The sequence below is a fragment of the Bacillus sp. IT-79MI2 genome (assembly GCF_949768135.1).
Lineage (GTDB): Bacteria > Bacillota > Bacilli > Bacillales > Bacillaceae_G > Bacillus_A > Bacillus_A pseudomycoides.
The window spans coordinates 57,672-105,242 of the sequence record NZ_CATKPV010000047.1 but is presented as its reverse complement, the minus strand read 5'-3'; the positions used below and the strand labels follow the sequence as shown (position 1 = coordinate 105,242).

At 36.6% G+C, this 47,571-nt stretch carries 50 protein-coding genes and 1 other annotated feature (1 of these 51 cut by a window edge); of the genes, 30 read left to right on the top strand and 20 right to left on the bottom strand.

The annotated features are described in order from the left end of the window. The first annotated feature begins 188 nt into the window (after window positions 1-188). A complete protein-coding gene (gene hemH, locus ACM6HU_RS05235; RefSeq protein WP_016113753.1) occupies window positions 189-1,151 on the top strand; it encodes a ferrochelatase in 963 nt (320 codons plus the stop codon). A 57-nt stretch (window positions 1,152-1,208) separates the two neighbouring features. Next, on the top strand, window positions 1,209-2,675 hold the full coding sequence (gene katB, locus ACM6HU_RS05230; RefSeq protein WP_016113754.1) for a catalase KatB: 1,467 nt from the start codon (window positions 1,209-1,211) through the stop codon (window positions 2,673-2,675). Between the two features lie 480 nt (window positions 2,676-3,155). On the opposite strand, the gene ACM6HU_RS05225 is transcribed toward katB, so the two are convergent. Next, entirely contained in the window at window positions 3,156-4,418 is a 1,263-nt protein-coding gene (locus ACM6HU_RS05225) for an ammonium transporter (RefSeq protein ID WP_414848053.1), read from the bottom strand. Between the two features lie 247 nt (window positions 4,419-4,665). Here ACM6HU_RS05225 and ACM6HU_RS05220 point away from each other — a divergent pair, with 247 nt between their 5' ends. After that, window positions 4,666-5,946, top strand: coding sequence for an alpha-amylase family glycosyl hydrolase (locus tag ACM6HU_RS05220; RefSeq protein ID WP_044880790.1), 1,281 nt, complete (start codon window positions 4,666-4,668; stop codon window positions 5,944-5,946). Window positions 5,947-6,348: 402 nt separating this feature from the next. Then, entirely contained in the window at window positions 6,349-6,705 is a 357-nt protein-coding gene (locus ACM6HU_RS05215; protein WP_016113757.1) for a hypothetical protein, read from the top strand. Between the two features lie 126 nt (window positions 6,706-6,831). On the opposite strand, the gene ACM6HU_RS05210 is transcribed toward ACM6HU_RS05215, so the two are convergent. Both ACM6HU_RS05210 and ACM6HU_RS05205 read right to left on the bottom strand, forming a co-directional pair. Further along, entirely contained in the window at window positions 6,832-6,972 is a 141-nt protein-coding gene (locus ACM6HU_RS05210; RefSeq protein ID WP_229161490.1) for a hypothetical protein, read from the bottom strand. Window positions 6,973-7,046: 74 nt separating this feature from the next. Continuing rightward, a complete protein-coding gene (locus ACM6HU_RS05205; RefSeq protein ID WP_016113758.1) occupies window positions 7,047-7,538 on the bottom strand; it encodes a YajQ family cyclic di-GMP-binding protein in 492 nt (163 codons plus the stop codon). Window positions 7,539-7,680: 142 nt separating this feature from the next. Here ACM6HU_RS05205 and ACM6HU_RS05200 point away from each other — a divergent pair, with 142 nt between their 5' ends. Continuing rightward, complete coding sequence (locus ACM6HU_RS05200) at window positions 7,681-8,547, top strand: S1 RNA-binding domain-containing protein (RefSeq protein WP_006093927.1); 867 nt, start codon at window positions 7,681-7,683, stop codon at window positions 8,545-8,547. A gap of 320 nt (window positions 8,548-8,867) precedes the next feature. On the opposite strand, the gene prsA is transcribed toward ACM6HU_RS05200, so the two are convergent. Both prsA and ACM6HU_RS05190 read right to left on the bottom strand, forming a co-directional pair. Beyond that, a complete protein-coding gene (gene prsA / locus ACM6HU_RS05195; protein ID WP_016113759.1) occupies window positions 8,868-9,722 on the bottom strand; it encodes a peptidylprolyl isomerase PrsA in 855 nt (284 codons plus the stop codon). 317 nt (window positions 9,723-10,039) lie between these two features. After that, complete coding sequence (locus tag ACM6HU_RS05190) at window positions 10,040-10,171, bottom strand: DUF3941 domain-containing protein (protein ID WP_016113760.1); 132 nt, start codon at window positions 10,169-10,171, stop codon at window positions 10,040-10,042. A gap of 106 nt (window positions 10,172-10,277) precedes the next feature. Here ACM6HU_RS05190 and ACM6HU_RS05185 point away from each other — a divergent pair, with 106 nt between their 5' ends. After that, window positions 10,278-11,135, top strand: coding sequence for a YitT family protein (locus ACM6HU_RS05185; protein ID WP_016113761.1), 858 nt, complete (start codon window positions 10,278-10,280; stop codon window positions 11,133-11,135). Between the two features lie 27 nt (window positions 11,136-11,162). On the opposite strand, the gene ACM6HU_RS05180 is transcribed toward ACM6HU_RS05185, so the two are convergent. From ACM6HU_RS05180 to ACM6HU_RS05170, 3 genes are all read right to left on the bottom strand, one after another. After that, window positions 11,163-11,360, bottom strand: a complete 198-nt coding sequence (locus tag ACM6HU_RS05180) for a DUF3813 domain-containing protein (RefSeq protein ID WP_016113762.1) — start codon at window positions 11,358-11,360, stop codon at window positions 11,163-11,165. After that, the gene (locus ACM6HU_RS05175) at window positions 11,361-11,501 is read right to left on the bottom strand and encodes a hypothetical protein (RefSeq protein ID WP_003195901.1); all 141 of its coding nucleotides are present in this window, start codon (window positions 11,499-11,501) and stop codon (window positions 11,361-11,363) included. 100 nt (window positions 11,502-11,601) lie between these two features. Further along, a complete protein-coding gene (locus ACM6HU_RS05170; RefSeq protein ID WP_016113763.1) occupies window positions 11,602-12,411 on the bottom strand; it encodes a Cof-type HAD-IIB family hydrolase in 810 nt (269 codons plus the stop codon). 645 nt (window positions 12,412-13,056) lie between these two features. On the opposite strand from ACM6HU_RS05170, the gene ACM6HU_RS05165 reads away from it, so the two are divergent. Continuing rightward, window positions 13,057-13,236, top strand: a complete 180-nt coding sequence (locus tag ACM6HU_RS05165) for a YjzC family protein (protein ID WP_016113764.1) — start codon at window positions 13,057-13,059, stop codon at window positions 13,234-13,236. Between the two features lie 206 nt (window positions 13,237-13,442). Further along, the gene (gene clpB / locus ACM6HU_RS05160) at window positions 13,443-16,046 is read left to right on the top strand and encodes an ATP-dependent chaperone ClpB (protein WP_414848052.1); all 2,604 of its coding nucleotides are present in this window, start codon (window positions 13,443-13,445) and stop codon (window positions 16,044-16,046) included. A gap of 38 nt (window positions 16,047-16,084) precedes the next feature. On the opposite strand, the gene ACM6HU_RS05155 is transcribed toward clpB, so the two are convergent. Further along, window positions 16,085-16,267 (bottom strand): YjzD family protein, encoded by a 183-nt coding sequence (locus ACM6HU_RS05155; protein ID WP_016113766.1) that lies wholly within the window; start codon window positions 16,265-16,267, stop codon window positions 16,085-16,087. A gap of 156 nt (window positions 16,268-16,423) precedes the next feature. Here ACM6HU_RS05155 and ACM6HU_RS05150 point away from each other — a divergent pair, with 156 nt between their 5' ends. The 7 genes from ACM6HU_RS05150 (at window position 16,424) to ACM6HU_RS05120 (ending at window position 22,979) form a co-directional block, all read left to right on the top strand. Beyond that, window positions 16,424-17,158, top strand: coding sequence for a hydrolase (locus tag ACM6HU_RS05150; RefSeq protein WP_016132589.1), 735 nt, complete (start codon window positions 16,424-16,426; stop codon window positions 17,156-17,158). Window positions 17,159-17,215: 57 nt separating this feature from the next. Then, window positions 17,216-18,076: an NAD-dependent epimerase/dehydratase family protein gene (locus tag ACM6HU_RS05145; RefSeq protein ID WP_016132590.1), complete on the top strand. Its 861-nt coding sequence runs from the start codon at window positions 17,216-17,218 to the stop codon at window positions 18,074-18,076. Between the two features lie 206 nt (window positions 18,077-18,282). Continuing rightward, the gene (locus tag ACM6HU_RS05140; protein ID WP_003195910.1) at window positions 18,283-18,456 is read left to right on the top strand and encodes a ComZ family protein; all 174 of its coding nucleotides are present in this window, start codon (window positions 18,283-18,285) and stop codon (window positions 18,454-18,456) included. 346 nt (window positions 18,457-18,802) lie between these two features. After that, window positions 18,803-19,735 (top strand): beta-ketoacyl-ACP synthase III, encoded by a 933-nt coding sequence (fabH, locus tag ACM6HU_RS05135; protein WP_016132591.1) that lies wholly within the window; start codon window positions 18,803-18,805, stop codon window positions 19,733-19,735. A gap of 31 nt (window positions 19,736-19,766) precedes the next feature. After that, window positions 19,767-21,005 (top strand): beta-ketoacyl-ACP synthase II, encoded by a 1,239-nt coding sequence (gene fabF / locus ACM6HU_RS05130; RefSeq protein WP_016113770.1) that lies wholly within the window; start codon window positions 19,767-19,769, stop codon window positions 21,003-21,005. A gap of 267 nt (window positions 21,006-21,272) precedes the next feature. Then, window positions 21,273-22,061, top strand: coding sequence for a DUF2268 domain-containing protein (locus tag ACM6HU_RS05125; protein WP_414848051.1), 789 nt, complete (start codon window positions 21,273-21,275; stop codon window positions 22,059-22,061). A 171-nt stretch (window positions 22,062-22,232) separates the two neighbouring features. Further along, a complete protein-coding gene (locus ACM6HU_RS05120; protein WP_016113773.1) occupies window positions 22,233-22,979 on the top strand; it encodes a YjbA family protein in 747 nt (248 codons plus the stop codon). A gap of 151 nt (window positions 22,980-23,130) precedes the next feature. Here ACM6HU_RS05120 and trpS read toward each other — a convergent pair whose 3' ends face one another. Continuing rightward, window positions 23,131-24,120, bottom strand: coding sequence for a tryptophan--tRNA ligase (gene trpS / locus ACM6HU_RS05115; RefSeq protein ID WP_016113774.1), 990 nt, complete (start codon window positions 24,118-24,120; stop codon window positions 23,131-23,133). 229 nt (window positions 24,121-24,349) lie between these two features. Next, window positions 24,350-24,569 (bottom strand) — a binding site (T-box leader). Between the two features lie 233 nt (window positions 24,570-24,802). Then, window positions 24,803-25,138 carry a DUF3899 domain-containing protein gene (locus ACM6HU_RS05110; RefSeq protein ID WP_375337739.1) on the bottom strand — a complete coding sequence of 112 codons (336 nt, stop codon included), beginning with the start codon at window positions 25,136-25,138 and terminating at the stop codon, window positions 24,803-24,805. 155 nt (window positions 25,139-25,293) lie between these two features. Here ACM6HU_RS05110 and ACM6HU_RS05105 point away from each other — a divergent pair, with 155 nt between their 5' ends. The 7 genes from ACM6HU_RS05105 to ACM6HU_RS05075 all read left to right on the top strand — a co-directional run bounded on the left by ACM6HU_RS05105 (window position 25,294) and on the right by ACM6HU_RS05075 (window position 31,594). Next, a complete protein-coding gene (locus ACM6HU_RS05105; protein WP_033671046.1) occupies window positions 25,294-25,506 on the top strand; it encodes a hypothetical protein in 213 nt (70 codons plus the stop codon). Further along, window positions 25,503-27,137, top strand: coding sequence for a peptide ABC transporter substrate-binding protein (locus ACM6HU_RS05100; protein ID WP_414848050.1), 1,635 nt, complete (start codon window positions 25,503-25,505; stop codon window positions 27,135-27,137). The genes ACM6HU_RS05105 and ACM6HU_RS05100 overlap by 4 nt, the downstream gene beginning before the upstream one ends. 126 nt (window positions 27,138-27,263) lie before the next feature. Further along, window positions 27,264-28,193 carry an oligopeptide ABC transporter permease gene (gene opp3b / locus ACM6HU_RS05095; RefSeq protein ID WP_016113777.1) on the top strand — a complete coding sequence of 310 codons (930 nt, stop codon included), beginning with the start codon at window positions 27,264-27,266 and terminating at the stop codon, window positions 28,191-28,193. After that, entirely contained in the window at window positions 28,190-29,206 is a 1,017-nt protein-coding gene (gene opp3C, locus ACM6HU_RS05090; protein WP_016113778.1) for an oligopeptide ABC transporter permease, read from the top strand. Before opp3b ends, opp3C begins: the two co-directional genes overlap by 4 nt. Before the next feature lie 20 nt (window positions 29,207-29,226). Further along, the gene (locus tag ACM6HU_RS05085) at window positions 29,227-30,270 is read left to right on the top strand and encodes an ABC transporter ATP-binding protein (protein ID WP_016113779.1); all 1,044 of its coding nucleotides are present in this window, start codon (window positions 29,227-29,229) and stop codon (window positions 30,268-30,270) included. Further along, window positions 30,263-31,198: an ABC transporter ATP-binding protein gene (locus tag ACM6HU_RS05080; protein ID WP_016113780.1), complete on the top strand. Its 936-nt coding sequence runs from the start codon at window positions 30,263-30,265 to the stop codon at window positions 31,196-31,198. The genes ACM6HU_RS05085 and ACM6HU_RS05080 overlap by 8 nt, the downstream gene beginning before the upstream one ends. A gap of 81 nt (window positions 31,199-31,279) precedes the next feature. Then, the gene (locus tag ACM6HU_RS05075) at window positions 31,280-31,594 is read left to right on the top strand and encodes a hypothetical protein (protein ID WP_088094168.1); all 315 of its coding nucleotides are present in this window, start codon (window positions 31,280-31,282) and stop codon (window positions 31,592-31,594) included. Here the strand turns inward: ACM6HU_RS05075 and ACM6HU_RS05070 are convergent. After that, window positions 31,551-32,942, bottom strand: coding sequence for an MATE family efflux transporter (locus ACM6HU_RS05070; protein WP_088094169.1), 1,392 nt, complete (start codon window positions 32,940-32,942; stop codon window positions 31,551-31,553). The two genes, ACM6HU_RS05075 and ACM6HU_RS05070, sit on opposite strands and share 44 nt — an antisense overlap. Before the next feature lie 650 nt (window positions 32,943-33,592). Here ACM6HU_RS05070 and ACM6HU_RS05065 point away from each other — a divergent pair. After that, complete coding sequence (locus tag ACM6HU_RS05065) at window positions 33,593-35,239, top strand: peptide ABC transporter substrate-binding protein (protein ID WP_088094170.1); 1,647 nt, start codon at window positions 33,593-33,595, stop codon at window positions 35,237-35,239. Window positions 35,240-35,272: 33 nt separating this feature from the next. Here ACM6HU_RS05065 and ACM6HU_RS05060 read toward each other — a convergent pair whose 3' ends face one another. Next, entirely contained in the window at window positions 35,273-35,476 is a 204-nt protein-coding gene (locus tag ACM6HU_RS05060) for a hypothetical protein (protein ID WP_016113783.1), read from the bottom strand. Window positions 35,477-36,095: 619 nt separating this feature from the next. On the opposite strand from ACM6HU_RS05060, the gene spx reads away from it, so the two are divergent. Continuing rightward, window positions 36,096-36,491 carry a transcriptional regulator Spx gene (gene spx, locus ACM6HU_RS05055; protein ID WP_000258267.1) on the top strand — a complete coding sequence of 132 codons (396 nt, stop codon included), beginning with the start codon at window positions 36,096-36,098 and terminating at the stop codon, window positions 36,489-36,491. 307 nt (window positions 36,492-36,798) lie between these two features. On the opposite strand, the gene ACM6HU_RS05050 is transcribed toward spx, so the two are convergent. Beyond that, on the bottom strand, window positions 36,799-37,470 hold the full coding sequence (locus ACM6HU_RS05050; protein ID WP_016113784.1) for a TerC family protein: 672 nt from the start codon (window positions 37,468-37,470) through the stop codon (window positions 36,799-36,801). 366 nt (window positions 37,471-37,836) lie between these two features. On the opposite strand from ACM6HU_RS05050, the gene mecA reads away from it, so the two are divergent. The 4 genes from mecA (at window position 37,837) to pepF (ending at window position 43,351) form a co-directional block, all read left to right on the top strand. Continuing rightward, window positions 37,837-38,514, top strand: coding sequence for an adaptor protein MecA (mecA, locus tag ACM6HU_RS05045; RefSeq protein WP_016113785.1), 678 nt, complete (start codon window positions 37,837-37,839; stop codon window positions 38,512-38,514). A gap of 83 nt (window positions 38,515-38,597) precedes the next feature. Then, window positions 38,598-40,142 carry a cardiolipin synthase gene (cls, locus tag ACM6HU_RS05040; RefSeq protein ID WP_016113786.1) on the top strand — a complete coding sequence of 515 codons (1,545 nt, stop codon included), beginning with the start codon at window positions 38,598-38,600 and terminating at the stop codon, window positions 40,140-40,142. A 94-nt stretch (window positions 40,143-40,236) separates the two neighbouring features. Then, on the top strand, window positions 40,237-41,478 hold the full coding sequence (locus tag ACM6HU_RS05035; protein ID WP_016132593.1) for a competence protein CoiA: 1,242 nt from the start codon (window positions 40,237-40,239) through the stop codon (window positions 41,476-41,478). A 46-nt stretch (window positions 41,479-41,524) separates the two neighbouring features. Continuing rightward, window positions 41,525-43,351, top strand: a complete 1,827-nt coding sequence (pepF, locus tag ACM6HU_RS05030; protein ID WP_016113788.1) for an oligoendopeptidase F — start codon at window positions 41,525-41,527, stop codon at window positions 43,349-43,351. Between the two features lie 318 nt (window positions 43,352-43,669). Here pepF and ACM6HU_RS05025 read toward each other — a convergent pair whose 3' ends face one another. From ACM6HU_RS05025 to ACM6HU_RS05000, 6 genes are all read right to left on the bottom strand, one after another. After that, window positions 43,670-43,966, bottom strand: coding sequence for a hypothetical protein (locus ACM6HU_RS05025; RefSeq protein ID WP_170927945.1), 297 nt, complete (start codon window positions 43,964-43,966; stop codon window positions 43,670-43,672). A gap of 64 nt (window positions 43,967-44,030) precedes the next feature. Further along, window positions 44,031-44,336 carry a hypothetical protein gene (locus ACM6HU_RS05020; protein ID WP_016132594.1) on the bottom strand — a complete coding sequence of 102 codons (306 nt, stop codon included), beginning with the start codon at window positions 44,334-44,336 and terminating at the stop codon, window positions 44,031-44,033. Between the two features lie 10 nt (window positions 44,337-44,346). Continuing rightward, a complete protein-coding gene (locus ACM6HU_RS05015; protein WP_077295279.1) occupies window positions 44,347-44,520 on the bottom strand; it encodes a hypothetical protein in 174 nt (57 codons plus the stop codon). A 229-nt stretch (window positions 44,521-44,749) separates the two neighbouring features. After that, window positions 44,750-45,643, bottom strand: coding sequence for a ClpXP adapter SpxH family protein (locus tag ACM6HU_RS05010; RefSeq protein WP_016113791.1), 894 nt, complete (start codon window positions 45,641-45,643; stop codon window positions 44,750-44,752). Beyond that, entirely contained in the window at window positions 45,643-46,041 is a 399-nt protein-coding gene (locus ACM6HU_RS05005; protein ID WP_016113792.1) for a group 2 hemoglobin yjbI, read from the bottom strand. Before ACM6HU_RS05005 ends, ACM6HU_RS05010 begins: the two co-directional genes overlap by 1 nt. 323 nt (window positions 46,042-46,364) lie before the next feature. Further along, a complete protein-coding gene (locus tag ACM6HU_RS05000; RefSeq protein ID WP_016113793.1) occupies window positions 46,365-46,943 on the bottom strand; it encodes a CYTH domain-containing protein in 579 nt (192 codons plus the stop codon). 144 nt (window positions 46,944-47,087) lie between these two features. On the opposite strand from ACM6HU_RS05000, the gene ACM6HU_RS04995 reads away from it, so the two are divergent. After that, complete coding sequence (locus tag ACM6HU_RS04995; protein WP_016113794.1) at window positions 47,088-47,459, top strand: hypothetical protein; 372 nt, start codon at window positions 47,088-47,090, stop codon at window positions 47,457-47,459. Window positions 47,460-47,489: 30 nt separating this feature from the next. Then, window positions 47,490-47,571 carry the 5' end (the start) of a GTP pyrophosphokinase family protein gene (locus tag ACM6HU_RS04990; RefSeq protein WP_016113795.1) on the top strand. It continues 557 nt past the right edge of the window, so the window shows 82 of its 639 coding nt (coding positions 1-82); it begins with the start codon at window positions 47,490-47,492; its stop codon lies beyond the right edge, outside the window.

Sequence of the window (47,571 nt, the reverse complement as noted above, 5' to 3'; positions counted from 1 at the left end):
TTATTTTAGAAATGATAAAACGAAAACGTGGTAACTTTTATTAAATAAATTGTCAAATAAAATTAAAAATCATATTATAAATAATATTTATTTATAATTATTATTTTGATATACTTATTATCGATTGGTATACTGGAAACGAATGTTCTTGAAAAAGATTCTCATTTCCGATATTGAGGTGAATATAGATGAATAAGAAGAAAATAGGTTTACTTGTGATGGCGTACGGAACTCCAGAGTCACTAGAGGATGTAGAGGCATATTATTATACACATATTCGCCATGGGCGTAAGCCATCTCAAGAAGCGCTTGATGAGTTAGTTGGGCGTTATAAAGCGATTGGTGGTATTTCACCGCTTGCGAAAATTACAAAGGAACAAGCTAGAAAATTAACAAATGAGTTAAATAAGCGTTTTTCAGAATTTGAATTTGTATGTTATTTGGGACTAAAACATATTGCTCCATTTATTGAAGATGCTGTGGAAGAGATGAAGCAGGACGGTATTGAGGAAGCAATTAGTATGGTGCTCGCACCTCATTATTCAACTTTTAGTATTAAAGCATACAACGAGCGTGCCAAAAAGATTTCTGAGAACATAAATGGTCCTGTTATAGAGCCGATTGAGCAATGGTACGAAGAACCGAAATTTATTGCGTATTGGGCAAATCAAATAAAAGAAACATTTGCTAGAATTACAGACGGGGAGAAAGCTGTTGTAATTTTTTCAGCGCATAGTTTACCAGAGAAAATTATTGCAGCAGGAGACCCATATGTGAAGCAACTGCAGCATACGGCAGATTTAATTGCTGAAGCAGCGAAGATTCAAAATTATACAATCGGCTGGCAAAGTGCCGGAAATACACCAGATCCATGGATTGGACCAGATGTACAAGATTTAACGAAAGATTTATATGAAAAGCATGGTTATAACACTTTTGTGTATTGTCCAGTTGGGTTTGTGGCTGAGCATTTAGAAGTGTTGTATGACAACGATTATGAATGTAAAGTTGTGACAGATGAATTAGGTGCACGCTATTTCAGACCGGCTATGCCAAATGCAAAAGAATCATTTATTGATTGTTTAGTAGAAATTGTTTCCAAAAAAGCGAATAAAATAATTGACAAAAAAATAATTTTGAATAATAATTAATTTATAATAATTTTAAATAAGTAATTATTATTATGAAATAATAGGAGGTTTCCCTTGATGAATCCAAATGATCGCTTAACAACAAACCAAGGTGCTCCAGTAGGAGATAACCAAAATTCTCGTACAGCTGGTCGTCGTGGACCGGTATTATTAGAAGATTATCATTTAGTAGAAAAGCTTGCTCATTTTGATCGTGAACGTATTCCAGAGCGTGTTGTACATGCACGTGGTGCGGGTGCTCATGGTGTTTTCGTAACGAAAAATAGCATGAAAGCATATACAAAAGCAGCATTTTTACAAAATGAAGGAACAGAAACACCTGTATTCGTTCGTTTCTCAACGGTTATTCATGGGCAAGGTTCTCCGGAAACAGCTCGCGACCCACGTGGCTTCGCTGTGAAGTTTTATACAGAAGAAGGAAACTATGATATCGTTGGTAACCATTTACCTGTTTTCTTCATTCGTGATGCAATTAAATTCCCTGACATGGTGCATTCCTTAAAACCAGCACCAGATACAAATATTCAAACGCCAGATCGTTACTGGGACTTCATGACATTGTCTCCAGAGTCTACGCATATGATGACTTGGGTATTCTCTGATTACGGAACTCCTGCAAACTATCGTCAAATGGAAGGGTTTGGAGTACATTCATTTAAATGGATTAATGCAGAAGGTAAAATTGTTTATATTAAATATCACTGGAAACCACAGCAAGGTGTTCGTAACTTGAGTGCAAAAGAAGTGGTAGAAGTACAAGGGAAAGACTTCAACCATGCAACTCGTGATTTATTTGATGCGATTGAAAAAGGTAATTATCCGAAATGGGATCTTCACGTACAAGTAATGCAATTAGATGAAATGGATTCTTTAGACTTTGATCCATTAGATCCAACAAAAGTATGGCCAGAAGATCGCTTCCCATTAATGGAAGTAGGGACAATGACCCTCAATCGTAACCCGAAAAACTTCTTTGCAGAAGTAGAGCAAGCTGCGTTTACTCCAAGTGCGACTGTATCTGGTATTGAACCATCTGAAGATAAATTATTACAAGGACGTTTATTCTCTTATCCGGATACACAACGTTACCGTCTTGGTGCGAACTACTTACAAATTCCAGTAAACTGCCCATATGCAGCTGTTCGCAATCAACAACGTGATGGTGCGATGCAAATGAATCAACAACCATCAACAATTAACTACGAGCCAAGTCGACATGCTGAAAATCCAGTTGAAGATCCTAATTACCGTGATTCAACTATGAAGCTTGAAGGGTACGTATCTCGTGAAAAAATTGATAAACCAAACGACTTTAAGCAAGCGGGTGAGCGTTACCGTTCATTCTCTAAAGAAGAACAAGACAACTTAATTGCCAACTTAACAAATGATTTAAAAGATGTGCATGAACAAACGAAATTACTTGCAATCTGTAACTTCTTCCGTGCAGATCGTGAGTATGGTATGCGCTTAGCGAAAGCATTAAACGTTGATATTTCAGCGTACGTAGGAAATCCTGCGAAGTAATAACATTCTCAAATTTAAACTGCTGTATGTGTCTACAAATATGATGAATAACAAAGGATGACTGAATTTTCAGTCGTATTTTGTTTTAAAATATTTATAAGAGCTTTATTTTTTATTAGATTTTTTACTTTCTAAATGCGGATTTAAAAAGAGATGAATGAGAATATCGTGTATCGATTATATAAATCCATTTTGTTTTTTCGACATATAAATCGCTATTATGAAGAAGAAAAGGGAACTTAAAATTAAAGATTAATAACTGGAGAAGCCCCAGTCTATTACCCTGAAATTCATGGTCTTCATGGATTGAGGCCGATCATTCCGCCTTCAGACATAGCCTTCCGAAGGTCTGCTTTTTGGATACGTACTCTAATAAAACATAGACGATAAGTACCTGAGGTAACAAATAAAAAGGTTTATCTCGTATTAAAAAGAGATAAACCTTTTTCTATTATAAAAGTTATATACTTATAAAATGCATCATTTAGCCTCTTTTTGTATTGCCACTTCGCCTAGTGATTTCTCGCTATATTCATAAGCCTTCTCACCATGCATCGAAATATCGAGTCCCATTTGCTCTTCATGTTCATGTACGCGAACGGGAAGGAAGAAACTAATTCCTTTAATAATGGTGTATGTCATCACGATTGTAAAAGCATATGTCGCTCCAATTGCAGTGAACTGTTTCCAAAGAAGTGCAGCATTTCCATAAAACAATCCATCAGCGCCGCCGCTATTTACAGAAGTGGTTGCAAATAGCCCGGTTGCAATACCACCCCATGTACCACCCACGCCGTGACATCCAAATGTATCAAGTGCATCATCATATCCAAGTTTATGCTTTAAAAAGAAGACAGCTCCGAAGCAAAGAACGCCTCCGATCGCCCCGATTAAAAGAGCGGAGAAAGGAGTGACGAATCCGCAAGCCGGTGTAATAGCAACAAGGCCTGATACAGCGCCGCAAGCTGCTCCCATTACAGTCGGTTTTGATTGGAAGAACCACTCTGCTAAGATCCATGTTAAAGCAGAAGCTGCGGCAGCGGTATTTGTATTAATGAATGCGGTCAGTGCTACGTCGTTTAGTGTAAGGGCACTGCCGACGTTAAATCCGAACCAGCCGAACCACAATAGGCCCGCGCCTAAAAGTGTAAATGGTAAATGGTGAGGAGAAGGGCCGTTTATGTCTTTTCGTTTACCGAGAAAAATTGCTAGTACAAGCCCGGCAACGCCAGATGTGATATGGACAACGTTACCACCGGCGAAATCTAATGCGCCAAGTTCGCGAAGCCATCCGCCAACGCCCCATACCCAATGGGCAACGGGATTATAAACGATTGTCGTCCAAAGAAGGATAAAAATGAGAAAAGCAGAAAATCGCATTCTTTCAGCGAATGCTCCTGAAATTAGCGCTGGTGTTAAGATTGCAAACATAAGTTGAAACATCATAAATAAATTGTGAGGAATAGTAGCGGAGTAGTCTGCGTTTGGTGTAAAAGTTACGTTTTGTAAGCCGAACCAATCTAATGTACCAATGACGCCATTCCAATCTGGCCCGAATGATAAAGAATAACCGATAAAAATCCATTGAATGGAAACAATCGCCATCGCGCTATAGCTATGCATCGTTGTACTCAGCACGTTTTTGCTACGAACCATCCCGCCGTAAAAAAGTGCCAAACCTGGCGTCATAATCATAACCATTACCGTCGCTAAAAATAAAAACACAGTATCTCCCATGTTCATTCTTTTCCCCTCCTATAATGTTATAAAATGTTACATTTAATGTTATTTTTCATGCCATATTCAATAATTAATAAAAAATCAACATATTTTTCAGAAAATTTAAAATATCATGTAAGAAAACCTAACATGGTGTTTGTGTAAGTGCGGTTTGTTCGGAAAATTGATATACTATTCTTACAATTAAAAAGAAGTTGGGGGATATTATGTGAAGAAGATATGGAGAAGAGGAGTGTTGATTTGTTTTTGTATGGTATTTGCTTTCTTAGCGCCTATACATACATTAGCGGAAGAAAAAAGAGAGTGGCAAGATGAAGTAGTATATTCTATTATGGTTGACCGCTTTAATAATGGAGATGCAAAAAATGATAAACAGCTTGATGTAGGGAATTTAGAAAGATACCAAGGGGGAGATATACAAGGGATTGTAAAGCGAATTGATTACATAAAAGAGATGAGATTCACTACTATTATGCTTTCGCCAATTTTTAAAGGTGAAACGTATGATGGGTATGGTACGGTTGATTTGCAAAAAGTGAATGAACATTTTGGGTCAATGCAAGATGTGAAACAACTTGTACAAGAAGCGCATAAACGAGATATGAAAGTGGTGTTTCAATTTGTTATAGAAAAAGAGCAAGAAACGCTTATTGATTCGATAAAATGGTGGATGAAAGAAGCAAACATAGATGGAAGTTATCTTATGCATAGTAAAGAAATATCTCGTGCCTTTTTAAATACAGTAAAACAAAGTGTTCAAGGAATAAAAAAAGATTTCCTCGTTATGACTGATGAGGGAGAGGGTATACATAATGAGTACTATAAGCACATAACAGATATCTTTACGAAAACGGATACACCTATTAAACCACTTTATGACGTTAGTTTAATAGAAAATGGTAAAGTAACAAGTAATTTTTTAGATAATCAAGACACAAAGCGGTTTGTCAGAATCGCGAAAGAGAACGCATATTATCCGCCGGCTCGTTTAAAACTTGCGCTTACTTATTTATATACAACACCAGGGATGCCGATTGTTTACTACGGAACGGAAATTGCGCTTGATGGCGGGGGAGTGCCAGATAATCGCCGCTTAATGGATTTTAAAACAGATGAAAAGTTTTTACAGTATGTAACGAGATTGGGAGAGATTCGTCAAAAATTCCCCTCTCTTCGCCGTGGGACATTTGAGTTGCTATATGATAAGACTGGGATGAGTGTGCTAAAAAGGACGTATAAAGATGAAGTGACACTTGTTGCAATTAACAACACGAAAGAGACACAAAAAGTTTCACTTTCGGCAAATGAGATAGGAGAAAATCGAGAATTAAAGGGATTATTGGAAGATGAAATCATTAGAGAAGAAGATGGGAATTATTATCTCGTATTGAAGCGAGAAGAAGCAAATGTATATCAAGTTAGAGAAAAAACGGGGATTAATTGGATCTTTATCTCTTTGTTAGTTGGTATGAATGTGTTATTTATTGCTTTTTTAATTGCTGTAAAGAAGAAAAAATCTTCTACTCTATAAAATGAAAGTGGATAGATTGACAGTGTATCTCTTCAATTCATGGATAATATATATTTTCTAGTACACTATTAATTCGTGAGTAGTGTACTTTTTTATTTATGAGATGACATCTATTCTATTGTAAATGCAACAGTAGATATTATGACGAGAATATATGTTTTTTATTAGTGATACAGGATGAATTAAGGTGGAATTGTCTTAGAGTTTTGTGGATCAGATTGATAGCGTATATAGAAACAAGAAAGGTATGTGTGAGATTTCCTTCATCGAAAAAATATGTGGATGTATCTTTTTAAAGTAAATTGATTAATTGGTTTAAAGCATTCTAACATAATATTGAATATGATGAATATGTAATCTGCAGGTTATGAATCTTTTTAGTTAATAGGAGGTGAATTTAAAATGCCTTTTACTACTGGGCCAATTGAAAACGTAGGAAATCAGCCTGCTAATGCAAATAGAGCTAAGGTTAAAATCCTCAATCGTACTGGAGGTACACTTAATGGGGTACTTCGATCTTTTAGACTTGATGGTACAAGAACATTAATCGAACAGAGAAACTTTACTGTAGCTGCTAATGCTTCTACTCTTGTAATTCTAAGTTTAGTTCACTCTACTTTGGGACAAGCAGACCAATATGAAGTTGAAATTGTTCCTAATCAAAACGGTGGCATATACAGTGTTTATGGAGTAACTGCTCAGGGTGTTATTATTACTGCACAACGAGTTTTGAATACAGAATTAACGCAAATTCTGTAGTAACTATTACTGATCAATAAAAACTCTCTGTAGGATTAAACTTAGATTCTTTTTCTGTGCTATTTATGAATGTATAAGAGAAATCGGCCGATTAAAGTAATGAATTCTGCTTCATAAATGCAGTTGTCATCTAATGTAGTTATTCTGGTTGGGATGTATCTTTTTTTCATTCCCAACCAGAATAACAAAATTTGTTATTATTACTTCATAATGATGATTAAAAAAATTAGTATTTAAAAATATTGTATGGATATGACTGTTATGCACTGGGATTACTTCTTTCGTAACACCTGCAAAACGGTGATTATGCCTGTCATTGTACTTTTATAGAGTTTTTTCTATTAACGATAGTTGATGAACTGTACGTCGATTGGTAAATCAGCGCTACGAACTGCTGCGATTACTGCTTGTAAGTCATCGCGGCTTTTTGCTGTTACGCGTACTTGATCATCTTGTACTTGTGTTTTCACTTTTAATTTTAACTCTTTAATAATGTTATTAATTTTCTTAGCGTTCTCTTTATCGATACCTTGTTGCAACGTTGCGCGTTGACGTACTGTGTTACCAGCGGCGCTTTCTACTTTTCCGTAGTCTAAGTTTTTAATTGGTACTTCGCGTTTAACTAGTTTTGAAATAAGAACATCTTTTACTTGATCTAATTTAAATTCATCATCAGAAGTTAAAACGATTACTTCTTTTTCTAATTTAATATCACTTTTGCTTCCTTTAAAGTCATAACGATTTTGAATTTCTTTTAATGCGATGTTAATAGCATTTGTTACTTCTGGTAATTCTACTTTTGAAACGATGTCAAAAGAACTATCTTTTGCCATAGTAAGCACCTCCAAATTAAATTCCACCTCTTATTATAGTGAATTTTTGCGAGTTGGACAAATAAAGGAAAATTCGTGTTATAATGAAGCTTTCTTTGGAATGATAAAAATATACTTTATATATAGAAGGGAATTAAAATATATGTATTTGCAGCCAGGATCGATTGAACAGGTAACTGTTTTACGAGAAACGGAAATTGGATATATGGTTGGATTTGACGATGAGGATGGTTATGAGGAAGTATTTTTACATAAAAATGAAGTAGCGGGAGAAATTGAGGAAGGCGATACGATTGATGTATTTCTATATCTTGATCATCAAGAGCGAATTTCTGCAACGATGAAGACGCCGCTTATTACGATAAGTGATTGGAATTGGGTAAAAGTTGTAGAAGTAAAACCTGATCTAGGTGTGTTCGTTGATATTGGTGTTTCTAAGGATATCTTAATCCCAGCTGATGAGTTTCCAATTTATACACCAGTTTGGCCAGAAGAAGGCGATGAGTTATATTGTACATTAAAATTAACAAATCGTGGCCGTCTTATTGCTCTTCCGGCAAGAGATTCAGATATGCAGGAAATTATTGTAGAGGCAACGCCATCTATGCGTAATAAAAATGTGAACGGACGTGTATATCGCTCGCTTCAAGTTGGTTCGTTTGTATTAACGGATGAACATTTCCGTGCTTTTTTACACCACACAGAAAGAAAAGAACAAGTTCGTATTGGTGAGCGTGTAACGGGCCGTATTATTGATGTGAAAGATGATGGTACGATTAATATTTCACTTCTTCCGCGTAAAGAAGAGGGAATGGAAGATGATGCTGCGGTGGTTTATGAGTACATGGAGAGCCGCGGAGGAGCAATGCCGTTTTGGGATAAGAGCCATCCGGAAGACATTAAAGAACGTTTTAATATGAGTAAAGCAGCGTTTAAACGTGCGCTTGGTAAGTTGATGAAAGAAGAAAAGGTTTATCAAGAAGAAGGTTGGACGTACTTCAAGAAATAAAAAAATCCGAACAGGCTCATGCCTGTTCGGATTTTCAGAGTGTTGGGAAACAGGAGTCAGTAGGCTCCTGTTTTTTGTCGTTATGTGTCGGAACGTCGATATATTCGAATTTGCGCCGATAAAGTGAAACCTTAATCAGTGGGGGGTTCATCCCCCGCTGATTATTAGCTCTCGCCAATCGGGCTTTTACGGGCAGTTGATTCCTCACTTATCTTTCTCGTTTTTCTCTGAATCTTGAGGTGGGAGTCTTACTGCCCGTTAATGCGGGGGGGGGATTTCATTTACTATTCTTCTACCAGCCCACTCTGTTGCTAGATTTTTTATTGTTGTCCGGAAAGACGAGAGAATGTATCTTTCAAATCACTATCTTTTACTTTAATATCAGCTTTCTTGAATTCGTCTAGTAATATTTTTTGGCCTGTAGTTTGATCTGCTAATCGCTGTTCTTCCAGATTTTTACGAATGGAATCTTTTACTTCATCATATGGTTTTAATTCTTTTTTATCGGTAAGTTTAATAATGTGATAGCCTTGTGATGACTTGATAGGTTTGCTAATTTCACCGACATTTAATTTGTAAGCCGCTTCTTCAAATTCAGGTACCATTTTACCTGGACCGAAGTATCCAAGGTCTCCGCCATTTTCCTTTGAACCTGGGTCCTGTGACTGTTGTTTTGCTAACTCTTCGAATGAAGCACCTTCATCCAGTTGTTTCTTAATATCATTTGCCGTTTTTTCATCGTTTACTAAAATGTGGCTGGCTTTAATTTCAGGTTTATAGTTTGCTTTTACATCTTTATCTGTAATGCTTTTCTTAATGGCTTCGTTCATTGCTAATTTGAACCTAATTTGATTTTTAAAGTCATCTTCATCTTTTAGGCGGTTACTTTCTAATACCGTTTTGAATTGATCACCAAATTGATCTTTTGCTTTTTTGAATTCTTTATCGACTTCATCATCAGATACTTTATATTTTTTTGTCATGATATCTTGTGCCATCATTTCATATAGCATATCTTTTCCGTACCGTTCTTTTAACTGCTTGTCAAAATCACCTTTTGTAATGGTTGAAACTTTTGATGTTGCAATCGCCTCTGAGTTATCTTTTAGACCACAAGCAGACAGCATTAACGTTCCGAGCGCAGCTGTGGCCATCAATAATTGTTTTCCTTTCACTTTAACACCTCATCTAATTATGTTGTTATTATTGTAAAATAGCGAGGTGAACATGAAGTGAAATTGATATGTTTTTTGTGAAATGAAAAAGTACATCAACAAGATTGTTGATGTACTATTAAATCCATTTTGATTTTCCGACATATAATCCGCTGCTATGAAGAACAAAAGGTGACCGCTACTTGTTTTCTCTTTTTGTTTTAACTTTGCATGGGGCAGGAAAAGGATCTGACCGCTTCTATGCATAGCTGGATGCTCTCTCCCGTCTAAAAAGGAAGGTTTTATGTCGGTTTTTTAATTTGTATTTTTATAAATGATTAAAGGTGATTTGTTTTTTTAGAATATGCACGTTTTCCTTGCTGGATATTTTTTTGTTCTTGTTCATTTTTTTGTGTGCGCTTTGCATTATTATCGCGTGCTTTTTTGTCATTATCGCTTGTATGCGGCATACATATCAACTCCATTTCTAAACAGTTGTACGTTTATCATTTCCGTTTTCGTAAAGACTATGTATACGAGTAGTGGTGACCTATTATGTATAAAGGTGGATGGGGTATGGACTTAAAATTAAATTATGCCGAATTAACGAAAAAACTAATTGTTGTTATCATTGCAGGTTTATTAAATGCAATTGGAATGAACTTGTTCTTAACACCGGCAAAAGTATATGCGAGCGGTTTCGCGGGATTATCTCAATTGCTTTCGCAAGTGTTAGGCGATTTTGCATCGATTCACATATCGACGGGAGTACTTTTTGCTTTATTTAATATTCCGGTTGTTATTTTAGCATGGAAAAAGGTCGGAAAAGCGTTTACGTTATTTAGTTTTTTATGTGTTGTATTTATGACACTGTTTTTAGAAATTATACCAGTGAAGGCTGTTTCAAATGATATTATATTGAATGCTATTTTTGGTGGTCTCATTTCAGCGATAGGGGTAGGAATTGCCTTAAAATGGGGAGCTTCCACAGGTGGTTTAGATATCATTGCAATGATTTTGTCAAAAATAAAAGATAAGCCTGTCGGAACATATTTCTTTTTCTTTAATGCAATCATCATTATTGCAGCTGGCTATTTGTACGGATGGGAAAAAGCGTTATACACGTTAGTAACATTATATGTATCATCGAGGATTATTGATGCAATTCATACTCGTCATGTGAAAATTACAGCATTTATCGTTACGAAGAATGGTAAAGATGTACGAAAAGCGATTCAAGCACGTTTAGTACGCGGTATTACAACTATACCAGCGACAGGGGCATATACAAATGAAAATAAAGAAATGTTAATGATCGTTATTACCCGTTACGAGCTATATGAACTAGAGAGAATTATTAAACAGGTAGACCCTGGTGCATTTACAAATGTGCTTCAAACAGTCGGCGTATTTGGGTTATTTCGGAAAGATTAAAGAGGACCGGGAATCGGTCCTCTTGTTTTAATGTGTGTTAGTAATGTTTTGTAGTTGCTGTTGCATCTCACGCAGTTGTACCTTTTCAGCAGTTGAAGAATTGGCATAAGCGGATTGCAAAGCATTTTTGGCTCTATAAACGAGTTCCTGCTGTTCTGTGCCGCTTGAACAAGAAACGGCGCCCGAAACAGCATCTCGTGCTTGCTGAAATAATAAGTTACCCATTTAAACCCCTCCGAGAGAAGAGTTGTTTCGTTCTTTTTCTGCATCAGCTAATGTACCGCGGTACGGGAATCTTTCAGCATGCTTCATAACAGCATCGGCCCCTTGTTGGGTGAAACGTTTTGATTTGTTCTTTTTACCCATTCGTAATTCCCCCTTTTTTAGCAGAAAACAACTGACACATCGCTGTGTCTAGTTATAGTATGAGCGTTTTGAGCCAAACTATAAGTAGGGAATTTTTAGATTACAATCCAAGAACCTCTTCTAAATAAAGAGCAATTCCATCTTCTTCGTTTGTTAATGTCGTATGATTTGCTAATGTTTTTAATTCAGGAATAGCATTACCCATGGCGATGCCGTGACCTGCAAACTCAATCATCTCAAAATCATTGTCTTCGTCACCGAACGCAATAATTCGTTCTTGTGGAATGTTATAATAGCTAGAAACTTTTTGAAGTCCAATCGCTTTATTGAGGCCGCTTTTCACAATTTCAATAATCGGCCAAGGAGCACCCCATTTTCGATGATCAATCACTTCTGCATGCATATCTGTTAAATGCTTACGAATAGCTGTTGATTGCTCATCCAGTGCATCGATTAATAAGCATGTTGGATGATCTTGCAAAATGTTTAGTAAGTCGCCTGTAAAAATATTTGGAGAGCCAAATTCAAAGATATGCTTTTTATCCTCATCAATTTCGCGAACATATACATCATCAATTACTTCGGCATAAATGTTTTTAACGCCAAAATCAAAGCAAGCGCGAACGATTTCTTGTGCAGTAGAAAGCTCAAGGGGGGAATGATGCGTTCCCCAATTTGTATCAAGCGGGTGATGAACATAAGCGCCGTTAAAGTTAACGATAGGTGTATTCAAATCAAGTTCTTTATAATAAGCGTGACTAGCGCGAAATGGACGTCCTGTTGAAATGACAACAACATGTCCTTGTTCTTTTGCTTTTTCAATTGTTTTCTTTGTTCGTGCGGAAATAATTTTATTGTCTGTAAGTAAAGTACCATCTAAATCTAATGCGATTAAATGTTGTTTTTTCATGTTTTCACCTCTTATGAAAAAATTTTTGTTTCTATCTGTATTTCCGTTTTAAGATGCAGAAATAAGAGGTTGGAAAGTGTATAGATAAAGTAAAACTTCTATCAACGGGGGTTCTCCATCCCACGCTGATGGTTAGCTCTCGCCAATCGGGCTTTTACGGGCAGTTATCCCCCACCTATCTTCCTCATTTCTCTCTGAATCTTGAGGTGGGGGTCTTACTGCCCGCCAATAGCGGGAGAAACAACCATGAATGGAAGTTTCATTATATATTCATCTTACGTCGCGAAACATGTTAGTGTCCACTATTTCCTACTAAAAATCAGAAAAGTCAATGATTTTTCCGAAAGTTCAAATAATGTTTCTTTCATTTTGTACAAATTGTGAAAGGGGTTACAGTATGCGCACAGCAAGATGTATAATAAAAATGTAATCTTCTCGTATATGTTTGACTCTCCTTTGGAACTGGCCTAGAATAGGTCGGTTTCTTTTTTTTCAACAAGTGATGCTTTTTCTCCTGCTTTATCATGTAAAGTCATACATATGAACAGTAATAAAAAATATGACTCGTTTCCTAAACATAACAGAAAGGCTTTTTCAAAAATGGATATACTAACGGTGTAAAGATGTCATGGAAGGAGAATGAAAATGGGACAAAATCATAGGTTTCGTTCTGGACAGAAAGCACCAAATGATGGGCTTTATGTGGAGATTGGTGAAACAGGAAGTATGGTTAAAGATCCACAAATGGTAAAATTAACTGCTGGTCAAAGGTTTCCTGAGAATTCGAATCAGAACCGCCAGTGGACATATAAAAGAAAACCGTAAGAGAAGCCGCAATTTATATTGCGGCTTTTCTGATTGAAGAGCAGAGGTATACATACTTTTTTGGGGAAACAAAGTTCAAATTTCATAATCAAATTCATTGTATAAAAAAGACAATTGGCGTATAATCAAATTAAAGGTCAAATAAAGTCAAAAAATCAAAAAAGGTCAAACGTCAAGAGGATTCCAATGTTTGGAGGTTTGTGAAGATGGACTTAAATCAAATGACGACGAAAACACAAGAAGCAATTATGAGTGCTCAATCTTTAGCGGTATCTCATCATCATCAAGAAGCTGATACTGTTCATCTATTACTTGCATTATTACAGCAGCAGCAGGATGGATTAGCAGTGCGTATTTTTCAAAAAATGAATGTCAATATAGAACAATTAACGAAAGAAGTAGAAAGATTGCTTCAACAGAAACCATCTGTTACAGGAAGTGGTGTAGAAGCTGGCAAAGTGTATGTGACAAATGCTTTAGGGCAATTACTTGTTAAAGCAGAGGCAGAGGCAAAAAAACTGCAAGATGAATATATTTCAGTGGAACATATTTTGCTCGCATTTTGCGAGGGAAAAGGTGATATGAATCACTTGTTCACAGCATTTCACATTACGAAGGATACATTATTACAGTCTTTAATGGAAGTTCGGGGGAATCAGAGAGTGACTAGTCAAAATCCAGAAGTAACATATGAAGCGTTAGAAAAGTATGGCCGTGATTTAGTGGCAGAAGTAAGACAAGGGAAAATTGATCCTGTCATTGGTCGTGATAGCGAAATTCGCCGGGTTATCCGCATTCTTTCTCGTAAAACAAAAAACAACCCTGTTTTAATTGGTGAACCAGGCGTTGGGAAAACAGCAATTGTTGAAGGATTGGCACAACGAATTGTGCGAAAAGATGTACCAGAAGGATTAAAAGATAGAACAATCTTTGCATTAGATATGAGTGCGCTTGTGGCGGGTGCAAAGTTCCGTGGTGAGTTTGAAGAACGTTTGCAAGCTGTGTTAAATGAAATCAAAAAAAGTGAAGGGCGTATTCTTTTATTCATTGATGAGCTTCATACAATTGTTGGTGCTGGTAAAACAGAAGGGGCGATGGATGCAGGGAATATGTTAAAACCAATGCTTGCGCGCGGTGAACTTCATTGTATTGGAGCGACTACTTTAGATGAGTATCGAAAATATATTGAGAAAGATCCAGCGCTAGAACGTCGTTTTCAACAAGTGTTAGCAGAAGAGCCAACGGTAGAAGATACAATTTCTATTTTACGTGGTTTAAAAGAGCGTTTTGAAATTTATCATGGTGTAAATATTCATGATCGTGCGATTGTAGCGGCGTCTGTATTGTCTGATCGATATATATCTGATCGCTTTTTACCAGATAAAGCGATTGACCTTGTTGATGAAGCGTGCGCAACAATTCGAACAGAAATTGATTCTATGCCAACAGAATTGGATGAAGTAACGCGCCGCATTATGCAGCTGGAAATTGAAGAAGCTGCTTTAGGAAAAGAAACGGATCGTGGTAGTCAAGAACGACTAAAAACATTGCAACGTGAACTATCTGATTTAAAAGAAGTTGCAAATGGAATGCGAGCGCAATGGCAAAAAGAAAAAGAAGAAATCCATAAAGTTCGTGACTTAAGAGAACACCTTGAACGTTTACGTCGTGAATTAGAAGAAGCAGAAGGGAATTATGACTTAAATAAAGCAGCAGAGCTTCGTCATGGTAAAATTCCAGCAGTGGAAAAAGAATTAAGAGAAGCGGAAGAAATGGGAGCACATAACGAACAAGAGAACCGTTTACTTCGTGAAGAAGTAAGTGAAGAAGAGATTGCAAATATCGTTTCACGTTGGACGGGTATACCAGTTGCAAAACTTGTAGAAGGTGAACGTGAAAAACTGCTACGTTTAGAGCAAATTTTATCAGAACGTGTTATTGGGCAAGAGGAAGCAGTTAGTCTTGTGGCGGATGCAGTTCTTCGTGCTCGCGCTGGTATTAAAGATCCAAATCGTCCAATCGGTTCATTCATTTTCTTAGGACCAACAGGCGTTGGGAAAACAGAACTTGCGAAAACATTAGCACAATCTTTATTTGATAGTGAAGAGCAAATCATTCGCATTGATATGTCCGAGTATATGGAGAAACACGCTGTGTCTCGCCTGATTGGAGCTCCTCCTGGATATGTAGGATATGAGGAAGGTGGACAATTAACAGAAGCCGTACGCCGTAAACCATATTCCGTTATTTTATTAGATGAAATTGAAAAAGCACATCCAGAAGTATTCAACATTTTATTACAAATGTTAGATGATGGGCGTATTACGGATTCACAAGGACGAACAGTGGATTTCAAAAATACAGTGATTATTATGACATCAAATATTGGTTCAGGGCATTTATTAGAAGGGTTACAAGAAGATGGTACAATTAAAGAGGAAGCAAGAGATCTTGTTATGGGGCAGCTTAGAGGACATTTTCGCCCAGAGTTTTTAAATCGTGTGGATGAAATTATTTTATTTAAACCACTTACAACAAATGAGATTAAAGGAATCGTTGATAAAATTGTAAAAGAGTTACAAGGGCGTTTAGTAGATCGTCATATTACAGTGGAATTAACAGAAGTAGCAAAAGAGTTTGTTGTAGAATCTGGATTTGATCCGATGTATGGAGCGCGTCCATTAAAACGATATGTACAGCGCCAAATTGAAACAAAGTTAGCACGTGAATTGATTGCGGGAACAATTACTGATAATAGTCATGTAGTTGTTGATGTGGAAAATAATGAACTAGTTGTTCATGTAGAGTAAAAAAAGAGTCCGGAGATTGAATCCGGGCTCTTTCTTTATTAGTGTTGTTCTACTGGTTCGTTTGGAATTGCTGCTGCAATTGCCATTACAAGCACAGCAAGAACAATTGAGAATTTAGACGCTAGCGCGAAATCGTATACACCGCCAGTCATAGAGCTAATTACGTAGCTCATCATATGTACAAGCATAAACGACCAAATAAAGGCCCAAATTACACGCATCTTTTCACACCCCTATTCGTTCAATCTGTCCTTATTGTAACACAATTGAAAAAAGAATATAGAAAAAATATTTGTAGATTTTTCAACGCAAAATTGTATTCCTTTCATACATTATAAAGGAGTAGTTTTATGTTTAGAAAATAAGGCGGGAGAATGATGAGTGTTACGGAACGTTTTTTTTACTTAGAACAAGAACCATGTGTGATTTATTTGCCAGAGAAGCCCAATGGATTTGGTGTCATGCTTCTTGGTGATTACAATTATTTTATTGAGAATGGTACAAGTTTATGGACGCAGCATGCGGGGCGCGCTCATTTTTTAAATGGGCTGATAGAAAATGGATATACCGTTTTTTCATCTAATTTATACGGGAGACATTGGGGGAATGATCAATCGGTTCGTTTAGCGAAGCGTTTGTATCATGTTGTTATGAAAAAAGAAACACTAAACGAACAAATTCATGTCATTGCAGATGGAATGGGGGCTCTTGTGGCTCTTGAAATGATGAATCGATACCCAGAATGCATTCGATCTGTAGTGATGCTTACTCCATGCCTAGATTTGCCTGCACATGTGGAATTTGAAAAAGAGCATAAATTTTTCTATAAAAGGTTAGTGAGAGAGTTATTGCTTGCGTATGATGTGAAGGAAGCACAGTTAGAAGCGGAAATTGCTAAGAAGTCTTTTTCTTATTTACCTTCTTGTGTGCCTGTAAAAATATTTGTATCCACACAAGAACAAAAAGCGCGCAAGCAATTGTTACGTGAATATGAAAAAAAGCGGATAAATGAAAATTGTGAGACCTCACTATCGTTTCATTTGCAACATGTAAAATATAAGATGGTTCAACATACATGTCATTTCTTTAAAAAATATGAAGAAGATTTATGAAGCTCCAATATACATAAATGAGGAGCTATTTGTTTAGAGGGAGAAAGGGTTGGTGACATGAAGCGCGTACTAATTATAGGGGCACTTTCGTTTGTAGGCTATCATCTTGTAAATAAAATGCTTGCGGAAGAAGTAGAAGTATATGGCCTTGATTTTGCTGATCTAGAAAGTATGTCAAAAGTAAGTGAAGAAAAGTTATTTTTAATTGGGCGGAATGATTTGTTTATGTATTCGTCTATAAGAGATGAGAGCGGATGGAAGACAGTAGAAACCGATCAATTTGATGCGGCTTACTTTTGTTTATGTGAACCGAACAGGCAAAGCGGATTTCGAAATGAACGAATCATTTTACAATATTTAAAGCGTGTCATTCATATGTGCGAAAGAAAACAAGTGAAGCTAAATGTACTTTCTTCTATTGAAATGGCGAATGTGCAAGATCTATCTGAAAATAAACGATTATTTATGAAAGTAGAGGAAGAAGTGGAGAAGGCGAATATTCGCTATAGTATACTTCGTGTTCCAATTCTATACGGCCCATGGCAACCTTCCTTTATGACGTACCACAGGCTTATTCTTTCTGAACTTATGGAAAAGGAATATGAGCTTCTTCAAAATGAAAATGGAGCGGACCTTCTTTATGTAGAAGATGTGTGTGAATATTTATGGGAAAAAGGTAAAACCATAGAAAATTTAGGTGTATATAATATGATCAGTGGTAAAGAAAATCTATGGGAAAAAGGAATTATCCTTTTAAATGCTGAGCATAAAGTGAAAAAAACTGTTAAAGAAGTGAAAAGAGAAGAGATAAAGAGTATTTGTATTGTGAAAAACACGCCGTTAGAATTCGGTTTAAATAAACAACTGACACATTTAAAACGATATAAAGAGTTATACGAGGGACAAAATACATGTTAAACTAATGTAGAAATGAGGAGATTATTACTCCTTTTATCCCGCATTAACGGGCAGTAAGACCTCCACCTCAAAATTCAGCGAAAGCAAAGAAGTTAGGTGATGGGATCAACTGCCCGTAAAAGCCCGATTGGTTCAACTAATAATCAGTGGGGGATGAAAAAAACTCCACTGATTAAAGTTTCACTTTATAGAAAGGATGAAGAAATATGAACGAAAAAAATATGCAGTTTTTACAAATCGCTATGAAACACCTGCCGGAAGCAAAGGCCATTTTGGATGATAATGGGATTGCACTTGATATGGAAAAAGCGCAGCCAGTACTAGAGTTGTTAATGAAAGTAATGAACGAAGCATATGAGCTTGGAAAAGCGGGAAAATAAAGTGAACTAGACATAAAAACCCTTTTTTGGAGGAAGAGAGCATCTAGCCATGCATAGAAACGGTCAGAGCCTTTTTCTGCCCCGCGCCAAGTAAAAGCAGATACGGAAGTATTTTTATCATTTTAACCGAGAAGACTCCCTCTTCTAAGCAAAGTGAAGGAGGGGGGAGCTCAATTGGAAAAGAGCGGGATATATAGGTAGTTTGCTTTTGGTTCTACTATGAGATAAGGTCGACAATATGTCGGCTTTATTTTTTTACTTAGAAATATATTCTAGACAAATAAACATTTATGTTTTAGAATTAGTACCAAGTCATAATAATTGATATAAAACGGAGGGCTGCGATGTGAACGTAGGCATTTTAGGGATCGGAAGATATGTGCCAGAAAAAGTAGTCACAAATCACGACTTAGAGAAAATCATGGATACATCTGATGAGTGGATTCGTACGAGAACGGGAATTGCAGAGAGACGCATTGCCGATGATACAATAAATACTTCATATATGGCGGTAGAAGCTGCCAAGAAAGCTATTGAAAATGCAGGGATTAGTGGAGAAGAAATTGACCTTATTTTAGTTGCAACAGTAACGCCAGATCGCTCTTTTCCAGCCGTTGCTTGTGTAATTCAAGAACAAATTGGTGCGAAACATGCAGCAGCAATGGATTTAGGTGCAGCATGTGCGGGCTTTATGTACGGAATGATTACAGCGCAGCAATTTATTCAAACTGGAACTTATAAAAACGTATTAGTAGTTGGTAGTGATAAATTATCTAAGATTGTAGACTGGAATGATCGTAATACAGCTGTGCTATTTGGAGACGGGGCAGGCGCTGTTATAATGGGAGCTGTTTCAGAAGGAAAGGGTATTCTTTCATTTGAATTAGGCGCAGATGGAAGTGGTGGCAAGCACCTTTATCAAGATGAATATGTTATGATGAATGGCAGAGAAGTCTTTAAATTCGCTGTTCGTCAACTTGGTGATTCTTGTCTTCGTGTTGTAGAAAAAGCAGGTCTTACGAAAGAAGATGTGGACTTTTTAGTTCCGCATCAAGCAAATATTCGTATTATGGAATCGGCAAGGGAACGATTAGGTTTGCCACAAGAAAAAATGAGTACAACAATTGAAAAGTTCGGAAATACATCAGCTTCTTCAATTCCAATTGCGATGGTAGAGGAATTGCAAAATGGACGTATTCAAGACGGTGATTTAATTATATTAGTCGGCTTTGGTGGCGGATTAACATGGGGAGCAGTCGCTCTTCGTTGGGGCAAATAAGGACTGAGAGAAAAAAAGGAGTGTATTTTGTATGGAAAAGAAGCGTGTCGTAATTACAGGACTAGGAGCTGTTACGCCGATCGGAACAGATGTAGAAACAGCTTGGGAAAACATTAAAAATGGTGTATCTGGAATCGGACGGCTTACACGCTTAGATCCGGAACAATTTCCAGCAAAAGTAGCAGCGGAAATTAACGACTTTGAAGCTGAAAAATATATTGAGAAAAAAGAAGCGCGCCGTATGGATCGCTTCACACAATATGCGGTAGCAGCAGCGAAAATGGCAGTTGAAGATGCAAAGTTGGACATTACAGAAGAAAATGCACCGCGTATTGGTGTATGGATAGGTTCTGGTATTGGTGGCATGGAAACGTATGAAGAGCAATTTAAAATCTTTACGGAAAAAGGCCCGCGCCGTGTAAGTCCATTTTTGATACCAATGATGATTCCTGATATGGCTGCGGGTCAAGTCTCAATTGCTACAGGTGCAAAAGGAATTAATACTTGTTCTGTGACAGCTTGTGCATCCGGGGCAAACTCAATTGGTGACGCATTTAAAGTCATTCAGCGCGGTGATGCAGATGCAATGATTACAGGCGGTGCAGAGGCGCCGTTAACAAGTATGGCATTTGCAGGATTTAGTTCAGCGAAAGCATTAACATTTAATGAGGATCCAGCAACTGCTTGTCGTCCATTTGATAAAAATCGTAGTGGATTTGTAATGGGAGAAGGAGCTGGTATTCTTATACTAGAAGAGTTGGAGCATGCGTTAGCACGAGGTGCACGTATTTATGCTGAACTTGTCGGATATGGTGCAACAGGTGATGCGTTCCATATTACAATGCCTGCTCCTGGCGGTGAGGGCGGTGTTCGTGCGATACGTCAAGCATTAGCAGATGCCGGTCTTCAGCCTGAGGATATCGATTATATTAATGCGCATGGTACAAGTACAGATGCGAATGAGAAATACGAAACGATGGCAATTAAAGAAGCATTTGGTGAACATGCATATAAAGTAGCGATTAGCTCTACAAAATCAATGACTGGTCATTTATTAGGAGCAGCTGGCGCTGTTGAGGCGATTTTCTCTGTTAAATCTATTACAGATGGAGTGATTCCGCCAACAATTAACTATGAAACACCAGATCCAGAATGTGATTTAGATTACGTACCAAACAAAGCGAGACATCAAGAAGTACGCACTGTTTTAAGTAACTCATTAGGGTTCGGTGGTCATAACGCAGTGTTAGTATTTAAAACTTATAAATAATGTAGTAAGAGGGTGTTTTGGGAAGTAGCAAAGGAGAGCTACTTCTTAAAACACCCTTTTTTGGATGGAAGAGAGCATCCGATCATGCGTAGAAGCGGTCAGTGCCTTTTTTTGCCCTATGCCATGTAAAAACAAAAGTAGAAAGTGGGAGCAGTCAGCTTTTGATTTCATAGCCGTAACAAAGTAAAGCCAATCAAAAGTTTAATTTTATCACTTCGCGTTCGCTCCTTTTCTTGCATATATATAGAAGAAAAGGGAGGAGTGAAGATGGGGGTTATTCAAACGGCAGATTGGCTGCACCTTTATTATGGGCGTCCAGAAAAGCTTTGTGAGAAGTTTACAAAATACATTCCATTGCCAAAGGAGAGGTTGTACCGTTTTTTAATTTCTAAAGGTATGTATCGTCCAGTGATGGAAGGACAAAAAGAAATTGAGCAGCTAGAGGAAAAGCAGATTTGGAAAGAGCTTTCTGAGGAGTATGAGGAACTAAAGCACTGGTTACAAGGGCCAGATGTCCCTATCTTTATTTTGTTATCAGATTCATATAATCGCACGGTACAAGCGGAATATAACGGAAAAGCTGGCTTAACAATGCGTCATGTGATTTTCCTGTTTGTCTGTGGACGGAATACAGTGAAGGAATTAAAAGCATTGCTTACCCATGAATATCATCACATATGTCGGTTACATCAAATTGAAAAGAAAGAAAAGGATTATACATTACTTGATACAATGATAATGGAGGGGCTTGCAGAGCAAGCGGTGTATGAAAGGCACTCAGAAAAGAGTTATGCACCGTGGACATCGTACTATACAAAAGAGGAAGCGGTTCATTATTGGGAGAAGGTTGTAAAAAAGAAAAAGGATATGAAGAGAGGAACAAGGGAGCATGACTGCTTACTAAATGGAATGCAAATGTACCCGAAGATGCTTGGATATGGCGTTGGATTTCATATTGTAAAAGATTGTGTGGAATTTGAGAAAGATAACACGCTTTCTTTATTGTCTATGGATGCCATATGTATATTAAATAAAGCAAATATTTTTACCTCTTAATAGGTGATAAATATAAAAAACTTGGCGCTGCCAAGTTTTTTTGCATGATGAAAATGGAAGTGAGAAGTAGTGAAGAAATAATAAGTAGAATATATTCCCTTGGATGGAATAAATTTTACAAAAAATGAACATAATGAGATGTACAAACAGTAGTGAAGTGAGGGGTAGAAAATGTTATATCTACATGATGTATGGGTAAATTGGTTTGAAGGTGAGGAAAATGGGTATAACGTTTGTCATTTTTACGAATGGCGGAAGGATGATACGATCGAATTATTAGATCAAGTGCCATTATTAAAAGTAGATTCTACATTATATCATTACATCGAGAACGAATTATTGGAACTTCCGCAAAAACTATTGGAAGACGTACATCATAAGGCGTATATTCGTAAAAATCATGAGCGTTTGCAACAAGAGTATTGTTTTGTTGTTACAGATGGAAAAGGAATTATTGCAGTGGATTCAATTGGGTACAATGTACCGATTCGAAAAAGTAGGCTTATTCCCCGTCAAGAGCAGATGGTATATGAGATGGTGGAAAATGTCCAAGCAGAAAAGTATGAGTTTCAAGTGGAAGAATCACAAAAAGAGCATCATATTTTATCACCATCGCCATATATTATGAATGGCTTAACTCGTAAAGAACGACAATTGAAACAATTGCTTTTTATGGCACTAGATCAACTACATACAACGAAAAATCCAGCTGAAATTCGCTATTGGTATACAGAATGGGATCCATCTGCATATGGGACTGTTCAACATATGAAATTTGAAGCCGTCTGGGAGCGCCTTTATGAGGAAGCGAAATATGGTTGGTCAAAAAAGCATGAACAGCTATGTGAACGCCTTGTAAAAGGGCAACCATTCTTTGAAAAGTTATGGGAAATGGAAAATGAACAAAAGGTAAATTAAAAAACCGCCAATTTGGCGGTTTTTTAATTTGATCCAGCTCCAGCGGCAAGAATGATCGGTGGCTTCGCGTCTTCCTATGAGGCAAAAAACGCCTCTACGTCAGGAGCTCCATCCCCCTCACATTCTAAGCGAGCCGCCCCCGCTTTTTTAGTTACCTACGTTTTCTGCTTAATCCCATTGCATTTTCAACTTTACGTAGTTGTTTCATTGCAACGCGGTTTGCTTTTTCAGCACCTTTGTCAAGGATTTCATCTAATTCAGGGGAGTTAATTAGTTCGTTATATTTTTCTTGAATTGGACGAATTGCTTCTACGACTACTTGTGCTAAATCACCTTTAAAGTCACCGTATCCTTTTCCTTCATAGTAAGCTTCTAGTTCTTCAATTGTTTTACCTGAGAATGAAGAGTAGATTGTTAATAAGTTGGAAATACCAGGTTTGTTTTCTTTGTCGTATTTTACGATACCGTCAGAATCAGTTACTGCACTTTTAATTTTCTTTTCGATTGTTTTTGGCTCATCAAGCATACTAATCATTGATTTTGGATTTGGATCAGATTTGCTCATTTTTTTCGTAGGTTCTGTTAATGACATAACACGAGCGCCTACTTTTGGAATGCGAATCTCTGGAATTGTGAAAATTTCACGGAAACGTTTATTGAAACGCTCTGCTAAATCGCGAGTTAATTCCATATGTTGTTTTTGATCGTCGCCAACTGGCACAATCTCAGTATTATAAAGTAAGATGTCAGCTGCCATTAATGGTGGATACGTAAGTAATCCAGCTGGAACGGATTCTCTACCAGATGATTTATCTTTATATTGCGTCATACGTTCTAATTCTCCAACATGTGCGATAGATTGCATAATCCATCCGAGTTGAGCGTGCGCAGGTACCTCTGATTGTACAAATAAAGTAGATTTTTCAGGATCAATACCACAAGCTACATATAGCGCAGCAAGACTGCGGATGTTTTTACGAAGTTGTACAGAATCTTGAGGAACTGTAATCGCATGCTGGTTTACAATGCAGAAATAACAATCATGTTCGTTTTGCAATTCTGTAAATTGTTTCATTGCTCCTAAATAGTTTCCAAGCGTAATTGTTCCGCTTGGCTGAATACCAGAAAAAATAACTGACATAATAATGCCTCCTTGAAATTTGTATGTATTGTTGAAGAGTGGGGGAAGTAGGTCAATGCGAGCCGCTTCCGCTTTTTATATAATCCAGCTCCAGCGGCAAGAATGATCGGTGGCTTCGCGCCTTCCTGTGAGGCAAAAAACGCCTCTACGTCAGGAGCTCCATCCCCCTCGCATTCTAAGCGAGCCGCTTCCGCTTTTAAATACAAAAAAGCCCATTCATCCCCAATGATCTAGGGACGAATGGACCGCGGTACCACCCTAATTATTTCACAAATAGTGAAATCTCTTTTATCCATTATAACGCCTGGATAAAACGCCAAAGCCTACTCCTAAGTTGTTTCGGTTTGGTGCTCAAAAGCCCATTCCATACTGTACAATTACTTGTTCTCACCAACCACAAGCTCTCTGAAATTGCTGCAATATGTACTCTTCTTTCTCATCGCATACATATGAATTTATTATAATATAGCTCTGTTTTTTAACAGCTGAGCGAGCCACTTGCGCCTTTTGAGTAATCCAGCTCCAGTGGCAAGAATACTCGGTGGCTTCGCGCCTTCCAGCGAGGCAAAAAGCGCCTCTACGTCAGGAGCTCCATCCCCCTCGCATTCTGAGCGAGCCACTTGCGCTTTTTATAACAAAATGTTTTGCAAGTTATTATATCATATGGAAAAACGTTTGCAAACTACATCAAAATAGTAAAGCTAATGACCGTAGAGATGAGGCCTAAAAGAACACCTGTAATGCAGATGGGGTATGTCCATGTGAAAGAATACGTTTTATATATTCTTTCTTTTTTATCTATTGCTGATTCTTCTTCTTCAATTAAAGATTCTACCTTTTTATTTGTTCCAAATACTTTTTGGAAAGCGTACATTGTTATGTTGAAAAATCCACTTTGAAATAGAAATAAAAAACCTCCCAAAATAATAAAAAATAATGCAATGTAAAACATGATATTGACAAAATTCAACAAAAAATGAGCTGGAAATAGGAATGCACCAATGCTAGAAACGATTATTGCTAATAATATTAATATACAAGTGTGAAGATAAAGTCTATTCAAAATGTTCCCCTCCGTCAAAATATTACTAGAATTATTATACTATAAAAGTTATAATGAGTACTAGGGATAATTATTTGAAAATTATACGCAATTTTGTATTTTCTTTCAATATGATGAGAGCAATGTTAAGTACCTCATTTACAAAAAATAAAAAAAATAAACATTTTATTAAAAATTTTAACAAAAAAACAAAAAACTATATTCACAATCGTCACATTATATGTATAATGAAAATTGTAGAAACTTGGAGATTATTCTTTCAATTCTGCTTTTTATCAAGTGGGGGTACAGGAGGTGCAATTAGGGGAGGTAGTACAATATGAAGAAAAAGATACCACTAATACTTGCATCGACATTGACGGTCAGTATGCTTGGCGCTTGTAGTTATCAGCAAGAGGATACGAAAGCGAGTACGAAAGAAGGCAGTGCTTTAGGCAAACAAGTACTAAATTTACCTGAAGCTGCTGAAATTCCGACAATGGATACAACATTATCAACAGATGCGGCATCTTCTAACATAATGAATAACACAATGGAAGGATTATATCGCCTTGGAAAAGACGATAAACTCGTTCCAGGTGTGGCAAAGTCTTACGAGAAAACGGAAGGTGGTAAGAAGTACGTATTTAAATTACGTGATGATGCGAAGTGGTCTAATGGGGAACCTGTAACAGCTAAAGACTTTGTATATTCTTGGAGACGAGCTGTCGATTCAAATACAGGTACAAAATTTGCTTACATATTATTCGATGTAAAGAATGCAGAAAAAATTAATAAAAAAGAGTTGCCAGTTGAAGAACTTGGCGTAAAAGCAATTGATGATCACACGCTAGAAGTGGAATTAGACAACCCTGTTCCTTACTTTGTTAGCTTAACGGTATATCCAACATTCTATCCATTAAATGAAAAGTTCGTAAAAGAACAAGGGGATAAATTTGGATTAGAATCTAATACGACGCTCTATAACGGTCCGTTCGTCTTAAATGAGTGGAAACATGAACAAAGTTTCCAGCTTAAGAAAAATGAGACGTACTGGGACAATAAAGTAGTGAAGCTGGAAGAAGTAAACTTCAATATTCTAAAGGATCGTTCAACTGCAATAAATTTATATGAAACAAATGCAATTGATCGTGTCGTATTGACATCAGAATTTGTAGATAAATACAAAAAAGATTCTGATTTCAAGACAATTAAGAAACCTTCTACACAGTTTATTCGTTTAAACGAAAAGAACAAGTTCTTAGCGAATAAGAACATCCGTAAAGCAATATCAATGGCCTTTGAACGTGAAAATATCGGGAAAGTTATTTTAAACGATGGTTCACAGGGGATATACGGTTTTGTTCCGAAAGGTTTAGCGAAAGGACCAAATGGAAAAGACTTCCGTGAAGAAAATGGAAATCTGATCAAAGAAGATATAAAAGAGGCTCAAAAATATTGGGAAGCTGGTAAAAAAGAACTTGGTGTTGATAAAGTAGATTTAGAGTTGCTGAACTTTGATACAGATGATGCTAAGAAAATCGGTGAGTATTTAAAAGGGCAATTTGAAAAGAATTTACCAGGCTTAACAATTTCAATGAAAATGCAGCCATTTGCACAAAAATTAAAACTTGAAGCAAGTGGAGAATATGCAATGTCGTATGCAGGATGGGCCCCAGATTATATGGATCCGATGGCATTCCTAGATATGTATACAACAGGAAATCCGCAAAACAAAGTCAACTATGCAAATCCAGCATATGACGAATTAATTAAGAAGGCAAAAGTAGAGACAGATGTACAATCTCGTTGGGATGCACTGTTGAAAGCTGAAAAACAATTGTTGGATGATGCAGCAATTGCTCCAGTATATCAACCAGGAAAAGCATATTTACAACGCAGCTCTATTACAGGGTTGCTAGAACATAAATATGGTGGCGAATTTAGCTACAAATGGGTTGAAGTCAAAAAATAAAAATGGTTTCCATCATGAATAAGGGTATATGCCTATGATGGGCATATGCTCTTATTTTAAAAAATAAAAGTAAGAATATTTCAAACTATCTTATTGCTTTTGAGAAAAATGGGGAGGTGCTTGATTATGGGACGTTATGCATTAAAACGTTTCGTGTACATGGCTTTGACATTATTTTTAATCACTACGTTGACATTCTTTTTAATGAAATTACTACCGGGTTCTCCGCTTAAGAACCAAGAGAAATTATCTCCGGCGCAAAAAGAAATCATTTTGGAAAAATACGGTTTAAATGATCCGGTACCAGTGCAATATGCGCGCTACTTAGGAAACTTAGCAAAAGGTGATTTAGGAGTATCATTCCAGTACGATAACCGTCCTGTAACGGATATGATTGTTGATCGTATTGGACCATCGGCACAGCTTGGTTTACAAGCAATCTTGTTAGGTACATTTATTGGATTAATCTTAGGGATTATCGCAGCGCTTCGTAATAATACATGGGTCGATTACGGGGCAACCATTATTTCTGTACTCGGAATGTCGGTACCATCCTTTGTATTTGCGGCGTTACTACAATATTTTGTAGGGGTAAAACTTGGTTGGTTCCCAGTTGCATTCTGGAAAGGTCCTGAATTTACAGTCATGCCAACGGTTGCTTTATCGATGGCAGTTACTGCGACAATTGCACGTTTCGCTCGTGCGGAGTTAATTGAAGTAATGCAAGCAGATTATATTTTAACAGCAAAAGCAAAAGGAATTAGTCAAGGTGTCATTATTATAAAACATGCACTTCGTAATGCATTGATTCCAGTTGTTACAATTTTAGGACCAATGGTTGCGGGATTAATTACAGGGACGCTTGTTATTGAACAAATTTTTGCTGTACCTGGACTTGGGGAGCAATTCGTTAAATCGATAACATTAAATGACTATACAGTTATTATGGGAACAACAATTTTCTATAGTGCAATCTTTATTTTAGTCATCTTTATTGTGGATATTTTATACGGAATTATTGATCCTCGTATTCGTCTAGCGGGAGGGAAAAAATGATGAAAGATGTACAAAAATTATCTCCAGATTTATTTCAACCAGCCAATCAAAGCAATGTTGATAATGAAGTCATTGCCCGTCCAAGCTTAACTTTTTGGCAAGATGTAAGAAGACGTTTGTTCCAGCATAAAGGGGCAATGTTTGGTCTTGTATTACTGATTATTATTACACTTATGGCAATTTTAGGACCGATGGTAAGTAAACATTCCTATAAAGAACAAGACTTAGGCCGTGCAAAAATGCCACCAAAAATTCCAGTGATCGAAAATATTCATTGGTTACCGTTTGATGGTACAGATCAATATGGTGTTGATCAATATGAGAAACGTGATATTAAAGAGTATTTCTGGTTTGGTACAGATGATCTAGGGCGTGACTTATGGACAAGAACATGGGAAGGAACACGCGTATCATTATATATCGCCCTGTTAGCGGCGGCGATTGATTTAGTAATTGGGGTTGCATATGGAGGTATTTCAGCGTTCTACGGTGGACGAGTAGATAATATTATGCAGCGTATCATGGAAATTATTAATGGTATTCCGTATTTAATTATCGTTATTTTGATGGTAATTATTATGGGTTCAGGTATTTGGTCAATTACACTTGCGATGGCAATTACAGGTTGGATTGGAATGTCGCGGATTGTACGTGGACAAGTATTAAAATTAAAAAACCAAGAATATGTATTAGCATCTCGTACGTTAGGTGCAACAAACACACAATTAATTGTGAAGCATTTAATTCCGAACGTAATGGGACCAATTATCGTTATGACAATGTTTACAATTCCTACAGCGGTGTTTGGTGAAGCATTCTTAAGCTTCATTGGTCTTGGTATTCAGCCGCCAACTGCATCACTTGGTTCTCTTGTAAATGATGGATATAAGTCAATTCAAACGTATCCACATATGATGTTCATCCCTGCGGTTGTCATCAGTATGTTAATTTTAGCATTTAACTTAATGGCAGATGGATTACGCGATGCGTTAGATCCAAAAATGCGTAAGTAAACGAGGGAGGAGAAGTGAAAATGAAAACATTGTTAGAGGTAAAAGATTTACAAGTCTCCTTTGATACACATGCTGGTGAAGTACAAGCTGTTCGCGGAGTTACATTTGATTTGAAAAAGGGAGAAACATTAGCGATTGTAGGAGAATCTGGTTCTGGGAAATCAGTTACTTCGAAAGCGCTAATGGGATTAATCCCAAATCCTCCAGGACGTATTAAAAATGGAGAAATTGTCTTTGAGGGTCGTGACTTAACAAAATTAACGGAAAAAGAAATGCAGCAAGTACGCGGGAAAGAAATTGCAATGATTTTCCAAGATCCGATGACATCACTAAATCCAACGATGACAATCGGTAATCAAATTATGGAAGGTCTTATTAAACACCAAGGGATGAGCAAAGCGGATGCGCGTAAAGTTGCGTTAGAACTGCTTGATCTTGTTGGAATTCCAAATCCAGAAGCACGTTTAAAGCAATACCCACACCAATTCTCTGGTGGTATGAGACAGCGTGTTGTTATTGCGATGGCATTAGCTTGTAATCCGAAACTATTGATTGCGGATGAGCCGACAACAGCACTTGACGTTACAATTCAAGCACAAATTTTAGAGCTTATGAAGGACATTCAACAGAAAACAGAAGCGGCGATTATTTTCATTACGCATGATTTAGGTGTAGTAGCAAACGTTGCGGACAGAGTTGCTGTTATGTATGCAGGTAAAGTCGTTGAAATTGGTACGGTTGATGAAATTTTCTACAACCCAAAACACCCGTATACATGGGGATTAATCGCATCTATGCCAAGTTTAGATGGTTCAGAAGCAGAGTTATATGCAATTCCTGGAACACCTCCAGATTTATTAAAACCGCCGAAAGGGGATGCATTTGCACCACGTAACCCACAGGCACTAAAAATTGACTTTGAAATGGAACCACCATTATTTAAAGTTAGTGATACACATTATGCGGCAACATGGTTACTTCATGAGCAAGCACCAGAAGTACAACCGCCAGAAGTCGTTCAAAAACGAATTCTTCAAATGAAAGCAGGTGAACAACATGACTAATCAACGTGAAAAATTAATTGAAGTAAAAAATGTAAAGCAGCACTTCAACGTTAGTGGTGGTGTTGTAAAAGCGGTCAACGACATTTCATTTGATATTTACCGCGGTGAAACATTTGGACTTGTAGGGGAATCTGGTTGCGGAAAATCAACAACTGGTAGAACGATTATCAGGTTATATGATGCAACTGCTGGTGAAGTATTGTTCGATGGTGAAAACGTACATGGTAAAAAATCACGTACAGAACTAAAGAAATTTAATCGTAAAATGCAAATGATTTTCCAAGATCCATACGCATCATTAAATCCTCGTATGACAGTTGGAGATATTATTGCAGAAGGCATTGATATTCACGGTTTAGCAAAAAGCAAAAAAGAACGTATGGATCGTGTGCATGAATTATTGAACACAGTTGGGTTAAATAAAGAGCATGCCAATCGTTTCCCGCATGAGTTCTCTGGTGGACAACGTCAACGTATCGGAATTGCTCGTGCACTTGCGGTAGAACCAGAATTTATTATTGCGGATGAACCAATTTCAGCACTTGACGTATCCATTCAGGCGCAAGTTGTAAACTTACTGAAACAACTGCAAAGAGAAAAAGGCTTAACATATTTATTCATTGCCCATGACTTATCGATGGTAAAATACATCAGTGATCGCATTGGTGTTATGTACCGCGGACAAATTGTTGAATTAACAAGCAGTGATGAGCTATACGAGAATCCAATTCATCCGTATACAAAATCACTATTATCAGCAATTCCGCTTCCAGATCCGGATTATGAACGCAATCGTAAGCGTATCGTATATGATCCATCTCAGCATCAATATGGTAATGAAACGCCTACTATGCGAGAAATTCGCCCTGGACATTTTGTTCTTTGTTCAGAAGCAGAATACAAGAAATATAAAGAAATCTATCAATAATAGAAAAGAAGCGGCTGGAGAGGTCGCTTCTTTTTTATATAAATACAAATAAGAAAACTGATATAAACCCTTTCTTATTGGATGGGAGAGAGGATCCGTCCAAGCGTAGAAGCGGTCAGGTCTTTTTTTCGCCCCATGCCGAGTGAAAACAAAAGGAGAGAAGGAAAAGCTGGAGTAGAGATTTCAGCAATAGAGTGGGGTGATAGAAAAATAGTAACTGAAGTTTTATCGGCGCAAATCCAAATATATCGCCCGTTCCTCAAAATATATCGCCGTTCCGATAAAGAACAGCACAAAAACAGGTTGGAGAAGGCTTTCTCCAACCTGTTTTTTCTGAATATCAACATTAATATTAAGCTTGAACAGGAGCTGATTCTTCAGAAGTCTCCGGTTTAACAAGTGCATAATTTTCCCATGCTCTGCTTTTCCAGCGGAAGAACATAATGATGGCGCGTGTCCATTCATCAATCGCAATGGCTAACCAAATGCCGGGCAGTCCCATGTGCAAATAAAATACAAAAAAGTAGCCAAGTGGTAAACTCATTAATACCATTGAGAATGCGCCAATTAAAACTGGATATTTTGCATCACCTGCTGCGCGCAAGGAATTAATGATGACAATATTCATCGTTCGGCCTGTTTCTAGTAGAATACTTAATAAAAGAACGGTTGCTCCTAGAGCGATGACATGAGGATTATCTGTAAATAACCCCATTAACTGCGTGCGAAATGTTATGACGAGAATGACCATACATAACGTAACACCAATGGCCCACTTTACACTTTTCCATACACGTACATATGCTTCGTCTTTCTCATTTCCACCGACTAAACGCCCAACAATGATTGCTGTTCCCATTCCGATGGCGATAGCGAATAAGTAAGTAAACATTGAAATATTTGTTGCATACTGTCTTGCAGCTAATGATTCTGCTCCTAAGTATGTCGCATAATATAAAAAGACAATTTGACATGCTTGGTACATAACTTGTTCAAAAGCCGCTGGAATACCAATCTTTAAAATCTTGCCGATATATTCTTTTGATAATGTAATGTAGTAGTTCAACTTCACGCGATATTCCATGACGCGGTATAGTAACCAGAAGAAGACAATGAGTGCGATTAAACGGCTGAAAGATGATGATATAGCAGCACCTTGAACGCCCATTTCTGGAAAACCGAATTTCCCGAAAATAAGTACATAGTTTCCAGAAATATGAAAAATGTTCATTCCTAATGAAATCAACATTGCTTGTTTTGTAAATCCATGAACACGAATAATGGCAGCCAGTGAATTGATAATGGCTTGAAGAAAGATTGCTCCCCCAACAATTGATAAATAATTTTGTGCGTAAGTTAATACGTCACCTTGTAAATTCATCGCCATCATCATATTTTTCGAAAATAAAAGAAAACCGGCGCTTATGATGAGCCCGACTCCTAAGTTTAATGTTACCGCTAAAGCTGATATTTTTGATGCTTCCATATATCGTTTAGAACCAAGGTATTGAGAAACAACAATTGCGGCCCCGTTTCCGACTACTTCTAGTACTAATATTGCGATATGAAGGTATTGATTCGCTGCCCCAACACCTGATACCGCGTCATCTGATAGTGCACTTAGCATAAAAGTATCAGCAATCCCCATTAACATAAAAAGAAAAACCTCTAAAAAAATGGGCCATGTTAAGAAAAATAAATTTAATTTTTCTCCCTGCCCTTTTTTGGACGTAATCTCTGTCATATCATCCCCCACTTTACCGATATCCTTTTTGAAACAAAATGTATCTTAACACACTTCAGCAACACTTGCATTCATTTTGCAGCTTGGTTATTGAACTACCCCCACCTTCACTTCATTTAGAGGAGGGGGTCTTCTCGGTTGAAATGATAAATATATATTTCGAAAAAATAGGACATATATAAGTACAAATTGAAAAACCAATAAAAATCCTTTTTTTTGGTTGGGAGAGAGCGTCCGTTCATGCGTAGAAGCGATCATCCCCTTTTTTCGCCCCATGCCGCGTGAAAACAAAAGGAGAAAAGGAGTGGAGATCTTCTTTTATTTTCAAAGCTGTGACTTATATGTTGAAAGATCAAAATGGTGCATATTAGAAGGGAATAATTATACAAAAGATATTATGTGATATAAAATTAATTATACTCTGATAATTTAGGTGATTATAAAAACAGGTATATTTAGCATTTCAGGCAGGAAAATAAGTAATATAAAACGTTTACAGAAAATATTATGTTAATAGAAAATTTTAATAAGATAGAAAAACAAATATACAAATAATATATTTATATGTATAATATGAATTATTAGAACATATAAATATTTCTTTCTGTTTGAAAATGAAAGGGCCAACATTTTTTTAGGGGGATGAAAAAATGAAGAAAAAAGTACCAGTTTTAGTAGCGTCGACATTAGCGATGAGCATGGTTTTAGGAGCATGTAGTTATCAAAAAGATGAGTCGCAAGCGAAAGCAAAAGGGGAAAGCGGCAATAATAATGCGAAACAAGTTATAAATTTAACTGAAACACAAGAAATTCCAACGATGGACACAGCGTTATCAGCTGATGCAGTATCATCGCGAGTAATGAATAATACGATGGAAGGGCTATACCGCCTTGATAAAGGGGATAAACTCGTTCCAGGTGTAGCGAAATCAAGTGAAAAATCAGAAGATGGAAAAAAGTACACGTTTAAATTACGCGAAGATGCGAAGTGGTCAAATGGAGATCCTGTAACAGCGAAAGACTTTGTATATGCTTGGCAACGAGCAATTAATCCAGATAAAGCAGCAGTATCAGCATATATTATGTTTGATGTTAAAAACGCACAGAAAATTAATAAAAAAGAAATGACGCCAGATCAATTAGGTGTAAAGGCTATTGATGATTATACATTAGAAGTAGAATTAGAACATCCAGTTCCTTACTTTGAAAATTTAATGATTTATCCACTGTTTTATCCTGTAAATGAAAAGTATGCGAAAGAGCAAGGGAACAAGTTTGGTCTAGAGGCAAACACAACACTATATAATGGACCATTCGTATTAAGTGACTGGAAGCATGAGAGAAGTTTCCAAATCAAGAAAAACCCATCATACTGGGACAATAAAGAAGTGAAGCTAGAAGAAGTGAATTTTAATATTGTAAAAGACATGGCAACAGCGATTAATTTATATGATACAAAAGCGATAGATCGTGTTATTTTGAGATCTGAGTTTGTTGATAAATATAAAGGGGACAAAGATTTTAAAACTGCAAATGAAGCTTCTGTATTCTTCCTTCGTTTCAATCAGAAAAATGAAGCTTTAGCAAATAAAAATATACGTAAAGCAATCTCTCTTGCTTTTGAACGTAAACCACTTGTTGATACGATTTTAAACAATGGCTCTACTGAAGCGACGGGATTAATTCCAAGCAAATTTATAACAGGGCCAGATAAAAAAGACTTCCGATCTGAAAATGGGGAGTTAGTAAAAGCGAATGCGAAAGAAGCAAAGAAATATTGGGAAGCAGGCAAAAAAGAATTAGGTAAAGATAAAATTGAAGTTGAGTTGTTAAATGACGATGTAGATTTATCTAAGAGAATAGGGGAGTATTTAAAAGGTGAGTTAGAAAAGAACTTACCAGGTTTCACGCTGAAAATTAAGCAACAGCCATTTGCACAAAAGCTTAAACTTGAAGAAAGTGGAGACTATGACATGACATTTGCTGGATGGAGTCCAGACTTCCCAGATCCAGTAACTTACCTTGATATGTTTATAACAGATGGCGCGCAAAATAAAATGAAATACTCTAATCCGAAATATGATGAAATTATCACGAAAGCAAAGACGGATGGAAGCGATGTAAAAGCGCGCTGGAATAGTTTACTTGAAGCAGAAAAAATGCTTATGGATGATGCAGCAATTGCTCCTGTATATCAACGTAGTGCGGCTTATTTACAAAGAGGAACAGTTAAAGATATTTATAAGCATAATTATGGCGGAGATTTAAGCTTCAAGTGGGCATCTGTCGGAAAATAATTTAAAAAGAAGCAGGGAATTTCCTGCTTCTTTTTAGTATGTCCGTTTTTTATAAATCCCTTTGCCGCCAACTTGCTTCCATCCAGATTGTATTTCCGCACTTTTATCAACAAATTTCATTTTCTCTTTCCCACCAAATAGCTTTTCACCGATGCTATTCGTAATGACACCAATCAATGCTGTAATTCCGATGACGAGGGCAGCGACAATTGCAAAATCAATAAAAAAAGCAACCATATGAAAATTCCCCCTTTGCCTGTCTGTATCATTATTGTATGAGAAAAAAAGTTAAAAAGAAAGAAAAGTTAGAAAATAATTATTTTACTTAAAAATAGTCTAGACAATAATAATGAGGTTTGATAAAATTAACAAGAACAAACGTTCTTTTTCGTGACTGTTTTACATAGCAGTAAGTCTTACATTTCACCATTGTTTTATCAGAAAAAGGTAATAAAGCGCTATCGGAAACATGTGGTGAAGTACATTATATGAAAGAGAGTCTATCAAAAAAATAGTTCTAAAGACGTATACGAATGGGATATAGGGCTTATGTCTTCAAGTAGTTATGCCAGCTTTACTGGTCCTAAGCAACAGTTAAAGACATATGGTGTTTTCCCTATTAGTAAGGAAATTTACTGTATATTTCTTTCTGAATCTATTGTATAATGATTATAGAAGTTACTTATTTAAAGTAATTGTTGTTTAATAAAAGTTGCTTGCTCATAAGTTGTTGTTTACATCGAAAGCAATTTTTCATTTTGTTGTAAGACAAGTCATAGTGAAGGATTGCTGGGAAATAGAAATTTAAACTGTAATTAGTACAGAATTTGTACTCTTTAAGGAGAGTGAGTCTTGTATGGTAACACTATATAGTTCTCCAAGTTGTACGTCTTGTAGAAAGGCGAAATTATGGCTAGAGGAAAATCATATTCCTTATACAGAACGTAATATTTTCTCAGATCCATTAACGATTGAGGAAATTAAAGAAATTTTACGGATGACAGAAAGCGGAACGGATGAGATTATTTCAACTCGTTCGAAAGTTTTCCAAGAGTTAAACGTTAACTTAGAATCTTTACCACTTCAAGATTTATATAAGATGATTCGTGACTACCCAGGCATTTTACGTCGTCCTATTATGATTGACGAAAAACGTCTTCAAGTAGGTTATAACGAAGATGAAATTCGTCGTTTCTTACCACGTACAGTAAGAACATTTCAGTTACGTGAGGCACAGCGTCTTGTAAATTAATATTAAAAGTTTTGTATATGAAAACCTTCTACCTTACAGTAGAAGGTTTTCTCATATATTAAGTAGTTGTCTCAGTATTTGTAGATAACTCCATTTTGATTTTTCGACACATTAGCTGCGGCTATGAAAACAAAAACAGTTCTCCACTTATTTCCTCTTTTTGTTTTTTACATGGCATGGGGCGAAAAAAGGAACTGACCGCTTCTATGCATGGCCGGATGCTCTCTTCCACCCAAAAAGAATGGTTTGATGTTGGTTTTTCAATTTGGATTTATATAAATCTATATCAAATCAAGAAATACAAGTTTTACTTTACATTCCCTAATTTGATATGCTGAACAATAAACCCGATTGTTAATACTGTGAAAATAAAGAGGAAGGGTATACTTGTTGCAAAGGTCGGGTTATGCTGGAAAAAGTTCGCAAGTCTCGCTTCATGGGTGATCATTCTGCCAGCCGTGTAAGCAAGAACTGCTCCTCCGCAATAAATGAGAAAAGGAAACCGCTCCATAAATAGTAAGATGAGTTTGCTTCCCCAAATAATAATAGGGATGGAAATTAATAATCCGATAATTACGAGTGTAAAATTTCCATGAGCCGCTCCAGCAATCGCAAGGACATTATCAAAACCCATAACGAGATCGGCAAATACAATTGTACGGATTGCTTGAAATAATGTCGTTTTTCCTTGTATAGAAGAAAGGTCATTATTATTGTCGGTTAGTAAATTTACGGCAATCAGTGTAAGTAAGATGCCGCCAATAAGTTGTAAGAAGGGAATATCGAGTAAGTATACAGCAAGTATTGTAAGGAGAATTCGCAGCACGATTGCTAGGACCGTACCAATAAAAATAGCTTTATTCCGTTTAGATTCAGGTAAGTTTCGGCTTGCAAGCGCAATTACAATTGCGTTATCACCGCCTAGTACAACATCGATACCGACAATCATTAGTATAGATGTCAAAAAATCTAACTCCATCATTTTTCCTCCATTTATTCTGTTTTAATCAGTAATATAGGTGCAGCTGTATGTATGAAACGAAAAAGCTTGACCAGCTCTATTACAATTGTACGGCGCTAGGTGGAATTGTATGTCCGATTTTTTATTAAGAAGGAATGAGGGAGTTTATATCGCAAGTGTATATAATGGAATATATAAGAGGAAGGAAGTATGATGTATTAGCATAGAATAATCTAGGCGAATGACTGTTTTTCTAAAATGAAACGATTTTATTTCCATTCTGGAGAATCTTATCATAAAATGAAAGTACAAGAATCTATTGATTTGTCATATGAGTGGGGAATCCCTTCATAACAATTCCGAATAGGAAGGGAGAGTTGGATTTTGGACATTGAAAGAATTAACGATCATACGATGAAGTTTTTTATTACGTACGTTGATATAGAAGATAGAGGGTTTAATCGAGAAGAGATTTGGTACAATCGTGAACGAAGCGAACAATTGTTTTGGGAAATGATGGATGAAGCTCGCGATCATGATGATTTCTTTATTGATGGGCCACTATGGATCCAAGTACAGGCGATGGATAAAGGCATTGAAGTACTTGTAACGAAAGCACAGCTTTCAAAAGATGGACAAAAATTAGAATTACCAATAGGTCTAGATAAAATCATTGATATTCCTCTAGATGAGCGGATTGAATCACTATTTCAACAAGAGTTAGAGGAAGAGATGGAAGCGGGAACAAACTTTAACGAAGATGGAACATTTGGCTTTTTAATTAAATTTGATGATTTTGAAGACGTTATTTCGTTAAGTCATCGTCTTATATTTGAAGATATAAAAGATGAATTGTATTCGTTTGAAGACCGCTATTATGTATATGTTGAATTTGATGAAGTGCTACACGATGAAGAAGAAATTGACCGTATTCTAAGTGTTATTTTAGAATATGGGGAAGAGTCTACTTTAACGGTTCACCGTGTAAGTGAGTACGGTAAACAGGTTGTTAAAGAACACGCACTTGAGACGATTCGCAGTCATTTTCCTCCTAAAACGTAGGCCGATTTCAATATTATGAAATCGGCTTTTTATATGATGGGTATGATAAGAGTAGAAAAGCTATGTAAGTAAGGGGGGTAGGAATGAAAAATACATTAAAGTTACTTTTCTTTTTTCTAGGTTTATTCACAGTGTTTGTTTCGTTACGAATGTTTATTGATGTAGCATTTTATTCGGATGTTATAGGCATAAAGGATATTTCGTTTTTAGGATTTATAAGTATTGTATTTACTGTTTCTGCATTTTTAATTGGCTGTGTTATTTTCTTGGAAAATCGGCATCCATCTAAAACATTGACATGGTTAATTGTACTCGGTATTTTTCCTGTATTTGGTTTCTTTGCGTATTTATTGTTTGGACAAAATTTCCGCAGAAAACGAATGTTTCAAAAGAAGGCTCTTTTGGATGAACAAGCTTTCTTACAGTACAAAGGACATGAAGATTATCAAGAACGCATTTTACAGAATCATAAACATCAAGAACTGCTATTTCGTTTAGCGGATCGGCTTGGTGCGTTAAATATTTCATTTCAGACAGAAACAAAAGTGTTAACGAATGGGGATGAAACGTTTCAAGCAATTTTAGCAGGATTGCAAAAAGCGAAGCATCATATCCATATGGAGTATTATATTGTACGTGATGACAAGCTTGGTACACAAATTAAAGACATTTTAATTCAGAAGGCACAGGAAGGTGTTACCGTCCGTTTTTTATATGATGCGGTTGGAAGTTTTAAGCTGTCAAATGCTTATATCGATGAATTAAACGATGCAGGTGTCGAGATGATTCCTTTCTTTCCAGTGCGTTTTCCGATTTTGAACGATAAAATTAATTATCGAAATCACCGAAAAATCGTTGTCATTGATGGGAATGAAGGTTTTGTGGGCGGACTGAATATTGGTGATGAGTATTTAGGGAAAAATAAATATTTTGGATTTTGGCGAGATACACATTTGTATTTACGAGGTGAGGCCGTTCAAAGCCTGCAACTCATATTCGTACAAGACTGGTTCTATATGACAGGGGAAGCAGTATTAGCACCTGAGTATTTACAGGTGGAAGCAGTGGATGGCGATCATTGGGGCGGTGTCCAACTTGTCGCAGGTGGGCCAGATAATAAATGGGAGACAATTAAGCATCTTTATTTTGCGATGATCGCTTCGGCAAGGAAGTCTATATGGATTGCTACACCTTATTTTATTCCAGATGATGATATTTTATCTGCATTAAAAGTAGCAGCTCTTGCGGGCATTGATGTCCGTTTATTAATGCCGAGTAAACCGGATAAACGAACGGTGTTTTATGCATCAAGGTCTTATTTTCCGGAGTTATTAGATGCAGGGGTAAAGGTATACGAATATGAAAAAGGTTTCCTTCACAGTAAAATTGTCATTGTCGATTCTGATTTAGCATCAATTGGGACAGCGAATATGGATATGAGAAGCTTTCATTTAAACTTTGAGGTGAATGCCTTTTTATATGATACAGATAGTATTCGAAAGCTTGTTAAGGATTTTGAAGAGGATTTGCAAGAATCCAGTGAAATTCATGTGGATCATTTTCATAAACGCCGCCTTCATAAGCGAATTGTAGAATCGGCATATCGTTTATTATCACCTTTATTATGAGGAGGATGTTCTTACAAGGACGTCCTCTTTTTGTCTAAAAAGGAATTTGTAATGAATTGTAGAATACAAAGCGGTATAGAAAGGATGTGGTATTATGTTTGTTGCAAGGAGAGAAAATGGAGGGAAAGTTCACCTTCTTGAAAGCTGCAATGAAAAGGAGCTACTTGCAATGCGAAAGAAGGAACGCTTTTTTTGCCCGATTTGCAGGCGAGAGGTGCAGCTCAAGTTAGGGAAGCAAAAGAGATGGCATTTTGCTCATAAAAAATTAAATCAGTGCCTCGTTTCATCTGAGCCTGAATCCGCTTATCATATGCGCGGGAAGGAACAGTTATATAGATGGCTCAAGTCGCAAGGATTTCATGTAAAAATCGAACATTACCTCCCAGAGATTCGCCAAAGACCCGATCTGTTTATTGAAATGAAAGGAAGACAGATTGCAATTGAATATCAATGTGCCTCTTTATCCACTGAGCAGTTATTAAAACGAACGCGTTCCTATTGGGAAATAGGGATACAAATCATTTGGATATTAGGTGGAAATCAACTGAAAAGGCACTCTGCTTATTGGATCTCATTATCCTCGTTTCATTTTCTCTGCATACAATCTTATCCTCAGCCTTCACTTCTCTTTTTTTGTCCAAATGAAAAATCATTTCTGAAATGCGAACTTCTTACCCCGTTTTCTGCAAAGGTTTATTTATCACAGATCATTTATTGCCCGGTACGTACCATCACTTTTGAGAAACTCTTTTGCCAAGCACCAATTACGAAAGAACGATTGGAGCGGGAATGGCAGAATAAAAAGACCTACTTTCGAACGAATGTCCTTCCAATATGGAATTATAGTCATAAATCACTTTTACATCTTCTATATCAATATCACCTTTCTCCCTCTTGTTTTCCATCTGAAATTGGTGTTCCTCTTCCATCTGCATTTGCATTTCAAACGCATCCTTTTGTATGGCAGGCTTTTCTTTGTATAGACTTTATTGGCAAATTTAAAATTGGAGAATATTTTTCATTACATGCTGTTTTTTACTATGTAAATAAAAAGCGTAGTATTCAGAGGCGCACGTTACCGTATTTTTCGCAAAATGTATGGCAATTCGCAATCGTAGAGTATGTAACATTTTTATGTAAAGCGGGAATGATTGAAAAGGTGGATGTGCATAAGTACCGAAAAATAAGGCAATTTATGATGCCGAAAACAGAAGGAGAAATCAAAGAATACGATGCGATTTGTTTGTCGCATGCGCTATCTTTATTCGAAACAAAGTACAACATGGGAAAAGGAAAAGCGGATATAATAAAGGAGTATCCTGAAGGAATTACATAAGCAGAATCGAATTGTACTAGTAGAGATTAAAAGGAGGTTTTTATTGATGTCTAATCAAAAAACAGCAAAAACATTGCCAGACCGCAGTGAGATTGAAGAAATGAACACATGGCGTTTGGAAGATGTTTTCCAAACTGATGAAGAATGGGAAAAAGAATTTCAAGCAGTAAAAGAATTACTACCAAAGTTAACTGAATTTAAGGGGAAACTTGGTGATTCTGCTGATTCATTATTAGAAGCTTTACAATATGAAGATGAAGTCTCAATGAGATTAGGAAAATTATATACATATGCTCATATGCGTTACGACCAAGATACAACAAATTCTGCTTATCAAGCGCTGAATGATCGAGCAACAAACTTATATTCTCAAGCGTCCAGCAGCATGGCGTATATCGTTCCTGAAATTTTAACAATTTCAGAAGAACAATTACAGTCGTTCTTACAAGAAAATAAAGAATTAAGCGTATATGAACATGCGTTAGAAGAAATTACACGTCAGCGTCCGCATGTACTGTCAGAGGCGGAAGAAGCATTGTTAGCAGAAGCATCTGAAGTCATGAGTGCATCAAGTAGTACATTTGGTATGCTTAATAATGCAGATTTAAAATTCCCATCTATTAAAGATGAAAATGGTGAGGAAGTAGAAGTAACGCACGGCCGTTATATTCAATTTTTAGAAAGTGATGATCGTCGTGTTCGTCATGATGCATTCCAAGCTGTTTTCGAAACGTATGGAAAATATAAAAATACATTTGCAAGCACACTTAATGGTGCAGTGAAACGTAATAATTTCAACGCGCGTGTTCGTAAATATGATTCTGCACGCCAAGCTGCGTTAAGCAATAATAATATTCCTGAAACAGTATATGACCAACTTGTTGAGACAGTAAATGATAACTTACATTTATTGCACCGTTATATTGATATTCGTAAACGTGCATTAGGTCTAGAGGAATTACATATGTACGATCTATATACACCACTTGTACCAGAAGTGAAAATGAATGTGAAATACGAAGAAGCGCAAGAAATTTTATTAAAATCATTAAACGTCCTTGGTGATGAGTATGTTGAGATTTTGAAAGAAGCATATGAAAACCGCTGGGTAGATGTATATGAAAACAAAGGAAAACGAAGCGGTGCGTATTCATCGGGTGCATATGGAACAAATCCGTATATTTTAATGAACTGGCATGATAATGTAAATAATTTATTTACACTTGCACATGAGTTTGGTCATTCTGTGCATAGCTACTATACAAGAAAAACACAGCCACATGTATATGGTGACTATTCCATATTCGTTGCGGAAGTTGCATCAACTTGTAACGAAGCAATTTTAAATGATTACTTATTAAAAACGACAGAAGATAAGAAAGAACGTTTGTATTTATTAAATCATTATTTAGAAGGATTCCGCGGTACAGTATTCCGTCAAACAATGTTTGCAGAATTTGAGCACATCATTCATAAAAAGGTACAAGAAGGTCATGCAGTAACGCCAGATATGTTAACGGAAATTTACTATGATTTAAATAAAAAATACTTTGGAGATGCTTTAGTCATCGATAAAGAAATTGGTTTAGAGTGGTCTCGTATTCCACACTTCTATTACAATTATTATGTATATCAATACGCAACAGGATTTAGTGCGGCAACAGCTTTATCAAAACAAATTTTAGAAGAAGGAAAACCAGCCGTAGAGCGTTATATTAACGAATTCTTAAAAGCTGGAAGCTCCGACTATCCAATTGAAGTATTGAAAAAAGCAGGAGTAGATATGGCATCACCAGAGCCTGTTAAAGAGGCATTACAAGTATTTGAAGAGAAGTTAAATGAATTAGAAGCGCTATTATTTGAAGGTAAATAATAGCGAAAGAGGGAAGGCGGGAGTGGAGATTCTCGTCTTCTTTCTTTTTAGCTATGTTAAATAATATTGTTGATTTCAGTAAAAAGTAAGGGAACACCTATTTATGGAGTTCCCTTTTTTCGTTAAAGCCCCCGATTATTAAATAAAAAAATCAGTCAAAGGCGATGTTAAACTATCGTGTTGATTATTTATTCCGCTATTCGCGGGCAGTAAGACCTCCACCTCAAGATTCAGAGAGAAACAAGGAAGGTAGGTGGGGGGATCAACTGCCGTAAAACCCCCACTGATTAAAGTTTCACTTTATCAATTTCATCTTAACTAAGATTTTTGAAAGAGTTTCAGTTGTTTCATATAGTCAACAGCCTTCGTTTTATTCTTTTGTTTAGAAACATATTCTGCCTCGTTTTTATTTCTATAATAGCCATTAAATGTATCTTCACAAAGAGTACCGTCAGAAATGGCTTTTTTAACTGCACAGTGTGGCTCGTTTGTATGTGTGCAATCAGAAAACTTACATCTCCTGGATAAATCTACTATATCTTCAAATCCAAAATCTAAGCTTTCTTCAAGGTCTATCATTTCAAATCCCATTTTACTAAAATTCAATCCTTCCACCCACTTTTAATAATGTTTAACAATTGAAATCCTATATTGCTAGTCCTACAAACGTTGTATTCCGTTAAACTGCCTTTAACGGAATACTAAACGATTGTTGTTTTGTAAATTCTGACAATTTAAGTTTATCATACGTCGCTTCCTTTGAGAACAGACAGTTTTCAACCATCATTTTACTGACTGTTGTGTCGTCATTTCGAGGCCTGATTTGGTCAAGGAACTCTTTCAGACCGTATTGATCTGCTGTGCTTAACTTTCTAATTTCTTGGATGATGTCCTTCAGTGCCATTTGAAACAACGCGCTCTCGTACTTTTTTGTGTGCAGAGCAATCGTTCGTTGTTTTCGAATATCAACAGAGAAATTTAACATAGCTTTCTTTTTAGAAGCCTTTGAAACGGTTCCTATGATTGAAATACGAGAGGTTAATTACAATGATTGCGAATAAAAGAGGCAAGGCAATCATCTTTGGAAATGCTTGTAATAGTGAAAGAATGTACAGAAAAAAAGAAATACAAATGCCAAATAGTAGAAAGAAGATATGTGTTTTTTTCATAAAATCCCTCCTGAAAAGCTTCTTTTTAAAGCTTATTCAGTAATGAAAACGTTTAGAATGTGACAAAAGTGTGAAATTCGACAAAAAGGGTTGTCATCTGACGTCGAATCTTGTAATATAATAAGCGTGAACGAATTCACATACAAACATATACCCCTTTGTTTGAACGTGAAAATTTCTCCCATCCCCTTTAATATTTTTATAAGCCGTAAAGAAAAAGACCTGGTGTTTACACCAGGTCTTTTTCTTTTGTAATCCATTTCCAATAACGTTCGCATTTCACTTCAATCATTCGTACTTTTCTTTTCAATGACAATTTTTTTAGTTCTCGTTCTATTTCTTGCTCTGAGCAGTTATAAATAAATGCAATTTCTTTTGATGACATAAATTGAACCATTTCTAGTAATCCCTCTAGTGGTGGCAACGGAGCAGGCTCGATATCACATTTTACAATTTCTTTTAAGAGTTGTACGTATACATCATATGAATAAATTCCTGTAATTTTAATGCCTTCCTCATCTGAATTTGCATGAAAGAATACGAGAGAAGGGATTTCGGTGATGTGCATTTCATTTGTGAATTTTAAATCGCATTGGAATGCTTTTTTTGCACTAATCGAATGCAAATCTTTTTTAAATTCCTCTACATCAATACCGCTTTGCTGTGCGCATGCAAGTAGTGATTCCAAATCTGGTTTTGATACATTTTCAAGAAAAATGTATTCTTGAAGTTTCCGTAAAAATTTCGAACCTGCTTTTCGACCTTGCAACTCGGCTGCTTTAATTGCCATAGAAACTAAATACGGTGTAGATGAGGCGTCCTGCATATGTACTTTTCCATCGCATGAAAAGCCGTGCAAACTTGTTGTCTTTTCCCACACAAATCGAATATTAGCAGGTTTATTCCATTTGTGTGGGGAGGCGATTGCCCCTTCCACTTTTCCGGTTAATATGTGCCGAATCGAAAAATATTTTCCGTATTCGAGCCATAATTTAATGATGACTGGTTCGATTTCCCAGCAATCTTTGCAAAGTGGATCAATAAACAAATAGGCTTCCACAGATTTATGTTCGCACTTGGAAAGAGAAGGAATGCGCATATGCTTTGCTTCCTGTTTATCCATTACGCTTCACCTGTTTCGTTTGGAGTGTTGACCATATGCTGAGCAGTTAATGCTAAACGTTCAAAAACAAATTCTCGAATCTGCCCTTGTACTCCTGTATCTTCCATTGCTTTCTCCATACATGCTAACCAGGCTTTCGCGCGCTTTGGTGTAATCTCAAAAGGGAGATGGCGTGCTCTTAGCATAGGGTGACCATGTTCCTCTGTATACAAATTCGGTCCACCTAAATACTGCGTTAGAAATTGCTTCTGCTTCCTGGCTGTTTCTGTCAAATCGTCTGGGAAGATGGGAGATAAGTCAGGGTGTTTACTGACATAGGAATAAAACGTATCGACTAATGCTGCAATGCCTTGTTCACCGCCAATTGCTTCAAATGGTGTCATCGGTTGCTTGTTCATCCTGTATAAACTCCTTTTTCCATCAAATGTATATCTATTGTAGCAATGGATTGTCACGAAGAGCAACTAAACAGCTCTCGTGTAATCCTTTGCCCATTTTTTCCTTAAGATAAAGCTAAATATACGTGCAACATTGGTAAAGGTGAACCATTAGTAGGAAAAGCACCTACTGATGGAAGTTTCATTTTACCCCGCTACTCACAATCAGTAACCTTCCTTTTCAAAGAAGAAAAAACAAAGAGGGAAGGACTGACCGTAAGAGCCCGATTGGTGAGGGCTCTTACGGTCAGTGAGAAAAAACTTCTACTAATGGAAGTTTCACTTTAGCGTGCTTTGTTTTGTTTGGCAAGAAAAAAGCGTTGCACTTTATTTTTTGTATGGCGAACAGGTATATGGTGTTTGTTCAATAAATTGAGGAAATCAGCTTTGCCCGCTGCTTCATCTTGTACTTCATATTCAAGTTCATAATCATCGTGATTGTAATAGAAACTATGATCAAATACAAGTGTGCCGCCCTTAAATGTAGTTTCTGCTCGTTCTGTTGTTAAGCTTCCCATATAAGCTAAAGTAGAAACAGGGATTTGCAGGGCATGTAGTTGATCTGCTACAGGGCCTGGAATGAGCCCGTTTGTTTCCATCATTAGTTGTGCTTCTCGTGCTGTTAAAGGTTGATGAGTTTCCAGTAACCCAATTTCAGCTGGTTGTTTTAAAGTTAATGTATAAGCTCCGTCTTTATGACGAATACGAAGAGCAGAGCCTGCTGCTTTTAAAGAAAAATGAGGTGTTTCAAAATAATGATTCACTTGTTTTGTAAATGATTCGATAGAAAACACATCGCATAATGCTTGAAATTCTTCTTCTGTGACCATATTTTTAAATTCAATTTCAATTTCTTGTGTCATTGTATAAGCTCCTTCTTAAGAGTAATTCTTTAGACATTATCGCTTTTTCGCAAATTTGGTTCAATGTTTTATTTGTTTGCGTCCATGTTATGATACAATAATAGTGTGAAGTAAGACAGGAAGTTGATATGGAGGAGTTAGAGCATGCAAAATAAAATCCAAGTTAAGAGCGTAGAAGAAAGAGAGAATGCTCTTATTTTTTGTGCGGAAAATATTGAAATACAAGTGGAGGAGTTAAAGGCGCGTAATCACGTACTTGTAGACTCAGATCATTTATCATTTTTATATATTTTAGAAAACGAATCAGCTTTCATTTATGTAAGCATTCCGCATACATACTGGGAAGCAATGAACGGTGCAATGAAGAGTGATAAAGCAATGTTCGTTCGCGTAAACAATATTGAAATTGAGTTAGAGCAATTGAAAGAAGAAGTAGAATATTTAATTGAAAATATTGAAGGTAATGCAAATTACGGAGAAGAACTGGTAACGGCTGTAGAAAAAGTATTTCTATAAGCAAATGGATTGACTTTGGTGGTGGTTGAAATGAATCGTAATTGGGAAGAATTTTTAGCGCCGTACCACCAAGCGGTGGCAGAGCTAAAAGTGAAATTAAAAGGAATGCGTT

Coding starts and splice junctions, on each gene's coding strand:
- ACM6HU_RS05155 (WP_016113766.1), bottom strand. CDS start 16,267: ATGCGTGTAATTTGGGCCTTTATTTGGTCGTTTATGCTTGTACATATG.
- ACM6HU_RS05175 (WP_003195901.1), bottom strand. CDS start 11,501: ATGGGTAAAAAGAACAAATCAAAACGTTTCACCCAACAAGGGGCCGAT.
- ACM6HU_RS05220 (WP_044880790.1), top strand. CDS start 4,666: ATGGTATTTGCTTTCTTAGCGCCTATACATACATTAGCGGAAGAAAAA.
- ACM6HU_RS05165 (WP_016113764.1), top strand. CDS start 13,057: ATGGGACAAAATCATAGGTTTCGTTCTGGACAGAAAGCACCAAATGAT.
- ACM6HU_RS05085 (WP_016113779.1), top strand. CDS start 29,227: ATGAAAACATTGTTAGAGGTAAAAGATTTACAAGTCTCCTTTGATACA.
- ACM6HU_RS05000 (WP_016113793.1), bottom strand. CDS start 46,943: ATGACACAAGAAATTGAAATTGAATTTAAAAATATGGTCACAGAAGAA.
- fabF (WP_016113770.1), top strand. CDS start 19,767: ATGGAAAAGAAGCGTGTCGTAATTACAGGACTAGGAGCTGTTACGCCG.
- ACM6HU_RS05060 (WP_016113783.1), bottom strand. CDS start 35,476: ATGGTTGCTTTTTTTATTGATTTTGCAATTGTCGCTGCCCTCGTCATC.
- ACM6HU_RS05225 (WP_414848053.1), bottom strand. CDS start 4,418: ATGAACATGGGAGATACTGTGTTTTTATTTTTAGCGACGGTAATGGTT.
- katB (WP_016113754.1), top strand. CDS start 1,209: ATGAATCCAAATGATCGCTTAACAACAAACCAAGGTGCTCCAGTAGGA.
- ACM6HU_RS05145 (WP_016132590.1), top strand. CDS start 17,216: ATGAAGCGCGTACTAATTATAGGGGCACTTTCGTTTGTAGGCTATCAT.
- ACM6HU_RS05190 (WP_016113760.1), bottom strand. CDS start 10,171: ATGCCGCATACAAGCGATAATGACAAAAAAGCACGCGATAATAATGCA.
- spx (WP_000258267.1), top strand. CDS start 36,096: ATGGTAACACTATATAGTTCTCCAAGTTGTACGTCTTGTAGAAAGGCG.
- ACM6HU_RS05010 (WP_016113791.1), bottom strand. CDS start 45,643: ATGGATAAACAGGAAGCAAAGCATATGCGCATTCCTTCTCTTTCCAAG.
- ACM6HU_RS05215 (WP_016113757.1), top strand. CDS start 6,349: ATGCCTTTTACTACTGGGCCAATTGAAAACGTAGGAAATCAGCCTGCT.
- ACM6HU_RS05020 (WP_016132594.1), bottom strand. CDS start 44,336: ATGTTAAATTTCTCTGTTGATATTCGAAAACAACGAACGATTGCTCTG.
- trpS (WP_016113774.1), bottom strand. CDS start 24,120: ATGTCAGTTATTTTTTCTGGTATTCAGCCAAGCGGAACAATTACGCTT.
- ACM6HU_RS05100 (WP_414848050.1), top strand. CDS start 25,503: ATGAAGAAAAAGATACCACTAATACTTGCATCGACATTGACGGTCAGT.
- clpB (WP_414848052.1), top strand. CDS start 13,443: ATGGACTTAAATCAAATGACGACGAAAACACAAGAAGCAATTATGAGT.
- ACM6HU_RS05120 (WP_016113773.1), top strand. CDS start 22,233: ATGTTATATCTACATGATGTATGGGTAAATTGGTTTGAAGGTGAGGAA.
- ACM6HU_RS05050 (WP_016113784.1), bottom strand. CDS start 37,470: ATGGAGTTAGATTTTTTGACATCTATACTAATGATTGTCGGTATCGAT.
- ACM6HU_RS05080 (WP_016113780.1), top strand. CDS start 30,263: ATGACTAATCAACGTGAAAAATTAATTGAAGTAAAAAATGTAAAGCAG.
- ACM6HU_RS05105 (WP_033671046.1), top strand. CDS start 25,294: ATGATGAGAGCAATGTTAAGTACCTCATTTACAAAAAATAAAAAAAAT.
- ACM6HU_RS05125 (WP_414848051.1), top strand. CDS start 21,273: ATGGGGGTTATTCAAACGGCAGATTGGCTGCACCTTTATTATGGGCGT.
- ACM6HU_RS05200 (WP_006093927.1), top strand. CDS start 7,681: ATGTATTTGCAGCCAGGATCGATTGAACAGGTAACTGTTTTACGAGAA.
- ACM6HU_RS05185 (WP_016113761.1), top strand. CDS start 10,278: ATGGACTTAAAATTAAATTATGCCGAATTAACGAAAAAACTAATTGTT.
- ACM6HU_RS05075 (WP_088094168.1), top strand. CDS start 31,280: ATGGGAGAGAGGATCCGTCCAAGCGTAGAAGCGGTCAGGTCTTTTTTT.
- ACM6HU_RS05015 (WP_077295279.1), bottom strand. CDS start 44,520: ATGAAAAAAACACATATCTTCTTTCTACTATTTGGCATTTGTATTTCT.
- opp3b (WP_016113777.1), top strand. CDS start 27,264: ATGGGACGTTATGCATTAAAACGTTTCGTGTACATGGCTTTGACATTA.
- cls (WP_016113786.1), top strand. CDS start 38,598: ATGAAAAATACATTAAAGTTACTTTTCTTTTTTCTAGGTTTATTCACA.
- ACM6HU_RS05140 (WP_003195910.1), top strand. CDS start 18,283: ATGAACGAAAAAAATATGCAGTTTTTACAAATCGCTATGAAACACCTG.
- ACM6HU_RS05150 (WP_016132589.1), top strand. CDS start 16,424: ATGAGTGTTACGGAACGTTTTTTTTACTTAGAACAAGAACCATGTGTG.
- ACM6HU_RS04995 (WP_016113794.1), top strand. CDS start 47,088: ATGCAAAATAAAATCCAAGTTAAGAGCGTAGAAGAAAGAGAGAATGCT.
- ACM6HU_RS05035 (WP_016132593.1), top strand. CDS start 40,237: ATGTTTGTTGCAAGGAGAGAAAATGGAGGGAAAGTTCACCTTCTTGAA.
- hemH (WP_016113753.1), top strand. CDS start 189: ATGAATAAGAAGAAAATAGGTTTACTTGTGATGGCGTACGGAACTCCA.
- ACM6HU_RS05170 (WP_016113763.1), bottom strand. CDS start 12,411: ATGAAAAAACAACATTTAATCGCATTAGATTTAGATGGTACTTTACTT.
- pepF (WP_016113788.1), top strand. CDS start 41,525: ATGTCTAATCAAAAAACAGCAAAAACATTGCCAGACCGCAGTGAGATT.
- ACM6HU_RS05065 (WP_088094170.1), top strand. CDS start 33,593: ATGAAGAAAAAAGTACCAGTTTTAGTAGCGTCGACATTAGCGATGAGC.
- ACM6HU_RS05180 (WP_016113762.1), bottom strand. CDS start 11,360: ATGGGTAACTTATTATTTCAGCAAGCACGAGATGCTGTTTCGGGCGCC.
- opp3C (WP_016113778.1), top strand. CDS start 28,190: ATGATGAAAGATGTACAAAAATTATCTCCAGATTTATTTCAACCAGCC.
- ACM6HU_RS05205 (WP_016113758.1), bottom strand. CDS start 7,538: ATGGCAAAAGATAGTTCTTTTGACATCGTTTCAAAAGTAGAATTACCA.
- ACM6HU_RS05005 (WP_016113792.1), bottom strand. CDS start 46,041: ATGAACAAGCAACCGATGACACCATTTGAAGCAATTGGCGGTGAACAA.
- ACM6HU_RS05070 (WP_088094169.1), bottom strand. CDS start 32,942: ATGACAGAGATTACGTCCAAAAAAGGGCAGGGAGAAAAATTAAATTTA.